The sequence below is a fragment of the Streptococcus respiraculi genome, from assembly GCF_003595525.1.
In the GTDB taxonomy this organism is placed as follows: domain Bacteria; phylum Bacillota; class Bacilli; order Lactobacillales; family Streptococcaceae; genus Streptococcus; species Streptococcus respiraculi.
The window spans coordinates 115,343-173,013 of record NZ_CP022680.1; the positions used below are offsets into that span (position 1 = coordinate 115,343).

Here is a 57,671-nt window from a genome sequence, read left to right on the forward strand (position 1 = left end):
TGGACAGGAGTCCTGTATAAAATTCCTCGCATTCAACTTGCGACCCTCAAAGAACGGGACGAATTGAAACAAAGCGGCATTTATTTTTTGTTTGGCAAGGACGATGAGACCCAACAAGATATTACTTATATTGGCCAAGCAACCACTCGGAAAAATGGTGAAGGTGTCCTATTGCGTGTGCAGGAGCATACTAGAGACTCTCATGCCGATTATTTCAACGATGTCATTATTTTGACAACGCAAAACAATTCATTCGGTTCAACTGAAATTAGCTATTTGGAAAATTCGTTTACCAACCTTGCCAAGGAAGCTGGGCGATTTATCGTTAAAAATGGTAATGAGCCTAATCCAGGTCATGTGACAGAAGAGAAGCAAGCGGAGTTAGACGAAATTATTGAATATGCGACGATGATTATTGGGACATTAGGCTATAAGCTATTTGTACCGATTATTCGGAAAGAATCTGTCTTTTCTGAAAAACAGCAGGAAGACGAGCAACTGCTTCATTTGAAACGAAGGACAAAGAAATCCAAGCAGCAAATTCAAGCGACCTGCAAGCGAACTACGGAAGGGTTTGTCGTCTTAAAAGGCAGTATGGTGGATCTAATTGACGCTCCTCATCTTTCTGAATCGGTGAAGGAACTAAGAGAAGAGTTGGTGAAAAGGAATGTGATTCAAGATGGCATTTTGCAACAAAATCAACTTTTCAATAGTGCTTCAACAGCAGCTATGTTTGTACTTGGTATGAGTGCGAACGGACGGACAGAATGGAAAAACCAAGTGGGGCTCAGCTTGAAAGAACTAGAGGAACAAGAAATCAGCAAGTAAAGGAGAGACTATGTGGCAGGAATTACGGGTAGAGCTTGAGCGAGAAGGTGAGGAGATTGTATCCAATCTCTTGATTGAGCTGGGAGCACAGGGCGTTGCGATTGAAGATACGGCAGATTATCTGGACAAGGAGGATTTGTTTGGTGAGATTGTGCCTGAAAAGGAGCAATCAGACCGAATTACGATTGTTGCTTACTATCCAGAAAATTTAGCAATTGAAGATATAAAGGAGCGCCTCCTTGAGCGTTTGAAAGAAGTTAGTGACTTTTTAGATCCAAATACGGTTCGCTTGGAGGAACAGTCCTTGGAAGAAGAAGACTGGGCGGACAACTGGAAGAAATACTACGAGCCGGCGCGGATTACCCACGACTTGACCATTGTGCCATCTTGGACGGACTATGAGGCGACAGTGGGTGAGAAGGTGATTCGGCTCGATCCTGGGATGGCCTTTGGAACGGGGACGCATCCGACCACCAAGATGAGCTTGTTTGCCCTTGAGCAAGTTTTGCGAGGTGGCGAGCGGGTGCTAGATGTGGGAACAGGAAGCGGTGTGCTTTCGATTGCGAGTTCTCTTCTAGGTGCGGGGGAGATTTATGCCTATGACCTTGATGAGGTTGCGGTGCGGGTCGCTCAGGAGAACATTGATCTCAATGCGCATACGGACAATATCACGGTACAAACAGGAGATTTGCTTCGTGGCGTAGAACTTGAGGCAAATGTCATTGTAGCCAATATTTTGGCAGATATTCTGGTGTATTTGACAGATGACGCTTATCGTTTGCTGAAAGACGAAGGGTATCTGATTATGAGTGGGATTATTGCGGACAAGTTGGATATGGTATTAGAAGCAGCCTATCGTGCAGGCTTCTTCTTGGAAACCCAGATGACTCAAGGGGAATGGAATGCTCTTGTTTTGAAAAAAACACAGGACATCTCAGGTGTCATAGGAGGCTAGATGCAGCAGTATTTTGTAAAAGGTGAGGCAGTCTCAAGCCTTGTTATTGAGGACAGGGATACGATTAAGCACATGTTTCAAGTCATGCGGCTGGCAAAAGATGACCAAGTGGTGCTCGTCTTTGATGATGGTATCAAGCGCTTGGCGCGTGTGGCTGATGAAGAGAAACACCGTTTTGAGGTGCTGGACGCATTGAAAGACCAGGTTGAATTACCAGTCGAGGTGACGATTGCCTGCGGTTTTCCAAAAGGGGACAAATTAGAATTTCTCGCCCAGAAAACGACAGAGCTAGGTGCAAGTCAGCTCTGGGGCTTTCCAGCGGATTGGTCGGTAGTCAAGTGGGACGGCAAAAAGATTGCAAAAAAAGTTGAAAAACTGCAGAAAATCGCTCTTGGTGCGGCAGAGCAGAGTAAGCGTAATCGAGTGCCTGAGGTGAATGTATTTGCTAGTAAGGCGGAATTTCTAGCGGCGCTTAATCAGTTTGATAGGATTCTGATTGCCTATGAAGAGTCGGCTAAGGCAGGTGAGCGGGCGGCTTTGGTAGAAGTTCTATCAAACCTTAGAGGCGGTGAAAAGATTCTTTTTATCTTTGGGCCTGAAGGTGGATTGTCGCTTGATGAAGTCGCACAATTTGAAACAAAAGGCGGCCACAAGGTCGGTCTTGGTCCACGTATTATGCGAGCAGAAACCGCTCCGCTCTATGCTCTATCAGCAGTGAGTTTTGCTTTAGAAATGCAACAATAAAAAACTTGCGCTTGCAAGTTTTTTATTGTATAAACTTATCTCCGTATTGATGAAGAATCGCGTAGTAAACCTGTTGAGGAGTTTGGCTGCTAGTTGTCAAGATGATGTTAATCAAGGGGAAGCCCATTTTGAGGTTTGCCTTGGAACTATATTTTTGAAAAGCATTCATCTTTGCCAAATACTTGTCGTTGTCTGCTAGGGTAACAGAGATATAAGTCTGATTGAGATGGGGTTGGAGGTGGATATACATGATATCCTCCCACGGAATAAAGCCAATCGCAATGGCAGAAGACTTGTCTGTTATGCCCGTATCATCAACGATGAGAATGGGAGGGAGTTGTTTAGCAAAGATGCGTTTTGTATAAAACGCAAAGGACCAGCCGAAAAAAGCAACTCCAATCACACCAACCAAAATGAACACCAAGGACAGAATGGGAAGGTGTAGCTCACTAGAATAGGCAAAAATGCAGAGGCCTGATAGCAAGGTCATAAATAAGGAAAGGATACTCAAGACACAATAGCGGCTTTTCTTGCTTGTCACAATGATTGGTTGGTTCATGGCTTTCTCCTTTAGAGTATTTTTATTTATTATAGCATAAAGATAGGGTTTGAGCCTTTTTCTTTTTTAGCTAAAATGGTAAAATAGGAACAATAAACGGCAGGAAAAGGAAGAGAATATGAAAGAAATCAATCTAACAGGAGAAGATGTCATTGCTCTGACGGCCCAGTATATGCCGGAAGAGGATGTAGCCTTTGTTCGCAAGGCGCTGGATTATGCCGTTGAAGCGCATAGTCAGCAGTTTCGTCAATCAGGCGAGCCTTACATTATCCACCCGATTCAGGTGGCGGGGATTTTGGCCGGTTTGCAACTTGATGCGGTGACGGTTGCGTGTGGCTTTTTGCATGATGTGGTCGAAGATACCGATATTACACTAGATGAAATGGAAGCAGAGTTCGGCTCTGATGTACGCATGATTGTAGACGGCGTGACCAAGCTCGGTAAGGTTGAGTACAAGTCGCATGAAGAACAGTTGGCTGAAAATCATCGCAAGATGTTGATTGCTATGTCTAAGGACATGCGTGTCATCTTGGTCAAACTGGCAGACCGTTTGCACAATATGCGGACCTTGAAGCATCTGCGTAAAGAAAAGCAAGAGCGCATTTCACGTGAAACAATGGAAATCTATGCACCGCTCGCCCACCGTTTGGGGATCTCTTCCATCAAGTGGGAATTGGAAGATATGGCCTTTCGCTATCTGAATGAGACGGAATTTTACAAGATTACGCATCTCATGACGGAAAAGCGTAGGGAACGGGAAGCCTTGGTTAATGAGGTAGTCGATAAGATTCGTGAATTTGCGAGTGAACATCATCTCCATGGGCATATCTATGGTCGTCCCAAGCACATTTATTCGATTTATCGGAAAATGCACGACAAGAAGAAGCGTTTTGATCAACTTTATGATTTGATTGCCATTCGCTGTATTATGGAAACACCAAGTGATGTGTACGCGATGTTGGGGTATATCCATGAGTTGTGGCGTCCGATGCCGGGGCGATTTAAGGATTATATTGCAAATCCTAAGGCAAATGGTTATCAGTCAATTCATACGACAGTTTATGGTCCTAAGGGGCCGATTGAATTTCAAATTCGAACAGCAGAGATGCACCAGGTGGCAGAATATGGGGTTGCAGCGCACTGGGCCTATAAGCGCGGGGGCAAGGCTATGGCTAGCCAGCAGGAGCTCAAATGGATCAATAATTTAATTGAATTGCAGGCAGATGCAGGAGATGCGCAGACCTTTGTTGATTCTGTAAAAGACGATATTTTTACAGAACGAATCTATGTCTTTACACCAGACGGATCGGTGAGGGAACTTCCAAAAGATTCGGTGCCAATTGACTTTGCCTATGAAATTCATACTAAGATTGGAGAGAAGGCCACAGGAGCCAAGGTCAATGGCCGTATGGTGCCTTTGACAACCAAGCTAAAAACAGGTGACCAAGTCGAGATTATCACAAGTGCCAATTCTTTTGGTCCTAGTCGTGACTGGGTCAATTTGGTTAAAACCCATAAGGCGCGAAATAAAATCCGTCAATTTTTCAAAAACCAAGACAAGGAACTATCCATTACCAAGGGGCGTGAAATGGTGCAAACGCTCTTACAAGAGCACGGTTATGTGGCCAATCAGTATCTTGACCGCAAGCACCTAGATGATGTCCTACAAAAAACAAGTTATAAGACAGATGATGCTCTTTTTGCAGCTGTTGGCTTCGGAGAAATTTCTGCCATGGCTGTCTTTAACCGTTTAACAGAAAAAGAGCGCAGAGAAGCAGAACGGGCCAAGGCAAAAGCGGTAGCAGATGAATTGGTGAATGGTGGAGAAGTTAAACAAGACAATAAGGATAGTCTAAAGATTCGCCACGAAGGTGGGGTTGTCATAGAAGGGGCTTCTGGGCTCTTGATTCGCCTTGCCAAGTGTTGTAATCCAGTACCAGGTGATGAGATTACAGGCTACATTACAAAAGGACGCGGTGTGGCAGTTCACCGTGCGGACTGTATGAACCTGAAAAGTCAGGAAAACTATGAAGTACGTCTGATTGATGTATCGTGGGAAGATGAGCCATCCAGTAAGGAATATATGGCCAATATTGATATTTATGGTCTCAACCGCTCAGGTCTTCTCAACGATGTCTTAAAAGTCTTGACCAATTCGAGCAAGAATATCTCTTCTGTCAATGCGCAACCGACAAAGGATATGAAATTTGCGACCATTCACGTCTCCTTTGGGATTCCAAATCTAGCAACCTTGACCAGCGTTGTGGATAAGATTAAGTCTGTGCCAGAAGTGTATTCGGTCAAACGGACAAATGGGTAGGTAAGAATATGAAACTAGTCATCCAGCGAGTGAGTGAGGCTTCTGTAGCGATTGACGGAAAAGTTCACGGTCACATTCAGCAAGGGCTCCTTTTACTAGTCGGTGTTGGACCTGATGATTGCAAAGAAGATGTAGACTATGCAGTCAGAAAGATTGCTAATATGCGGATTTTTTCTGATGAAGAAGGAAAAATGAACCGCTCTGTGCAAGATATTGAGGGGCAAATCTTATCCATTTCGCAGTTTACCTTATTTGCGAATACGAAAAAAGGGAATCGTCCAGCCTTTACAGGAGCTGCTGCGCCAGATCTTGCAAATGACCTCTATAAGGCCTTGAATCAGGCACTAAATCAATTTGTTCCTGTCCAGACAGGAATCTTTGCGGCGGATATGCAGGTTTCGCTTGTCAATGACGGTCCAGTTACGATTTTACTGGACACTAAGGATAGATAATACGGATTGATTATCCAAATAGCAGATTTTATACTCGTCAAAAATCAAAGTCTGGCGTCGTTAACTCACCTTGCTGAACTTCAGTTCTAGCTACGATTTTGTTGCCTAGTCAGATTTTGATTTTTATAGAGTATTACAATCAGTTATAAATGAATAAAGAAAAGACCTAGACGGGCGTTTTAAAGAACGGGTTCTAGGTCTTTTACTGTATTTCGATGTATAATTCTTTGGCAATAGCAAAGGGAATGGCAATTCGTTGGTTCTTGCATTCAATCAGAATGTTTTGGGTGAAGGTATCGATTTGTTGCACGGTGAAGGTATCATTTATAGCTAAATCAACCTGCTCTAGGTACTGAAGGAGTGGGAAAGAATCATGGATACGCACCAATTGATAATTTCCAGGCTGTGTGACTTCTTCTAGGGTTTGTTGGTATTGCTCGGTTAAGAGCTGATCTTTTTGGGGAATCGTGCCACCGTGTGGACAAGTCTGAGGGGCTCCTAGGAAGGTATCTAGTTGATCAATAAAGTAATCAGACACAGTATGTTCCAACACTTCAGCTTCTTCGTGGAGCTGATTGGTGGTATAGCCAAGGTGTTCAAGGAGAAAGACCTCTATCAGGCGGTGTTTGCGGTAAAGGCGCGCAATAGTTTGGTGTCCTAGTGGAGTAAGGAGATAGCCAGCCTGTTTATCTTTTTGAATCAGCTTTTCTTCAATCATTCGCTTGGCCATTTCAGTTACAGCAGGCGGTGAGACCTGCATCTTTTCAGCGATTTCTTTATTGGTAATTTTGGGAGTGCGTGTACTAATTTCGTAGATGCACTTTAAATAATCTTCTTTATTAGGAGTCATTTGTTATCCTCTCTATCATTATATCTAGTATAACAAAAATTAGGCTGAAAAGTAAGAAACCTGATTACATATCAGAATGAGTAAAAAATCAAACTCCTATTTCACTAGGAGACAAGGCTCCAGCAAAAGAGGGGTTTGATCAAATGCCTACTCTATGAATATGGATCTCTGATAGAATTGCTCGTGGCAGGTATTGGGAATAGTCTGTGAAGCAATTATCGTTAGATGTTCAAAGAGTATAAGGGATGTTCCAAGGAGTGAAACAGCTCTATCAAGGAGAGAAGCTATAAGAGGTATGTTCGGCTGATGATGCCAACTAGGATCGAATGAATGATGCTTATAGTGAATTGAATAAAGGTTAGGACATCGTTCAGTCGCTTTGATGAACGTCCGTTCTCAATCCACTATATAACCTTGCTAGGCTCATCACTCGAGGAACAGGCCAATAAACTATTTTGCTAAGCCTTCTGCGATTTTGTCCAAATTCCATTTCATCATGGCGTAGTAGCTGTCTCCTTCTTCTCCTTCTTCAGCGACAGAGTCTGTGAAGATTTTTTCATAAATCGGGATATTGGTATCTTTTGAGACAGTTTTCATTGGACGATCGTCAACACTGCTTTCAACAAAGAGGGAAGAAACCTTGGTTTGGCGTAGTTTTTCTACTAAACTCTTGATTTGGTCAGGAGTGCCTTCTTCTTCTGTGTTGATTTCCCAAATGTAAGCAGATGGGACTTGGTAGGCTTTAGAGAAGTATTTGAAACATCCTTCACTAGTGACAATCATTTTCTTTTCAGCAGGAATGTTGTTGAATTTTTCTTTGGCTTCCTTGTCGAGAGTGCTGAGTTTTTCAAGATAGGTAGCTAAGTTTTTTTCGTAGGTTTCCTTGTTGTCAGGGTCTTTGGCAATCAATTGTTTGGCAATATTTTGGGCATAAATCATACCGTTTTCTAGGTTAAGCCAAGCATGCGGGTCTTCCTTACCTTTTTCATTTTGTCCTTCAAGGTAGATGACTTCAACGCCATCGCTCACTGCAAAATAATCTTTGTTTTCTGTTTTCTTAGCATTCTGGACTAATTTTGTGAACCAAGCATTTCCACCGGTCTCAAGGTTAATACCGTTGTAGAAAATAAGGTCTGCTTGAGATGTCTTTTTCACATCTTCAGGTAAGGGTTCGTATTCGTGAGGATCTTGCCCAACGGGTACGATACTGTGCAAATCAATTTTATCCCCTGCAATATTTTTGGTCATATCGGCAATGATGGAATTGGTTGTGACAACCTTTAATTTGCCGTGTTCGGCTGTTTTGTTGCTACTGGTTGAGCAAGCTGCAAGCCCAAAAATTGCAAAGACTGCAAGGGCTAAGATAGAGAGTTTTTTCATTAAGTTCTCCTTATGAATGAGACGACTTTTTGATGTAGCGCATCAAGATTCCCTGTTTTGGGGCAAAAAGAAAGCTTATCAAAAAGAAAGTGGCTGAAGTCAGCACGATACTGGAACCCGCGGCAATATTAAAACTATATCCGATAAAGAGTCCAACAATAGAAGCAAGAGCTCCCAAGGTGGAGGATAGGAAAATCATGGTTTTAAGACTGTTTGCATAGAGATAGGCAGTAGCGGCTGGTGTAATCAGCATGGCAACAATGAGAATGGTTCCGACACTTTGCATGGCTGTGACCGAAACCAAGGTCAGCAAAATCATGAGTAGATAATGGTATGCATTAACTGGCATGCCCATGGATTTTGCAAGTAAGGGGTCAAAAGAGGTTATCAAGAGTGGCTTAAAGAAGAAGAGAATGACTAGAAGAACGAAAATGGCGACGCCAATTGTAATCCATTTATCCACATCTTGTACGGCCAAGATATTCCCAAATAAAATATGAAATAAATCAGTCGAGCTATTGGCTACACCGATGAGAATAACCCCTAGAGCCAAAAAGGCTGAGAAGGTAATTCCGATAGCGGTATCGCTCTTGATAATACTATTTCCCTTGATATATGTAATCATGACCGATGCGAGAAGGCCAAAGGCAATCGCACCGATGAAAAAGTTAATGCCTAAGATATAAGAAAGAGCAACGCCTGGTAAAACGGCATGAGAAATTGCATCTCCCATGAGTGACAAGCCCCGTAAGATAATAAAGCAACCAACAGCTCCAGCGACAATACCAATGACAATGGCGGTCACCACAGCATTTTGCAGAAAGTGAAAGCTATGCAAGCCCTCGATAAATTCTTGAATCATTTTGCTTCATCCTCCATTAGTATCACATGATTGCCATAGGCTACTTGGAGATTCTTCTTGGTGAAGGTAGTCTCTGTTTTTCCAAAGGCAATGAGTTTACGGTTTAGAAGAAGCACGTGGTCAAAATAGTGTTTGACCTTGTCCAAATCATGGTGGACGATTAGAATGGTTTTTCCTTCTGCCTTGAGCTGTCTAAGCGTGGTCATTATGATTTCTTCGCTGACAGAATCAATTCCTACGAATGGTTCATCCAGAAAGATGTAATCTGCTTCCTGTACTAAGCAACGTGCGATGAGAACGCGTTGGAATTGCCCACCGGAAAGCTCGCTAATTTGACGGTCAGCGTACTCTTTCAAGCCAACTAAATCAAGAGCTGTTTCAACCTTTTTCCAGTGGCTCGTTTTTAGGCGTTCAAAAAATGTAATTTTAGGATAAAGACCTAGTGATACACATTCTTTAACGGTAATTGGAAAGGTAAAGTCAATCGCAGCTTTTTGCTCAACGTAGGCAATCTTTCCACGCTGCTTACGAATATCCTTGCCGTCTAGGATTGTTTTTCCGTCATGGTCAATAATATGGAGCATGGCCTTCAATAAAGTTGATTTCCCCGCTCCATTTGGCCCTAAAATTCCTGTAATAGTCGGACCTTGGATCCGTAAATTGATTGCGTCCAGCGCTAATACCTGATGGTAGCGGACACTGAGTTGTTCTATTTCGATCATCATTCATACCTCGTATATTTTTTAATATACCTTAATTTAAAAATTAAGTCAAGTTAATTTTTTTAAAAAATAACATTTTTTTCAATTTCAAAAGGCAGAAAGTGAGGTATGTGAGCATTTTCTAATTTTTTAGTGCAAATCAGGGAAAATGTGAGGAAATATCTGCAATTTTTTTGGCTTTCTGCTATCATATAGATAGAAAAAAGAAAAGAAAAGAGGTAGCATATGGTACGGTTACAAGATGATTTTTATGAAGCAATCAATGGTAGTTGGGCAGAAACAGCTGTTATTCCAAATGACAAGCCTGTAACAGGCGGTTTTATCGACTTGCATGATGAGATTGAGGACTTGATGCTGTCAACAACAGCCAAGTGGTTAAAAGGTGAAGAAGCTCCTGAAGACAGCGTGCTTCAAAATTTTATCAAATACCACCGCTTAGCAGCAGACCATGAAAAAAGAGAAGCAGATGGTATTGCGCCAGCTCTTTCTTTGATTGAAGAATATAAAAATCTTCAGTCTTTTGCAGATTTTGTGGAAAAAATGGCTGCATTTGAATTGGCCGGAAAACCAAATGGTCTGCCGTTTGGCATTGCGCCTGACTTTATGGATGCTAAGACCAATGTCCTTTGGGCAGGTGAGCCAAGCACTATCTTACCAGATACGACCTACTATGCAGAAGACCACCCACAAAAAGCAGAGTTATTGGCTCTTTGGCGTCAGTCAGAGACAGATGTGCTTCGCAAATTTGACTTTTCAGATGAAGAAATTACGGATTTATTAGATAAAGTGGAAGAGTTGGATGCGCGTGTGGCAAACATCGTTCTGTCAAACGAAGAGCAATCGGAGTATGTCAAACTCTATCATCCGTATGCATTTGCGGATTTTGCAGCACTTGTTCCAACGCTTCCGTTAGACAGTTTCTTTATGCAGGTCATGGGTCAAGTCCCAGACAAGATTATTGTGGAAAATCCTCGTTTCTGGGAAGCTGCCAAGGATTTTTACTGCGAAGGGAATTGGGAGTATTTAAAAGCGAGCTTACTTGTCAATGCAGTTGGTTCGGTGACAGCTTACGTGACAGATGAAATCAGGGTCTTGTCAGGAGCTTATGGGCGGGCCTTATCAGGTACGCCAGAGGCACAAAATAAGGAAAAAGCAGCTTTTTACTTGGCTCAAGCTCCATTTGACCAAGCCTTGGGCTTATGGTATGCGGGTGAAAAATTCTCACCGGAAGCCAAAGCTGATGTGGAGCACAAAGTTGCTACCATGATTGAGGTTTATAAAGAGCGCTTGGCAGCAAATGATTGGTTAACAGAAGAAACCAAGCGACAAGCCATTGTCAAACTTGGGGTCATCAAACCCTATATCGGTTATCCTGAGAAATTGCCAGAGCGATATTATGACAAGGTTATTGATGAGAATCTTTCTCTCCTTGAAAATGCGCAGTTCTTGAAAGAGTTATCTATCAAGTATTCATGGAGCAAATGGAATCAGCCTGTGGATGACAGCGAATGGGGTATGCCAGCCCACATGGTCAACGCCTACTACAGTCCACAGCAAAACAAAATCGTCTTTCCAGCAGCCATTTTACAAGCGCCCTTCTATTCATTGGAGCAAACATCTTCTGAAAACTATGGGGGGATCGGCGCAGTAATTGCCCACGAAATTTCGCATGCTTTTGATACCAATGGGGCTTCCTTTGATGAAAATGGTAGCTTGAAAAACTGGTGGACTGAGGAAGATTATGCAGCCTTCAAAGAAAAAACGCAAAAAGTCGTCGATCTTTTTGAAGGACAAGATTCTTATGGGGCTAAGGTCAATGGGAAATTGACGGTATCTGAAAACGTGGCAGACCTGGGCGGACTTGCCGCAGCACTCGAGGCTGCAAAACGCGATGAGGATTTCTCAGCAGAAGAATTCTTCACCAACTGGGGGCGTATCTGGCGCATGAAGGCACGGACAGAGTATATGCAGTTGTTAGCAAGTGTTGATGTTCACGGACCTGCTAAACTGCGTGTCAATCTCCAAGTGCCAAACTTTGCAGAATTCTTTGAGACCTTTGAAGTAAGAGAAGAAGATGACATGTGGCGCAAACCAGAAGACCGCGTGGTGATTTGGTAAAAACATCTTCAAATAGTAAAACCGCATACAATCAGTGTCTTCTAGAACTTGATTGTATGCGGTTTTACTATTTGCCTAGCTTCGTTTTAGATAGAGATAATTTCCTAGAGCAAGTAAGCTCAATGCGAGACTGGCTAGGAAGTAGAAGAGTGGTGTTGGATGAATGGGTTCTGCTGAGATTGTGTTCCAAATTGGCTCCAAAATGAAAATCAGGCTGATAGCGATGAAGAAACGATAGCGGAGCTTGGTTTTCATTTTGCGGTTGACAACCAGCGGAAAAGTAAAGAAATTAGCGAAAGGTGAGAAATGCAAGGTTGGCTGTATATGTGGAAAGATGAGCATGGTTAGGGCAATGGCTCCACATAACAAGGCGTTTAGCAGGCAGAAATGTTCCCAATAGTAAAATAGTTCCTTTTTCATGGTGATACCTTCATTTTTTTCTTATAGAAATCATTTTTCATGGATAAAATTGTAAAAAACAGTCCGCTGGCTCGCTATTAGGGAAATGGGATCTGGTTAGAAAATGACAGAAAGATGTCCAATCAGCAAACAAACCTTTTTTCTTTAGTATATCGCTTTCAATATGAGAAATCAAGAAAATCCTGAATTTTCTATCTCGTCTTCTATCGCAAATGCCCTACAAAATGGTATAATGGGAATATCATACAAAATTGGAGAGAAATAGCTATGAGTTTTTACAATCATGGAGCGATTGAGCCTAAGTGGCAAAAATACTGGGCAGAACATCACACCTTTAAGACAGGTACAGATAAAGAAAAACCAAATTTCTATGCCCTTGATATGTTTCCATATCCAAGTGGAGCTGGTCTTCACGTTGGCCACCCAGAAGGTTATACAGCCACAGACATTTTAAGCCGCTATAAGCGTGCCCAAGGCTACAATGTCCTTCACCCAATGGGCTGGGATGCTTTTGGTTTACCTGCTGAGCAATATGCTATGGATACAGGAAATGACCCAGCAGAATTTACAGCGCAAAATATTGCTAATTTCAAACGCCAAATCAATGCGCTAGGGTTTTCCTACGATTGGGACCGAGAAGTCAATACAACGGATCCAGGTTACTACAAGTGGACCCAGTGGATTTTCACGAAATTGTACGAAAAAGGTTTGGCTTACGAGGCTGAAGTACCGGTTAACTGGGTTGAAGAGTTGGGAACAGCTATTGCCAATGAAGAAGTCTTGCCTGATGGAACTTCTGAGCGTGGAGGATATCCTGTTGTTCGAAAACCCATGCGTCAATGGATGCTAAAAATTACAGCCTATGCAGAGCGTCTTTTGACCGACTTGGAAGATTTGGACTGGCCAGAGTCTATCAAGGATATGCAACGCAACTGGATTGGAAAATCAACAGGAGCAAATGTCACCTTTACTATTAAAGGTACGGATCAGACTTTCACTGTCTTTACCACTCGACCAGATACTCTTTTCGGGGCAACCTTTGCGGTTCTTGCACCTGAGCATGAACTGGTAGACTTGATTACGACAGCTGAACAGGCTCAAGTCGTTGCAGACTACAAGCACCAAGCCAGTCTCAAATCAGACCTTGCTCGGACGGATCTTGCCAAGGAAAAAACAGGTGTCTGGACAGGTGCCTATGCAATCAATCCAGTCAATGGTCAAGAAATTCCAATCTGGATTGCGGACTATGTGCTAGCCAGCTATGGGACAGGTGCGGTGATGGCAGTACCTGCGCATGATAGTCGTGACTGGGAATTTGCCAAAACCTTTGACTTGCCAATTGTAGCAGTCATCGAAGGTGGTGATGTCACAGAAGCTGCCTATACAGAAGACGGTTTACACATCAATTCTGATTTTCTGAATGGATTGAATAAGGCAGACGCGATTGAAAAAATTATTTCTTGGTTAGAAGAAGCAGGTGTTGGTGAGGAAAAGGTGACCTATCGCTTGCGTGACTGGCTCTTTAGTCGTCAGCGTTACTGGGGAGAGCCGATTCCGATTATTCATTGGGAAGATGGAACGTCAACAGCTGTTCCAGAAAGTGACTTGCCACTTGTCTTGCCAAAAACAAGCGACATTAAGCCGTCTGGTACAGGAGAAAGTCCACTTGCTAATTTGACAGATTGGCTTGAAGTGATACGTGAAGATGGTGTCAAAGGCCGCCGTGAGACTAATACCATGCCACAATGGGCAGGTTCAAGCTGGTATTACCTCCGCTACATTGATCCGCACAATACAGAAAAACTGGCAGATGAAGACTTGCTGAAGGCTTGGTTGCCAGTAGATATCTATATTGGTGGTGCAGAGCATGCGGTACTTCACCTCCTCTACGCACGTTTCTGGCACAAATTCCTCTATGATCTTGGTGTCGTACCAACCAAGGAGCCGTTCCAAAAGCTTTTTAACCAAGGGATGATTTTAGGAACAAGCTACCGAGATGGTCGTGGAGCTCTTGTGGCAACTGATAAGGTGGAAAAACGAGATGGTTCCTTCTTTAACATTGAAACAGGAGAAGAATTAGAACAAGCCCCTGCCAAGATGTCTAAATCCCTCAAAAACGTTGTCAATCCAGATGACGTGGTGGCACAATATGGTGCCGATACCCTTCGTGTCTATGAAATGTTTATGGGACCGCTTGACGCTTCGATTGCTTGGAGTGAAGAAGGCTTAGAAGGCAGTCGGAAATTCCTCGACCGTGTCTACCGCTTGATAACTTCCAAAGATATTGTAGCAGAAAATAATGGCAACTTGGACAAGGTTTACCATGAAACGGTGAAAGCTGTAACAGAGCAGATTGAGACCCTCAAGTTCAATACGGCGATTGCCCAACTCATGATTTTTGTCAATAGTGCCAACAAAGAAGAGGCACTCTATGCTGACTATGCAAAAGGTTTTGTTCAATTAATCGCTCCATTTGCACCGCATTTGGCAGAAGAACTGTGGCAAATCGTAACTGGTTCAAGTGAGGGAATTTCCTATGTTCCATGGCCAGTTTATGACGAGGCCTTCCTAGTGGAAGATGAGATTGAAATCGTTGTCCAAATCAAAGGTAAGGTTCGTGCCAAATTAGTTGTTGCCAAAGACCTCTCTCGTGAGGAATTGGAAGCTGCAGCTCTTGCGGATGAAAAAATCCAAGCAGAAATTGCGGGCAAAGACATCGTAAAAGTCATTGCTGTACCAAATAAACTAGTCAATATCGTTGTGAAATAATGAAAAGACTATAACCGTAAAAACTAGCTTCTCGTGCTATCACAGAAGCTGGTTTTTGTTTGGCTTGAACAGGCAGTCAATTAGAAGAGAGGATGCGCTATCATAAAATTCCCTAATCACGGTGATAGAAAATATGTATTAGTCAAGACAGAAATCGCATGGTATGATAAGCAATACCAAAGGAAGGAGGGTGTAATGGAATATAGTACAAAAGCGATTCATGGTCAAGTTGATGATACAGGAAAAGGTGCAGTGACCTATCCAGTTTATCTTTCCTCTACCTTCCTGCAAGAAGATGTTGAACGATTTGGGGAATTTGTCTATAGCAGAAGTGCTAACCCAACACGTGCTGTCGTAGAGAAACAGGTAGCTGACTTGGAGGGAGCGAAGTATGCACTAGCGACTTCTACCGGCATGGCTGCAACAGCGATTGCCTTTGAGTTGCTAAATAGCGGAGATAGCATTCTTCTATCTGACAATGTCTATGGTGGAACTTGGCAGTTTGTCAATGAATTATTTGAAAGCCGCAATCTTTCCTATGAATTAGTTGCGGATTTTAACCAATATGATTTTTCACAAGTGTCTGCGAATGTCAAAGCCATTTTTCTTGAAACACCGACCAATCCCCTTCTTCATGTGACGGATTTGAAACAGGTGATTCAACGAGCCAAGGCACAAGGCTTACTCGTGATTGTGGATAATACATTTATGACCTCTTACCTGCAACGACCGCTTGACTTTGGAGCAGATATTGTCGTCTACTCAGCGACCAAGTATTATGCAGGTCATTCAGATATTTTGGCGGGCTTGGTGGTCACCAATCGAGAGGATCTCTATCCGCGATTGAAAGTTGCCCACAAGCTATTAGGTGCTATTCTCAGCCCTTTTGATGCCTTCTTATTATCAAGAGGAATAAAGACCTTGCCCCTACGCTTAGATAAACACCAAGAAAATGCCCAGTTAGTAGCAGAATACCTTGAGCAACAGGAGGGGGTTCAGGTATTTTACACAGGACTTCCAAATCATCCGGGTCATGCTATTCAAGAAGAACAGGCAAGTGGTCATGGTGGAGTTCTATCGTTCCTATTGGATGAGGAAGTGTATGAGTTGGATATTTTTGTTCAGTCGTTGACCTTCTTTGGTTTTGCGGTTAGCTTGGGTGGTGTCGAATCGTTGATTTGTCGTCCAGCAACCATGACCCATGAATCCTATAGTGTAGCCTTACAAGAAAGCATTGGGATTCGGACCAATCTCTTGCGCTTAGCGGTTGGAATTGAAGCGAGTAAGGATTTGATTGATGATATAAAACAAGCCTTTGAAAAGGCTAAAAGATAAAGGAGAAGAAAGATGAAAAAAGTCGTTGTATGGATTGCAAGTATTGTCGCTAGTGTCGTATTGGTAGCGTGTGGCACTACGCCTCAAAAACAGGCAGCTGCAAACAGTAGTTTGTTGGAACAAATTAAGGAAAGAGGTGTTCTGAAAGTTGGAACAGAAGGCACCTATTCTCCCTATACCTATCATGATAAAAGTGGTAAATTAGTCGGTTACGATGTTGAAGTTGCGGAAAAAGTTGCAGAAAAACTCGGTGTAAAAGCTGAATTTGTGGAAACAGAATGGGATTCGATTATTGCAGGACTAGATGCGGGGCGCTTTGACATTATTGCCAATCAAGTCGGAATCACAGATGAACGGAAGGAGAAATACGATTTTTCGACTCCTTATACCTACATCTATGGGGCATTGATTACCTCTAAGGACAATACCGACATTCAGGCATTTGGTGATGTAAAAGGGAAAAAATCTGCTAATAGTTTGACTAGTAACTGGGCAAAAGTGGCACAAAGCAACGGTGCTGAAATTGTTGGTGTAGACGGTTTCCAACAAGCAGTTGAATTGTTGGTATCAAAACGTGTTGATTTGACCATAAATGACAACGTTGCTTACTTGGATTATGTGAAACAACATCCAGATGCACCGATTAAGGTAGCTGCTCTCTCAGAGGAGGCTCAAAAAACAGCCATTCCAGTTGTAAAAGGAAATGATGATTTAGTGAAAGCCATTGACCAAGCCTTAAAAGAATTGGCAGAAGAAGGTGTTTTGACGGAACTCGCCAAAAAATACTTTGGTGAAGATGTTTCACAAGCAAGTAAATAGAGGATAGGTATGACAGATAGATTATGGCAAATTTTAATCGATTCATTTAGCCAGATACTTATACCAGGATTGTTAGTGACGATTCCACTAACAATCCTCTCTTTCGTCTTTGGCTTAGTGATTGCAGTCTTGACAGCTCTGGTGCAAATTGCGCACATTCCAGTTTTAAAGAGTGTGGCTCGTTTTTATATTTGGTTAATCCGTGGAACTCCCCTTTTGGTCCAGTTGTATGTTATTTTTTACGGTTTACCGAGCCTAGGTCTTGTCCTAGATGCCTTTCCCTCAGCTGTTTTCGTTTTCTCGGTCAATACAGGAGCCTATGCGGCTGAAACCATTCGAGCTTCGATTGAGTCTGTTCCTAAAGGACAATTGGAAGCAGGGTACTGTGTGGGGATGACATTTTCGCAGACCATGCGTAGGATTGTATTGCCACAGGCCTTTCGAGTGGCCTTTCCACCCTTGTCCAATTCCTTGATTAGTCTGGTAAAAGATACTTCCTTAGCGGCCAATATCACCGTCTTAGAGATGTTTATGGCGACCCAACAAATTGCAGCAAGGACCTATGAACCATTTGCGCTGTATTGTGAAGTAGGCTTGATTTACCTCTTGTTTTCAACGGTATTGACTAAACTACAAGCTTATGGTGAAAAGAAATTAAAAGTTTACTAAGGGAAGGGGCACTATGATAGAAGTACAGAAAATTAGTATGTCCTTTGGCTCTACCAAGGTCTTACAAGAGGTGGATTTGCAGGTAGAGCAAGGAACGGTAACGGTTATTTTAGGCCCATCAGGTTCTGGAAAGACAACCTTGTTGCGCTGTATGAATTTTTTGGAGCGAGCAGATAGTGGTCAACTTATTTTTGGAGAAGAAACCCACGATTTGTCGCATATTAAGCAGAAGGAAATAGCAGCCATTCGCAAACAAACTGGTTTTGTTTTTCAAAATTATAATCTCTTTGCCAATAAGACGGCTTTGGAAAATGTGACAGAAGGCTTGATTATTGCACATGGATATAAGAAGGACGAGGCGGAGAAGATTGGGAAGAAGGCACTGGATAAGGTGGGGCTTGCAGACAAGTATAGCTCTTACCCAAGTGAATTATCAGGAGGTCAGCAGCAACGGGTAGGAATTGCGCGTGCTGTAGCGACTAATCCAGCAGTGATCTACTTTGATGAGCCGACTTCTGCCCTTGATCCAGAGCTGATTGGGGGTATCTTAGACGTCATGGTTGAGCTAGCCAAAGAAGGTATGACCATGGTTGTCGTAACCCATGAGATGAGCTTTGCTCGAGAAGTGGCTGATAGAGTTGTTTTTATGGAAAATGGTCAGATTATCGAACAAGGAAGTCCTGAAGACATATTTGATTCTCCTAAGGAAGAACGGACCAAACAATTTTTATCTCGGATTAGTCAATAATTCGTCTCTAGTTGGAGCTTCCTTGTCTTTTTGGTATAATACGGACATGGACATCAAAAATAGCTATAGTCAAGAAGAAAAAGAGTATTTCATGCGGGAGGCTTTAAAAGAAGCAGAGCGTTCCTTAGTAAAAGATGAGATTCCGATTGGATGTGTCATTGTCAAAGACGGTGTCATCATTGGCCGAGGGCACAATGCGCGTGAGGAGCAAAATCAAGCCATTTTACATGCAGAGATCATGGCCATTCAAGAAGCTAATCAGCAAGAAAAAAATTGGCGCTTACTCGATACAACGCTCTTTGTGACTATTGAGCCTTGTGTCATGTGTAGTGGTGCGATTGGCCTAGCACGGATTCCGCAGGTCATCTATGGTGCGCCGAATCAGAAATTCGGTGCCGCAGGCAGCCTTTATGATATTTTGCAAGACGAGCGTCTGAATCATCGTGTTGCCGTCGAAACAGGTGTTTTAGAAGATGAATGCGCTAGGATAATGCAGACCTTTTTCCGTCAAGGGCGTGAGAAAAAGAAAGCTCTCAAGCAGATTCAGCAGTCTCAAGAGCATGAGGACGATTGAGAATGGTTGCACAATCTGAGATTTATGGTATAATGATAAGTGGAGCAACACTTGTGCGTGAAGCGGGTCAGGGGAGGAATCCAGCAGCCCTAAGCGAAGTCGAGTGTGTGCTCTTTTTATATTTTTCTTTTATATCCTAACTATGGACATCGGGTATAAACCTCACAATATGTGATTTTTTCACATTTTTAAGAAAATATATAGAATATTTTATGAAAATAGCTGAAAATATAGAATTTCCTTGAAAAAAATCCAATAAAGCGTTATCATTAGGTATGTAGAAAAAATGGAGGATTTATAATGGCACATATCCAATTTGATTATTCAAAAGTTTTGGGACAATTCGTTGCTCCAACGGAATTGGACTTTTTACAAAGCCAAGTAACAGCACTTGATGCGGACTTGCGTAAGGGTACTGGGGCAGGAGCTGAAATGCTCGGATGGCTTGATCTACCAGAAAACTATGACAAAGAAGAGTTTGCACGTATTAAAGAAGCTGCTGCAAAAATCCAGTCAGATAGCGATGTTTTGGTTGTGATTGGAATCGGTGGTTCTTACCTCGGTGCAAAAGCTGCGATTGATTTCTTGAATACTTCTTTTGTCAACTTGCAAACGAAAGATGAGCGCAAAGCGCCACAAATCTTGTACGCAGGAAATTCCATTTCATCTAGCTACTTGGCTGATTTGGTAGACTATGTGGCAGATAAAGATTTCTCAGTAAACGTGATTTCAAAATCAGGTACGACTACTGAGCCAGCGATTGCCTTTCGTGTCTTCAAAGAATTGCTCGTGAACAAATACGGTCAAGAAGAAGCAAACAAACGGATTTATGCAACTACTGACCGCGAACGTGGAGCGGTTAAGGTCGAAGCTGACGCAAATGGTTGGGAAACTTTCGTGGTTCCAGATAATGTCGGTGGACGCTTCTCTGTTCTTACAGCAGTAGGTTTGCTTCCAATTGCGGCTTCAGGTGCGGATATTACAGCTCTTATGGAAGGTGCAAATGCAGCTCGTAAGGACTACGCTTCGGATAAGATTGCAGAAAATGAAGCTTACCAATATGCAGTTGTTCGTAACATCCTTTACAGAAAAGGCTATGTGACTGAAATCTTGGCCAACTATGAGCCTTCTCTTCAATACTTTAGCGAATGGTGGAAACAATTGGCTGGTGAATCAGAAGGAAAAGACCAAAAAGGGATTTATCCAACGTCAGCTAACTTCTCAACTGACTTGCACTCACTTGGTCAATTTATTCAAGAAGGCTACCGTAATCTCTTTGAAACAGTCATTCGTGTCGACAAACCAAGAAAAAATATCTTGATTCCAGAAATGGCAGAAGATTTGGATGGTCTTGGCTACCTTCAAGGAAAAGATGTGGATTTCGTTAACAAGAAAGCAACGGACGGTGTGCTTCTTGCCCATACAGACGGTGGTGTACCAAATATGTTTGTCACTCTTCCACAACAAGACGAGTTTACACTTGGCTACACTATCTACTTCTTTGAACTTGCGATTGCCCTTTCAGGTTACCTCAATGGCGTAAATCCATTTGACCAACCAGGGGTAGAAGCTTACAAGAAAAATATGTTTGCCCTTCTTGGTAAACCAGGATTTGAAGAACTTGGAGCAGAATTGAACGCTCGTCTTTAATCATTAGATAGACAGACAAGAGGCTAGATAAAAACAATTTTTAGCCTTTCTCTTAAAAATTGAACAATGTAAAATGGCTTAGAATCAACGTTTCTTGATAACGTTAATCTAAGCCATTTATTATTTTTAAGACTTTTTGCTCACTCTCTTTCGTTTTATGAGAAGATTAATAATGTTGCTCTGCCAAATAGTGGGCGATACTCTCATCGATAATCAAGTGGTCAACGCAGCCTTTGCGTAATAAGGCGAAGAGGCTAGGAGCCTTGATTAAGTCGGATGCGATAATAGCGACTTCATTCATCATCTCCAATTCGTCTAGTGTAATGCCGACCATTCGTTTAGTGAGACTGGTTTCTAAAATAGTGCCTTCCTCGTCATAAAAACTAGCGAGGGCGTCACCGACAACTTTCTTTTCGATGATATCTGCTTCATCCTCTGGGGTGACGACTCCTAGTTGTTGATAGGTAGAGGATTCGCGAGGGTTGCCAATACTGACGATGGCAAGATCTACTGCAAGAGCCTTTTTATGTGCCTCTTTTATTAAGGATGAGCGCATCAGTTCTTTTTTTAAGAGAGGATGATCTGCGATAGCAGGGGCGTAGTAATAACTGGCGGTAGCGCTATATTTTTCTGCTAGTCGAAAACATAGATGATTGGAATGGAGATGCAGTAACTCTACGTTTGCTCCGCCCATTAGGGGGACGATATTAAGGTGGGGATAGGGCATGGTTTTGGCAGCTTGAACAAATTCATAGAGGGTAGAGCCCCAGCCAATACCGATAGAGGAGAGCGAATGGGCATATTGCTCAACAAATTCAGCAACAGCAGTACCTAGGGCGACCTTGGTTTGGTGTTCGGATGCCTTTGTCGGGGTAATGATAACGGTTTGGAGGTTGTATTTTTCGGTAAGTTGCTGGCTCAGTTGGATATTTGGGTTGGCCTTGGGCGAGATGGTGATTTGCACAATTCCTTGTTGCAAGGCTTCTTTTAATAGCTGGGCAACGGTGGGGCGGCTGAGCTGGAGTTGTTTGGCAATTTCCGACTGATTTTTTTGTTCCTTATAGTACAGTAAGGCAGTCTGGTAGATAAGCTGGTGACGATCCTTCATAATGTAAAATACTCCCTTGTTTCTCTTCTTATTCTACCTCGTCTTTTTACAATTGTAAAGTTTCCTTTAAATAAAGTTTTACAGATGAAAAAAGTGAGAGTATACTAAAGGAGAAGAAACGATTCGAATAATGATGGAGGATGACCAGATGAAAACAAGTTCGAAACACATATATCAAGTAGCTAAGCAGGGTGGATTTGCCATTCCTCATGCAAATTTTATTGATTTGAATTCTGCGCGGGCCTTTGTCCAAACAGCTGAAAAGCGGGGCTTGCCTCTCTTGCTTGCCTATGCTCAATCTCACCAGTCCATCTTGTCCTTAGAAGAGGCAGCTGCGATTGGAAATGTGATGGCAGATTCGGTCAGCGTGCCGATTGTCCTTCATTTGGATCACGGAGAAGATTTTGATTTTATCAAGCGTGCGATTGATCTTGGTTTTACGTCTGTTATGATTGATGCTTCGCAGAAGTCATTTGAAGAAAATGTGCGTCTGACCAAGGAAGTGGTCGAATATGCCCATGCACGTGGTGTCGTTGTCGAAGCGGAATTGGGACATGTTGGGGCAAATGACACGTCAGAAGCAGCTGAAGTGACAGACTCTGTTTATACAGAAGTGAAGGATGTACAGGAATTTGTTGCCCAGACTAATGTGGACTCTCTTGCTATTTCAATCGGAACGGCTCATGGAATCTATAAAGGTGTACCAAATATCAATTTTAACCGCCTGCATGAAATTGCTGAGTTGACCTCTGTTCCTCTTGTCCTTCATGGTGGTTCGTCATCAGGGGATGAGAATCTCGGTCGTTGTGCCCATGAGGGGATTACCAAAATCAATATCTATACAGACTTTATCGTATCGGCTTTTGAAGCTATTCAAGATGAGGTACCACAAGACTATATCAGTCTCAAACAAGTCGCAGACCAGGCAATGGGTACTATGTTAGACCATTACTATGATGTATTTGGTACGCAAGCAATAAAGGAGTAATCGTATGAGTAAAGTTCAAGTAAAAGCACCATTTTTTATGTTTAATCCCAAATCCTATCTTTATGGGGAAGAGTTAGAAGGATTTGCAAAAGTAGCAGAAGAACTAGCAGTTGAATATCCTGAGGTATCTGTCTTTATAACAAGTCCATTTGCAGATATTCGTGCGGTTGCTAGGCATACAAATCAGGCAATTGTATCGGCTCAACATATCGACGGGATTCAACCAGGTCGTGGTATGGGACATGTGTTAGCTGATTCGGTTTATGCAGCAGGAGCAAGAGCTACATTTTTGAATCATGCAGAACGTCCTCTAACATTTGATGCATTGGTTAAATCGGTTGAACGCGCAGACGAATTGGGAATGATAACAATTGTTTGTGCTAATTCAATTAAAGAAGCAAAAGCAGTAGCAACACTACAGCCGGACATCATTCTTTGTGAACCGACAGAGTTGATTGGAACAGGAAACACGAGTGATGCTTCTTATGTTACTGCAACAAATGAAGCAATCAAGGCTATCTCACCGAATACGCTAGTCATGCAGGCAGCAGGTATCAGTAAAGCAGAAGATGTTTATAAAGTCATTGAATTGGGCGCGGATGGTTCTGGCTGCACAAGTGGAATTACAGAAGCAGAACAGCCACATGATATGTTAAGAGAAATGGTTAAAGCAGCGGATACAGCATGGAGAGAAAAGCATGAAAATGTATAAAGAAACCTTTACAGTAGAAACCGAGGCAGGAAAGGCGACCTATGTCGATATTACGCCACAATTAAGAGAAATTGTCAAAAAAAGTGGGATTGAAAATGGTCTCTTAACCATGATTTCGCCCCATACAACCTGTGCCGTCTTTTTTGAAGAATTTGTTCACGACTATACGGATGAGGGAGACGAATTTCTACAAGTAGACTTGAATCATGTTTTGGAGAAAATTATTCCAGATCACACGGATGCAGATACGTATATCTATCCTGGAGAAGAGCATTACAAGTGTGTTGAGGCTTGGCCCAATGCAGCCGAATATCTACCTGATGGTGATCGGCGAGCTCTATGGAATGGGGATAGTCATCTCAAGGCAACTTTGATTGGATCTAGTCAAATGGTCGATGTGACAGCTGGCGATTTAGGAGTAGGTAGCACAGGTTATTTCTACTTTGTGGACTACGATAAGACTCGTGAACGAGTTCGTAAGTGCCAGGTGACTGTATTTGGAGTATAGATGGAAAAACCAACCGAGGATGGTTGGTTTTTTTGTGTCTACAGTTGTTCAAGCAAATACAGTCCAAGTGTGAACACAATCATGTGCTTTATTTGGTCTTTTTGTATGCGTTTCCAAGTTCTATAATGAAACTAGGAAAAACAAAAAAATAAAAAAGGAGAAACTAGAATGGAGATTTTGAATAACATTCTCAATTGGTTCTCGCAAAATATTTTGCAGAATCCAGCCTTCTTCGTCGGACTTTTGGTCCTTTTAGGATATGCACTCTTGAAAAAGCCAGGGCATGAAGTATTTTCGGGCTTTGTCAAAGCTACGGTAGGGTACATGATTTTGAACGTTGCAGCGGGTGGCTTGGTCACAACTTTCCGTCCGATCCTTGCAGCGCTTAACTTCAAGTTTAAGATTGGTGCCGCAGTTATCGACCCATACTTTGGATTGGCGGCAGCTAATACTAAGGTTCAAGAAATGTTTCCTGACTTTGTCAAAGCAGCAACAACAGCGCTTTTGATTGGTTTTGGGGTCAATATCTTGCTCGTTGCCTTCCGTAAAATCACCAAGGTACGGACCTTGTTTATTACTGGTCACATCATGGTGCAACAGGCAGCAACCATCTCACTGATGGTGCTTTTCCTCATTCCTCAATTGAGAAATGGTTATGGGATTACAGCAATCGGGGTCATTTGTGGTCTTTACTGGGCCGTCAGCTCTAATATGACCGTTGAAGCAACGCAACGCTTGACAGGCGGTGGTGGATTTGCCATTGGTCACCAACAACAATTTGCAATCTGGTTTGTCGATAAAATTGCTGGGAAACTTGGTAATAAAGAAGAAAACTTGGACAACTTAAAATTGCCAAAATTCTTGTCGATTTTCCATGATACAGTTGTTGCCTCTGCAACTTTGATGCTCGTCTTCTTTGGTGGCATTCTCTTGGTTTTAGGTCCTGAAGTTATGGCAAATAAAGAAGTCATTACGTCAGGTACACCGTTTAATCCAGCCAAACAAGACTTCTACATGTATATTGTCCAAACAGCCTTTACTTTCTCTGTTTACCTCTTTATCTTGATGCAAGGGGTGCGGATGTTCGTAACCGAATTGACGAATGCCTTCCAAGGTATCTCAAGCAAGCTCCTCCCAGGCTCATTCCCAGCGGTGGACGTTGCAGCTTCTTACGGTTTTGGTTCTCCAAATGCGGTACTTTCAGGATTTGCTTGTGGCTTGATTGGTCAATTGATTACCATTGTTCTGTTGATTGTCTTTAAAAATCCAGTTCTTATTATCACCGGTTTCGTACCAGTATTTTTTGACAATGCTGCGATTGCGGTTTACGCAGACAAGCGCGGTGGTTGGAAAGCAGCGGTCATCCTATCCTTTATTTCAGGTGTGCTTCAAGTAGCACTCGGTGCAGCCTGCGTTGCCCTTCTTGATTTGGCGGCTTATGGTGGTTATCACGGGAATATCGATTTTGAGTTCCCATGGTTAGGATTTGGCTATCTTTTCAAAGGACTTGGTATTATTGGTTATGTCTTGGTGTGCTTGTTCTTCCTTGCTATTCCACAAATCCAATTTGCAAGAGCAAAGGATAAAGAAGCGTACTATCGTGGGGAAGCTCAAGAATAAGACGAGGTTCCGTTTCAATTTGCTGACGTTGTTAACTCAGCTTGTTAAACGGAATAGATAAACAACTATCAAAAATAAAACAATCAGGAGGAAAAGAAAATGGTTAAAGTACTAACAGCGTGTGGAAATGGTATGGGATCATCTATGGTGATTAAGATGAAGGTGGAAAATGCTCTTCGTAATCTTGGTCAAAGTGATTTTACAGTGAATTCTTGTAGCGTTGGTGAGGCAAAGGGACTTGCGGCAGGGTATGACATTGTCATCGCCTCTGTTCATCTGATTGATGAATTGCAAGGTCGTACCAATGGAAAATTGGTCGGTCTTGATAACCTGATGGACGACAATGAAATTAAGGCAAAATTGCAAGAAGTTCTGTAGTAATACTTTAGAGGAGGTTGGGAGAAAGTACCCGACCTCTTTCATAGAAAGAGAGAGCAAATATGAATTTGAAAAAAGCTTTTACAGAAAACGAGTCGATTCGTCTTGGCTTGACGGCTGATACTTGGGAAGAAGCAGTTCGCTTAGCAGTCGATCCCTTGATTGAAAGCGGAGCGGTCAAAGAAGAATATTATCATGCCATTATCGAATCCACTAACGAATATGGACCTTACTATATCTTGATGCCTGGCATGGCAATGCCACATGCCCGACCAGAAGCAGGTGTGATGCGTGATGCCTTTGCCTTGATTACCTTAACCAAACCAGTTGTCTTTCCAGATGGGAAAGAAGTTAGCGTGCTCTTAACCCTTGCTGCGACCAGTTCAGATATTCATACATCGGTTGCCATTCCACAAATCATCGCACTTTTTGAGTTGGAAAATTCAATCGAGCGCTTGGTGAATTGCCAATCAGAGGAAGAAGTCCTTGCTATGGTGGAAGAGTCTAAGAACAGTCCATATTTGGAGGGACTTGATTTAGAATCATGATATAAGAGCGTAAAAAATCGATAGAAAATAAGGGAGACTGACGAAGAAATCGTATTTCTAGAAAGTCTCGTCTATTTTCCGAGATTTTAGCTCGCATTCAAATAGTCATGATATAAGAGCGTAAAAAAATCGATAGAAAATAAGGGAGACTGACGAAGAAATCGTATTTCTAGAAAGGCTCGTCTATTTTCCGAGATTTTAGCTCGCATTCAAATAATCATGATATAAGAGTGTAAAAAATCGGTAGAAAATAAGGGAGACGAGCGCAGGAATCGCATTTCAAGCCAGTCTCATCTATTTTCCGAGATTTTAGCTCGCATTCAAATAATCATGATATAAGAGCGTAAAAAAATCGATAGAAAATAAGGGAGACTGATGAAGAAATCGTATTTCTAGAAAGGCTCATCTATTTTCCGAGATTTTAGCTCGCATTCAAATAATCATGATATAAGAGCGTAAAAAAATCGATAGAAAATAAGGGAGACTGACGAAGAAATCGTATTTCTAGAAAGGCTCGTCTATTTTCCGAGATTTTAGCTCGCATTCAAATAGTCATGATATAAGAGCGTAAAAAAATCGATAGAAAATAAGGGAGACTGACGAAGAAATCGTATTTCTAGAAAGGCTCATCTATTTTCCGAGATTTTAGCTCGCATTCAAATACAAACATGATGGCTTTCGGTAGTTTTCAGAAAACGATCAAAAGCTAGCTCACATTGTTCGTGGTGTATCACAATCAAAAAAACATAGAAAAGAGATTCGTATGACAAAACATATTCCAAATTTACAGGTTGCGCTTGACCATTCCGATTTGCAGGGTGCTATTAAAGCGGCAGTGTCCGTTGGGCAGGAGGTAGATGTGATTGAGGCTGGAACAGTTTGCTTGCTTCAAGTGGGAAGTGAATTGGTGGAGGTGCTGCGTAGTCTGTTTCCTGATAAAATCATCGTAGCAGATACCAAGTGTGCAGATGCTGGTGGTACCGTTGCCAAAAACAATGCGGTGCGTGGGGCTGACTGGATGACTTGTATCTGTTCAGCAACCATTCCAACCATGAAAGCAGCCCTTAAAGCCATTCAAGAAGTCCGTGGTGACAAGGGAGAAATCCAAGTGGAACTCTATGGTGACTGGACATATGAACATGCTCAAATGTGGCTTGATGCAGGGATTTCTCAAGCCATTTACCACCAATCTCGTGATGCCCTTCTTGCAGGTGAAACCTGGGGGGAAAAAGACCTGAATAAGGTGAAAAAATTGATCGATATGGGCTTCCGCGTGTCTGTTACAGGGGGGCTTGATATTGGGACCTTAAAACTTTTTGAGGGAGTAGATGTCTTTACCTTTATCGCTGGTCGTGGCATTACAGAAGCAGAAGATCCAGCCGCAGCAGCGCGTGCCTTTAAGGATGAAATCCGCCGCATTTGGGGGTAGGCTATGGCTAGACCGATTGGAATTTATGAAAAGGCAACTCCTAAACACTTTACATGGATAGAGCGCTTGGAGTTTGCAAAAAACCTCGGCTTTGACTTTGTGGAAATGTCAATCGATGAAAGTGATGAGCGCCTCGCTCGGCTTGAGTGGACCAAGGAGGAACGCTTGGAGTTGGTAAAAGCGATTTACCAAACAGGCCTCCGTATTCCGACTATTTGTTTCTCAGGTCATCGTCGTTATCCGCTTGGATCAAACGATCCGGTCCTTGAGGCCAAGTCACTTGAAACCATGCAAAAATGTATTGGGTTGGCACAGGACTTGGGTGTGCGGGTCATTCAGCTGGCAGGATATGATGTCTATTATGAAGAAAAATCACCAGAGACACGTGAGCGTTTCTTGAAAAATCTGCGTAAGGCGTGTGATTGGGCGGAGCAGGCTCAGGTCATGCTCGCTATTGAAATCATGGACGATCCTTTTATCAATAGCATTGAAAAATATTTAGCAGTCGCCCAAGAAATCAACTCCCCCTACCTCTTTGTCTACCCAGACACAGGCAATCTCTCTGCCTGGCACAATGATTTGTACAGTGAGTTTCTCATTGGTCACAAAGCGATTGCGGCGCTTCATCTGAAAGATACCTATGCCGTGACAGAAACCTCTAAGGGGCAATTCCGTGATGTACCGTTTGGACAAGGGTGTGTTGATTGGGAAAACACATTTGCCATTTTAAAGAAAACCAATTACCAAGGACCATTTTTAATCGAAATGTGGTCTGAAAATTGTGAAACTGTAGAGGAAACACGGGCAGCTATTAAAGAAGCCCAAGATTTTCTTTACCCATTGATTGAGAAAGCGGGGTTATGTTAGTATGCCAAAATCATTATCAGAGATGCGCCAGCGTGTTTATGAGGCCAACGTAGCTCTTCCAGAACATGGCTTGGTCAAATTTACTTGGGGCAATGTCTCTGAAGTCTGTCGTGAATTGGGACGGATTGTCATCAAACCATCTGGAGTAGACTATGGCAAATTAAGCCCAGAAAATATGGTCGTGACTGACCTAGACGGAAACGTTGTTGAGGGTGACTTGAATCCCTCGTCTGACCTTGCGACCCATGTAGCACTTTATAAAGCTTGGCCAGAAATCGGTGCTGTTGTCCACACTCACTCGACAGAAGCGGTCGGTTGGGCACAGGCTGGCCGTGATATTCCTTTTTATGGGACAACGCATGCGGATTATTTTTATGGTCCTATTCCTTGCGCCCGCTCATTGACCGCTGATGAAGTGAATACAGCCTATGAGAAAGAGACAGGTAGCGTCATTATTGAAACCTTTGCAGAACGTGGTCTTAATCCTGTTGCGGTTCCTGGAATTGTCGTGCGCAATCATGGTCCTTTTACGTGGGGAAAAGATCCAGCGCAGGCTGTCTATCATTCGGTCGTATTAGAAGAAGTGGCGAAAATGGATCGCTTCACCGAGCAGATCAATCCGCGTGTAGAGTCCGCTCCTAGGTACATCATGGACAAACATTATCTGCGCAAACACGGTCCAAATGCTTACTATGGGCAAAAAGGTGATGTGCACTAGTCATTGGGTTTGGATTAGGTTGTGACAAACGTGTCTTGCCTAGACCCAAATGACCATAGATAGAAAAGAGAGGGAGCAGGACAACACGAATTCGTTTCCTCTCTTTCCTTTTTTGGGGGGGCATGGTCTTTACATTCGAAAAATGGTACACTATCTATACGCAAGAAGAAGGAGATGAGAAAATGGTCCTACTCGATAAGAGCAGTTATGAATTGCTAACCTATTTGATGCGATTGACAAAGCCAGAGACGGTTATGAGTATTTCACGGGCAATGGGTCAGTCTAGGCGAAAAATTTATTATCATCTTGAAAAAATCAATGGTTCTCTTCCTAGTGATACTGAGATGATTGTCAGTCTTCCAAGGGTCGGTATTTTATTAACGGATGCACAAAAAGCGGCTTGTCAGGTCTTATTGGGGAGCGTGGATTCGTATAGCTATGTGATGAGCATGGAGGAGCGGATTCAGCTCATGACCATTTATATTGCTATTACCTCTGAACGTGTAACCATTGAAAAACTTATGGCGCTGACGGACGTTTCACGCAATACCGTGTTAAATGACCTGAGTGAAATTCGGGCGCAACTGACCACCGAGCAATTCAAGGTCTATCTCTATGCAACCAAGTCAGAAGGCTACTTTTTCAAATGCCACCCGCTCAATAAAATCCAGTATATCCACTCTCTTCTCTATGATGTCTTTTCTAATCCCAATGAAGGCTTTCTCACCATTCTCAATGAAAAGGTGCCTTACTTTGAAGGCTGTGAACTCTTGTTTAGTTCCAATTTAGTAGAATTTTTAGCAGAACAAGTGAACCAGCTAGAGGTAGATTTGGGAAAGAAAATCAACCATTATGAGATTGAGTTCATGCTCAAAGTCCTACCTTATTTACTTCTTAGCTATCGCAATATGGCCTTGAAAATAGCCGAGCAAGCAGAAATTCAGCGAGAGTTCACCTTAATTCGCAAGCGGATTGAATATACCGCAGCGCAGAACTTGGCCTCTTCTCTTTCTGAGCGATTTGAAGTGGTGCTGGATGAGATCGAAATTTCTCTGATTGCCATGCTCTTGTTGTCCTACCGTAAGGATAAGGATATTCACACCAATAGCCAAGATTTTGCAGAGTTAAAGGAAACCTTGGAACGCTTTGTTGATGAATTTTTACGCTGTTCAGCCTTTGAGATTGACAATCGTGAAACCTTGATGCGTAATTTGGTCATGCATGCCAAGGCCCTTCTTTTTCGTAAGACCTATGGCATTTTATCTAAAAATCCCTTGACCAGACAGATTAAGCAGAAGTACAAAGACTTATTTGTCACGATTAGAGTGGTGGCTTCTTATACTCTAGAAGCAGAGTGGATGATTCAGATGAATGATGATGACATCTCCTATTTCACCATTCATATCGGCGGTGCTTTAAAGCATAGACCAATCAGCGGAAAATCTTTTCGCAACATTTACTTGGTCTGCGATGAGGGGGTCGGTGTGCAAAAGCTGCTCTATAAACAGTGTCAGGCTTATCTGCCAGTAGATAGTATTAAGGCCGTTTTTACGACCGAGCAATTCCATAGCGTGGAGGATATTTTAGAGGTGGACCTGCTGATTTCTACCAGTGATAATCTGCGAGCTTCTTTTCCAATCTTACAGGTCGAGCCTGTCTTGACCTATGAGGATGTGATGAAAATCAATTATTTTTTGACCTACCACACCATGAAAGATAGTGCCAAGCAGTTTCAACCTCAATTGCAACGCCTCCTTTCACGCTACATCTCAAAAGACGAAGAGCTGAGAGAGGCAACTGCTAAGGTACAGGAACTATTCCAAAGCGATTTCTTTTTAGCAACCGTTGAAAATGGTGGACTAAAAGATTTATATTGATATAGGACTGGGGAATGCCCCAGCTTTTTTAGATTTTATAGACCTTATGATGTTTTTATGCTTAATGAACATCAAAAATAGCTATTTTATCTTATAAATATCTATTCTGTAGGAAAATGGATTGATGAAGTGAGCCAAAGGCGATACATTTGAAATAGTGGAATGACTAACAACAGAAAAGTAGTTGCGAGGCACGGCATTTTTGAGGCCTTAGGCTCAAGATTGCTTTAACAGTCTAGTGGAGTTAAAGGTCGGAAATACAAGGTTGCTTTCGACTGTACTATTTAAGAAAGTATCCCAAAATGCTAATGCGGATTTTAATTGAGTATTCAGTCGTAGCGCTTTACGAAATCAAAACGAATATAGAAAGAAACGGACGTAACTCTTTTATGGAAAGAGGAGTTGATAAGAAAGCAATGGGTTCATCAAAACGTAAAGTTCGCTGTTTTTCGTTGAACATTGGTTTGCAGTAGCAAGATGATAGGACAGTCCAAACCTGAACACACGCATGTGTTTTATTTGGTCTTTTTTTGAACAGATGAAAGCGTTATACTAGGCCTATACATAAGCTATCAGGAGGAACTATTATGGCAAAAGTGAACGAAATTACAAGAGAATCATGGATTTTAAGTACCTTCCCAGAATGGGGTACATGGCTCAATGAAGAAATTGAAGAAGAAGTGGTTCCAGAAGGCAATTTCTCTATGTGGTGGCTAGGAAATTGTGGAATTTGGCTTAAAACACCAGGCGGAGCCAACATCGTCATGGACCTTTGGTCAGCGCGTGGAAAATCGACTAAAAAAGTAAAAGATATGGTACGTGGACACCAAATGGCTAATATGGCGGGAGTTCGCAAACTTCAACCAAATCTTCGTGTGCAACCGATGGTCATCGACCCATTTGCAATCAATGAGTTGGACTACTATCTTGTCTCTCACTTCCATAGTGACCACATTGATATCAATACAGCAGCAGCTATTGTTAACAATCCGAAATTAGACCATGTAAAATTTGTTGGACCTTATGAATGTGGGGAAATCTGGAAAAAATGGGGTGTGCCAGCAGATCGTATTATTATTGTAAAACCAGGTGACAGCTTTGAAATTAAGGATATGAAGGTCCATGCGGTCGAATCCTTCGACCGAACCTGCTTGGTGACTTTGCCAGTGGAAGGAGCGGATGCTCAAGACGGTGAATTGGCTGGACTTGCGGTGACAGATGAGGAAATGGCTCGTAAGGCTGTCAACTATGTCTTTGAAACCCCGGGCGGAACAGTCTATCATGGTGCGGATTCTCATTTCTCAAACTACTTTGCTAAACACGGTCGTGACTTCAAGATTGATGTTGCCTTGAATAACTACGGTGAAAACCCACTCGGTATCCAAGACAAAATGACCTCTATTGACCTACTTCGTATGGCGGAAAATCTCCGTGCTAAGGTTATCATTCCAGTTCACTATGATATCTGGTCAAACTTCATGGCTTCAACGGATGAAATTTTAGAACTCTGGAAGATGAGAAAAGAACGCCTGCAATACCAGTTCCACCCATTTATCTGGGAAGTGGGCGGTAAATATACTTATCCAATGGATCAGAATCGCATCGAATATCATCACCCACGTGGATTTGATGATTGCTTCTTAGAAGATTCGAATATTCAATTTAAGGCCTTGCTATAAGAGCAAGTCTTATATCGCTATCAAATGTAAGGAGGGATGAGTTCCCTCTTTTTTAGTTTACACAGGAAAATCCCCTAGATTGTCATTCTAGGGGATTTGTGCGTATAAGGAGTATAGGAGTGACTTGTCAGTGTTTATCGATTGATATTTTCCCATTTCCAGTTTTGTACTTCAGGAATATCATCACCATGTTCACGGATATAGTCTTTGTGATAAGCCACGGTTTGATCCATCTTCTCAGAAAAGGCCTGTGCTTCATGTCCAAGTGTCGCAAGAGCAGCGTCTTGAGCCAAGTGGAAGCGGTCTAGTTCAGACATAACCCGCATGTCAAATGGAGTCGTGATATCTCCGTTTTCACGGTAGCCATGAACGTGAAGATTGTGGTTGTGGCGTCTGAAGAAGATGTCACGAATCATTCCTTCGTAAGCATGGAAGGCAAAGATAACAGGTTTGTCTGTTGTAAAGATTGCGTCGAATTCTTCATCTGAAAGTCCGCGTGGGTCCAAGTCTGGGTGGCGAAGTTTCAAGATGTCTACGACATTGACAAAGCGAATCTTCAAGTCAGGGAAGGCTTTGTGGAGGATAGAAATCGCAGCCAAGGCTTCTAAGTTTGGCTCAGTTCCTGCTGCCGCAAATACCACATCAGGTTCTTCATCAAGAGAGACAGTTGAAGCCCAATCGATGACTTTGTATCCTTTTTCGACCAATTCTTCAGCTTCATCAACAGAGTAGAATTGAGGACGTGGGTGTTTTGAAGTTACGACCAAGTTGATGACGTCTTCATCTTTAAAGGCCTTATCCATGACAGCCAAGAGACTGTTGGTATCAGCAGGAAGATACTCACGGATATATTCCGGTGTTTTTTCAGATAGGTGAGTGAGGATTCCTGGGTCTTGGTGTGTATAGCCGTTATGGTCTTGTTGGAATACGGTTGAAGTGGCAATCAAGTTGAGAGCTGGATAGTTTTTACGCCAAGTAGTGTGGGTTTTTGATTTCCGTAACCATTTGAAGTGTTGGGTAATCATGGTATCAACTACACGTAGGAAGGATTCATAAGAAGCAAAGAATCCGTGGCGACCAGTCAAGACATATCCTTCCAAGAGACCTTCTGCTTGGTGCTCTGACAATTGAGAGTCGATGACACGACCAGCTGGGCTAAGCCATTCATCGTAGCTTTCTTTGCGACGGCCGAGCCATTGGCGATTGGTTTTTGTAAAGATTGCGTTTAAGCGGTTTGATTTTGTTTCATCTGGTCCGAAGACACGGAAGTTGTCAGGATTTGCTTCGACCAAGTCAGCAGCGTATTTACCAAATTCAATCATGTCTTGGGCAAGGATGGCACCTGGTGTTTCGATGTCAAAGGCATGTCTTTTCCAGTTAGCAGTATCCATTGGTTTGATGACACCGGCATTGGTGATTGGGTTCATGGACATGCGACGGTCGCCTTTCGGTGACATTTCTGCAATTTCTGGGAGTAATTTCCCGTTTTCGTCAAATAATTCTTCAGGACGGTAGCTGTGCAACCAGTCAAGAAGTGCATCGAGATGTTCCATGTGGTGTGCATCGACTGGGATTGGAACTTGGTGCGCGCGGAATCCTCCTTCAATTGGAGTTCCTTCCCAAGCTTTAGGACCAGTCCAACCTTTCGGAATGCGTGCAACAATTACTGGCCAAGCAGGCATTGTTGCTTCTTCTGCTGAGCCTTTGCGGGCCTCTGCTTGAAGGGCTTGAATCATTTCAACAGCGCTATCGATTGTTTGAGCCATTGCACGGTGTGCATCTTCGAAGTTTGAACTTGTCACATCAACAAAGATTGGGCTCCAACCGAGTCCTTTGAAGAAATGAGCCAACTCTTCGTCTGTTTTGCGTTCTAAGATAGTAGGATTGTGGATTTTTCCACCGTTTAGATAAAGGATAGGCAAGACTGCCCCGTCGTTTACAGGATTAATGAAGGTATTGGCAAACCATCCTGCCATTAATGGGCCTGTTTCAGCTTCTCCGTCTCCGATAACAGTTGCGGCAATGATGTTTGGATTATCAAGGACAGCTCCTGCCGCATGTGAGAGGGCATAACCGAGTTCTCCTCCTTCATGGATAGAACCTGGTGTTTCAGGTGCTGCGTGGGAAGCGATTCCTCCAGGGAAAGAGAAGATTTTACAGAGTTTTTGGAAACCTTCTTCTGTTTGCGGAATATCTGGGTTCAGCTCAGTGTAACTACCATCAAGGTAAGAGTTTGCGACCATTACTTGTCCACCATGGCCAGGACCTTCAATATAGAACATATCTAAATCGTATTTGTTAATCGCACGATTAAGATGAGCATAAATGAAGTTTTGACCTGGGACAGTTCCCCAGTGTCCAATTGGGTGAGCCTTCAAATCGTTTTCGACTACTTCGCGTTTGAGCAAAGGATTGTCTTTCAAGTACATTTGAGCAGCTGAGATGTAGTTGGCCGCCCGCCACCAAGCGTCGACTTTAGCAAGATATTCTGGTGAATCAAATAGTTTTGTCATGATTCAATCTCCTTTATCCATTATTGTATTTTATTTCACATGCTAACTATATCATCTTATGTAAGCCCTGTCAAAGATTGAAAACATTATTGAAAACCAAAAGAAAACAAATGGAAATATTGTTATATCAATCTAGAAAATATCTTTTCTTGAAAATAAAGGGTATAATATCATTTCTTCCAGATTAATGTGGAAGTAAGTTGACTTTAATACTAAAAACGCTTACATTATAATGATACATGTAACAGGGAGGTCCAGATTGAATCCTAGACAAATCAATATTCTGCGAGATCTTATGGCTGCAAGTGATTATATAACAGCACAAGAGTTATCCTCTAAGTATGCTGTTTCAACCAAAACAGCTTATGCAGATTTACAGATGATGAATGAAGAGCTGTCATCTTTTGGTGTTACGATTGAAAAAACGCCACGTCGTGGTATACGATTGCAGGTTGAACAAAATGAAAAGAGAAAAATCTTAGAATTTGTGGAACAGAGTAATCACGATGGGGCAGACGAAGATTCTCAATTTCATCGCGAATGCGACTTGTTAAAAGAACTGATATTAGGCAGTGGCACGATTGATGTGCTGGACTGGTCTGTTAGTCATTTTATCAGCGAGGCCTCGATTCGAAGGGATTTAGAGCGTTTAGAACAGCATTTAACTAGCTATCATGTTTCACTTTTGAAGAAGAGTGGTCGTGTTTCCTTAGTTGGACAAGAAGGGAATATTAGAAAGTTTTTCCGAGACTTTATCATCCAGCATTTTAATCTGAGCAGCTTGCAGTATGAAGAAGGCCTAGCGTACTTTTTCTCTTCTGAGCTCATCATGAATGTCGTTGAAAGTGTTCAAAAATCTTCTAATTTCTACCATTTTAGAACCTCTGAACAATATCGGGTCTATCTAGTGTTGGACTTGCTCATCAGTTCTAAGCGGTATCTTCAAGGAAACGCCATTGAGGAAGCAAGTGAGATTGTCGGTGTTGAAAACCTTCGGCAATATGAGGTGTATGTCATCGCTGGTGAATTGCTTAGTCAGTCAACGGGCATTGCTATGAATCTGATTACAGATGCGGAAATTCGCAACATCTGTTATACACTCTTATCGGTAGGATATGAGACAGAAATGGTGCAACAGTCGGATTTGAAAAAAACAGTTGAGCAATTTATTGCGCGCGTATCGGAGTTATCCGGTGTTGATTTTCGGTCTGATGCACATCTATTTCAAATGTTGGTCAACCACACGCAACCGATGATTTATCGCTTAAAGAGTGGGATTAACATTAAAAATCAGATTACAGAAAATATAAAGACGAGATATAGTGCTCTCTATTATATTGTCTGGTTGGCATCGAAATCGTTATCAGAGAAGTATGCAGTCGAATTCTTTGATGCAGAGATTGCTTTTCTCACCATTTACTTTGAGATTTCGGTTGAGAAAATGACAACCCCATTGACCATCTATGTGATCTGTCCGCATGGTCTAGCGACTTCAGAGTTGATTATGAGTTCGCTCCGTAGGACGATTTCCAATTTTGATCATTTAGTCAACATGGACATGAGGGAATTGACAGAAGAAAAGCTCGCGCAAGCGGATTTGGTGATTAGCTCCATTCACTTAGAGCAATTCGATGTTGATTATATTCAGGTTAGTCCGATTGTGACAGATGAGGAGTTAGAAATTATTCAACATGCCTACTCGAGCCTGACCAAGGGAAATCGGAATATGCTGTCTGCTATTCATGACAACACAAGTTTTTCAAAATCAGTGATTCGGGATTTGTTACAGACCAATATTTTACTTCATCAATCCTGCCAATCTGTTGAAGAGTGTATTCGGAAAATGGTTGGAAAAACGTCGCCACGAAACCAACGCAACAAACGTTTTCTAGAATCGGTCTTGGCCAGGGAGAAATTAGGAAGTACAAGTGTTTACACAGGTATTGCCTTACCTCATGCGGATCCTGCATTTGTCGCAGAATCACAACTGGTCATTATGACTCTTGACAAACCTATTCTTTGGGGTCAAAACATAGTCAAGGTAGTGGTTCTAATTGCCATTGCAGAAAAAGATGAGGAATTATATAAGAAAGCATTGATTAGTCTATACTCAAAAATTGATCGTACAGACTATATCGATATCCTGCATTCTATCGAAAACCAATCTGATTTTATCGATTGTCTGTAGGCACTATAAAAAAAGGAGATTGCTACAATGACGGAAGCTATTAAATTATCGGATTATCTGAATGAGTCCTTGATTTTTATGCAAAAACGTTATTCTTCTAATAAGGAACTGTTTACCGAAGTGTCAACGGTTGCTTTTGACAAGGGATTTGTGCGTGAAGACTTCCTAGAGCGCGTGCAACGACGCGAAGAAACATTCCCGACGGGGATTCAGTTGGAGAAGTTTGGGGTGGCGATTCCACATACGGATGCTGAATGTGTCCATAAGGAGTTTGTCGCTGTTATCACTAATGCGGAACCAGTTGAGTTCAAAAGCATGGAGGACTTGAATCAAACGGTTGAAGCAAATATTGTATTTGTGCTTGGTTTGAATCAACCCCACGCTCAGTTAGAAATGCTTCAATCGTTGATGGGCCTACTACAAAGTCCAGAAGTTTTAGGCCAACTATTAGCTGCTGAAACAACAGAGCAGTTATTGACTATCGTAAAAAATAATAATTTATAACATATAAAGGAGAACAGCTTATGGCTAAACTTAAAGTATTGGTTGCATGTGGTGCAGGAATTGCTACATCAACAGTGGTAATGAAACGTGTAGAGGATTTGTTTAAATCTAACAATATTGATGTTGATATTATTCAAATCAAGATTGCAGAAGCAAAATCAAGAGAAGCAGATGCAGATATGTTGATTACAACAACTCTTCTTCCAGGGGAATTTAGTATTCCAGCAATCAAAGCAATGGGATATCTAACTGGTATTAATGCAGATAAAGTAGACGAACAAGTCTTAGAAGCTGCACGTTCAATTTTAGGATAAAAAATATAAAAAAATAAAAAGGAGATGAGACAATGAGTGCTATTAACGACGTTGTTCAGTATATTCTTGGATTAGGGGCATCTGTTATGCTTCCAATCATGTTGACAATTGTAGGATTGATTTTTAGACTACCATTTGGGAAGTCACTTAAATCAGGTTTGACTGTAGGTATTGGTTTCATTGGTATTAACCTTGTCATCGGTGTTTTGTCTAGTAACTTGGGCCCTGCCGCACAAGCGATGGTTGAAAACTTTGGGGTATCATTGAATATCATTGATACAGGATGGCCTTCAGCAGCAGCTGCTGCATGGGCAGCTCCTGTTTCTGCTATCATGATTCCAATCTGTGTAGCCGTAAACTTGCTTATGTTGTTTACTAAGACTACTAAGACTCTCGATATTGACTTGTGGAACTACTGGCACTTTATTGCCGCAGCTGCGACTGGGTACATCGTAACAGGTGGGAACTGGTGGTTCTCAATCTTGTGTGGTGTCCTTTATGAAATTGCCTGCTTGTTGATCGCAGACTGGACAGCTCCAATGGTTGAAAAATTCTACGGACTAGAAGGTGTCAGCCTTCCAACTGGTTCTACTGACGCCTTTGGTTTGCTTGGTATTCCTGTCGGTATCCTTGTTGGTAAAATCCCTGGTTTAAACAAACTTGACGTTAGTGCAGATACCATCCAAGAAAAATTTGGTATCTTCGGTGAGCCAATGATGATGGGTATCATCATCGGTGCTGGTATTGCCGCTCTTGGTGGATATGATGTTGGTGGTATCATCACAATGGGGATCAACATGGGAGCAGTTATGTTCTTGATGCCTCGTATGGTTAAAATCTTGATGGAAGGTTTGATTCCAATCTCAGAAGCAGCTCGTGACTTCTTGCAAAAACGTAATGGTAACAGCGACCGCACTATTTACCTTGGTATGGATGCTGCCCTTACAACTGGTCACCCTGCTAACCTTGCAACAGGTTTGCTTCTTGTGCCAATTACTTTGTTGATTGCGATTATCTTGCCAGGAAATAAAGTCCTTCCATTCGGTGACTTGGCAACTATTCCATTCTACGTATCCCTTATCGTAGCTAGCCGTAAAGGTAACATTATCCAATCTGTTATTACAGGTGCAATCGTTATTACAGGCGCACTTTACATGGCAACAAACTTTGCGCCAGAACATACAGAAATGATGCGTGGTGTATATGAATTCCCAGCAGGAGCTACTCTTGTGTCAAGTCTTGATATGGGTGGTAACGTCCTTAACTGGCTCATCTTGAAATTTGCACAATTATTCTCAGGAGTTCTTTAATCTATAAGAACATAATGTGACTATGAATAATGCGATAAAGGGAAAGGCGGATAATAATGAAAGCAGCATTGCTGACAGAATTAAACCATTTTGAAATTCATGAAATGGATAAGCCGACTCCACATTCACATGAAGTATTAGTAAAAGTCAAAGCCGCAGGAATCTGCGGCTCTGATATTCATAAAATGCAAAGTGAGTGGAAATATGACTTACCTATGGTCATGGGTCATGAATTTTCAGGTCAAGTAGAGGCAGTAGGAGAAGATGTAAAGCAGGTAGCAGTAGGCGATCGTGTCGCAATCGTACCGTTCTTGCCTTGTAACAAATGTATTTATTGTCGAGAAGGTAAGTACCAGCTCTGCGAAGACTATCGAATGATTGGTTCGCATTACTATGGTGGTTTTGAAGAGTACGTTGTCGTACCGGAAACAAATGTCTTGAACATCGGGGATAAAATCTCTTATGAAGAGGCAGCCATGATTGAACCTCTAGCGGTAGCAGCTCATGGTGTTATGGGATTAGACCCACAAGTTGGTGATCAGGTTGCTGTATTTGGTTTGGGTACGATTGGTATTTTAAGTGTGCAATGGCTTCGTCTAGCGGGAGTCAAACGGATTATCGGTATTGATATCGACCCGAATAAGCTAGAAGAATCCAAAAAATACGGTGTAACGGATACAATCAATCCTTTAGAAGAAGGCCTAGAAGAAGCCGTTGCAAAATTGACCGATGGGCTTGGTGTTGATATTGCTTTGGAATGTGCCGGTTCTAAGATAACAGAGGAACAATGCCTCTTGATTACTAGAAAAGGTGGAAAGATTGGGTATCAAGGCATCGCTTATACAGATGTAGTATTGCGTCAGCGTGCTTTTGAAAATATCTTTAGACGAGAATATACAGTCAAAGGTTTTTGGAATTCTTATTCTGCCCCATTCCCTGGTAAAGAGTGGACTCATTCTGTTGAGTTTATTGAGGCGGGTAAAATTAATTTGAAAGATATGATTTCACATCGATTTAAACTTGATGAGATTCAGAAGGCTTTCAACCTAACAGTAAAGAGGGAAGAATCTTACAATAAAGTGATGATTTTCCCTGAAGACGATTGAGGAGGCGAATATGACCATTCCAGATAAAATGAAAGGGGTCTTTAAAACAGAACCCGGCTATGATAAAATGGATTTCCTAGACTTAGATGTGCCAAAAGCTGAAGGGGATAAAGTTCTTATTAAGGTGGCTTTTACAGGAATCTGTGGATCAGATATTCACACGTTTAAAGGTGAGTATAACAATCCTGCAACTCCCGTTGTTCTTGGGCATGAATTTTCGGGCCAAGTTGTAGCAGTTGGTGACCAAGTAACGAAGGTAAAAGTTGGAGATCGTGTTACGAGTGAGACAACTTTTGAAACAAGTACAGATATTTATACCCATGATAAGCTCTATAATTTAGCAATGAAACGCAAAGGTATAGGAACACAACAAAATGGTTCAATGGCCAAGTATGTGTTAACCCGAGAAGAAAGTGTTCATATCTTGCCAGATTCTCTTAGCTACGAGGGAGCAGCTATGACGGAGCCTCTAGCTTGCTGTGTGCATGCGATGTATCAAAAGAGTCAGCTTAGCTTACATGATAAAATTATTATTATGGGGCCTGGTCCGATTGGTTTGTTCTTATTGCAAATCGCAAAAGACATCGGTGCATTTGTCATTATGACTGGGATTACTCAAGATGCAGAGCGTCTGGCCTTTGCCAAAGAATTAGGAGCCGACGTAGTTGTCGATACACAAAAAGAAGATTTGGCTGCCATTGTTCATCAATATACAGATGGTTATGGTGTTGATAAAGCCTATGATGCTTCAGGGGCTGCTCCAGCAGTCAATCAGGTATTGCCACTCATCAAGAAACGCGGTCGTTTTGTTCAAGTAGGGCTTTTTGCGAAGAAGTACATTGAATTAGATACAGAGTCCATCATTCAACGCGAAATTGAATACGTGGGTTGCCGCTCACAAAATCCATTTGACTGGCCAATTGCGATTCACCTCCTAAATAAAGGTGCTATTAATATTGATAAGATGATTACTCAAAAATTCCCGCTAGAGGAATGGCGACAAGCATTTGAAGCTGTTATGGGTGGAAAAGAATTCAAAGTCATGATTGAATCAAACCCTGGGGAGTTTTAAGGAAAAAAGTAATGAGGCGGGGGCAAGTAATGCTCTCCGTCTTATTCTTTAAAAATATGTCAAAATGTTGAACTTATTGTAACAAAGAAAACGCTTTATGTTATAATAGGAATACAATAACTTTTTAAGAGGAGGAAGATATGTCACATTTATCAGTCAACGCGATTCGTTTCCTTGGAGTAGATGCCATTGAAAAATCGAAATCAGGTCATCCAGGAGCTGTTATGGGGCAAGCTCCAATGGCTTACAGCCTATTTACCAATCATATGCGTATTAACCCAGCTCATCCACGTTGGGTCAATCGTGATCGCTTTGTGTTATCTACGGGACACGGTTCTATGTTGCTTTATGCCCTTCTTCATCTGTCAGGTTTTGAAGAAGTAAGTATGGATGAAATTAAGAATTTCCGTCAATGGGGATCAACAACACCAGGTCACCCTGAGTTCGGTCACACTGCAGGTGTAGACGTGACAACTGGTCCTCTTGGGCAAGGGATTTCAACTGCCGTTGGTTTAGCTCAAGCAGAACGTTTCCTTGCGGCTAAGTACAACAAAGAAGGCTATCCAATTTTTGACCATTATACTTACGTCATCTGTGGTGACGGAGATTTGATGGAAGGTGTTTCTGCAGAAGCGGCTTCTTATGCTGGTTTGCAAAAATTAGACAAACTGATTGTTCTTTATGATTCAAATGATATCTGTTTGGATGGAGGAACAAGTGATGCCTTAACAGAGGATGTTCGTGCGCGTTATGAAGCCTATGGCTGGCATACAGCCCTTGTTTCTGATGGAACAGACGTGGTAGCTGTTGATCAAGCAATTCAGGCTGCTAAAGTTTCTGGTAAGCCTTCTCTTATCGAAGTCAAAACAATTATCGGGCATGGTTCTCCAAATAAACAAGGAACAAATGCTGTTCACGGTGCGCCACTTGGAGCAGAAGAAGCAGCAGCAACACGCAAGGCCTTGGATTGGAACTTTGCACCGTTTGAAGTACCACAAGAAGTTTATGCAGACTTTAAAGAACACGTGACAGATCGTGGACAAGCAGCTTATGCAACTTGGGAAAAACTCGTGGCAGATTACAAAGCAGCTTATCCAGAGTTGGCAGAAGAAGTGAGTGCGGTTCTAGAAGGTCGTGACGCGGTAGAGTTGAAACCAAGCGACTTCCCAATGCCAGAGACAGGCTTCTCACAAGCGACTCGTAACTCAAGTCAAGATGCCATCAATGCAGCCGCAGAAGTGCTTCCACATTTCTTCGGTGGTTCTGCAGACTTGTCTCACTCAAACATGACCTTTATTAAGGGTGAGGGACTACAAGATGCGACTCATCCATTGAATCGAAATATCCAATTCGGTGTGCGTGAATTTGCGATGGGAACAATCTTGAATGGTATGGCGCTACACAGTAACCTTCGTGTTTACGGTGGTACCTTCATGGTCTTCTCTGACTATGTGAAAGCAGCAATTCGCCTATCTGCCCTTCAAGGACTTCCAGTAACCTATGTCTTCACCCATGATTCAATTGCGGTTGGTGAAGATGGTCCAACTCATGAGCCAATTGAACATTTAGCGGGCCTTCGTGCGATGCCAAACGTGAATGTCTTCCGCCCAGCAGATGCGCGTGAGACACAAGCTGCCTGGTATTTGGCTTTAACAAGCCCATCTACACCATCCGTTTTGGCCTTGACTCGTCAAAACTTGACTGTAGAAGAAGGAACAGACTTTGATAAAGTTGCAAAAGGTGCTTATGTGGTCTATGAAGAAGCAGGGTTTGACACTATTCTTCTTGCATCAGGTTCAGAAGTCAACTTGGCCGTTACAGCAGCGAAACAGCTTGCAGCAGAAGGCATCAAGGTTCGTGTGGTCAGCGTACCGTCTACAGAACTCTTTGATGCGCAAGACGCAGCCTATAAGGAAGAAATCTTGCCAAATGCAATCCGTCGTCGCCTAGCCATTGAAATGGGTGCAACTCAAAGCTGGTACAAATATGTCGGCCTAGACGGTGCGGTACTAGGTATTGATACCTTTGGAGCATCAGCGCCAGCCGCTAAAGTCATCGAAGAATATGGCTTTACAGTGGAAAATGTGGTGAATACAGTTAAAGGATTGTAAGAAACATACGCTAAACAGATTAATGTTAGACAGCCGAGAGGCTGTCTTTTTGTGTCAAAATCGCTCAAAAACTTTCGTGAAATGATACAATAAAAGAAAGTAATTTCACACTTGTCAAAAAGAAACAACTGGCATGCTTGACTTATGGACAATTCTTGCAAGCGCTGTGAAAAATTGTGTCCTTAACTTTAAAGCGCTTCCGTTTTATAATGAATGTGTAAAAAAATAACGGAGGTTGGAAAACATGTCGGATTGGTTAGCGATTCATGACAAGGTATATGTCGTGACAGGTGGTAGCTCAGGAATTGGGCTTGCAATTGTGAAAAGCTTGTTGGAACAAGGGGCAAAGGTCGCAAACTTCGATATTCGTGACTCAGATGTGAGCCATGAGAATTTGCTTTTTGTAGAAACCAACGTGACTAGTCATCAAGCGGTCAAAGAAGCAGTTGCTAAGGTAGTCGCACATTTCGGTACCGTAGACGGTTTGGTCAACAATGCAGGAATCAATATTCCGAGCTTGTTGGTTGATGTAGCAGAAGAGGCTGGACAATATGAGTTAAATGAAGAAAAGTTTGACAAAATGGTCAATATCAACTTTAAAGGACTTTTCTTTGTATCACAAGAAGTGGCACGTATTCTTGCTACTAAAAAATCTGGTGTCATTATCAATATGGCTTCAGAAGCAGGTTTAGAAGGTAGCGAAGGACAAAGTATCTATGCTGCGACAAAGGGTGCGGTTTATTCTCTCACTCGTTCATGGGCAAAAGAACTGGCGAAACACGGGATTCGTGTGGTGGGCATTGCTCCAGGAATCATGGAAGCAACGGGACTTCGCACTCTTTCCTACGAAGAAGCTCTTGCCTATACACGTGGAAAAACGGTTGAGGAATTACGCGCAGGTTACAGTAATACTAGTACCATTCCACTTGGACGCAGTGGTCGCTTGAGTGAAGTGGCGGACTTGGTATGCTATTACTTGTCTGATCGCGCAAGCTATATCACGGGTGTGACCACAAACGTAGCAGGCGGAAAAACAAGAGGATAAAGAGGGATTATGAGTCTAGAATTAAACAAAAAGGCATTGTTATATTATTTATCATCTCATGCTAGTGTTAGCTATGAGGTGTTAAGTGACCGTCTTCAATGTTCTAGACGTACCCTTAAACTACTAATAGAATCGCTTTTATATAGTTATGATCACATCTTTTCGATACAAGAGATGAATGGCAAGCTATCGCTCAAGATACACGATGAAGTAGCCTTCAAGGTCTTGGTGACAGAGGATTTGTTACTTTCGACAGACCTGAACTCTTTCCATAAACGCCAAGCAGTTTTCTTTCAGATCCTCTTAGAAGCAGATGGCTACGTGTCGGCCGATATGATTGCGGAACAATTAGGAATTAGTCGGCGTAGCCTAACGCGAGATATCAACCGGATGAAAATGGTTTTAGAAGGCTATCGGTTGAAGCTCCTATCTAAGTCTGGAGTTGGGATTCGGTTAGTAGGCTCTGAGTTAGCCAAGCGTTTGCTCTATCTGTATGAGGTCATGGATTATTTAGAGACCAAGCTCGAGCTTCCTAAGGATCTCATGGAGACCTATACGGACTTTGTCAGACATCATCGTTTTCCGATTGATGTCGAACGCACCTTTCATTCCACCTTACTTTTGACTGTTTTACGCCGTAGACATTCGTTAGATGAGGAGGATTTCACCTGGTTTACCAGTCAGGAGTCGCTTGATTTACCAGCGATTTTCTACGATATTTTGTCCTATTTTATGGGGCGCTCTTTGACCAAGGCAGAGCGGGAATTTTTGACCTTTCCCATGCAGTTGGGCTTGCTTCCAGCAGAAATTGCGCGAGCAGAAATTCGTGAGATGGCAGAGCATATCCTGCGTCAGACGGTACAAGAGTTTGGAATCACCTTGGATATTCAAGAAAGTGCTCAGGTCTTGCAGCGACATCTGGTGTACATGCTCAATCGCAGTGTCATGAAATGGCGCTTCGAAGAAGTCAGCCTGCGGGAGCAGCTGATTCAAAGTTCTTTTTCAAAGATTGTATCGCAATTTTTCGTAAACCGTGTGGTCGAAATGACGGGGCTCACGGTTTCAGAAAAAGAGGTCGTGTTACTTGCTGCCTGGATGGAATTGCTGATGGCTAGAAAGAGCAAGCCTCTTATCGGTCGGGTTGCGGTGATTACCCAGTCGGGTCAGTCCTTTAACTACTTGGTAGAGACGCAAATTCGTCAGATTTTCGGTGAGGCTGTTCAACTTGATTTTCTCGACTTCGTCAATCACCTCCCCTATGAGGAGCTCAACCAGCACTATGATTTGATTTTCACGGACAATCTCATGTATAGTCAAAATTTATTCCAGCCCTTCTTATCTTTATCACTTGTGACCAAGGAGAATCAGGCTGAGCGAGAGGCTTTAGAGAGAACGGTATTGGGACGCAAGATTGAGATGTATAGCCATGTCATCAATGTGCAGTTTGAGACCAATCAGACCTACGAGGAAAATCTGGATATGTTGCTGGCTGAAATGGTGAAACAGCAGCTGATTTCAAGTGAAGCCCTTCAGAAATTAAAGGACAAGGAAGCGAAAAATCCAGCTATTTCAGAAGACGGCTACGCCTTTCCACACTTGACGGATGCGAGTCTCACTCAATTGATCGTTGTGGTATCAGAAGATTTTCCAGTTGCCTTAGAAACAAGGGCAGGGCAGAGTATCCGTGATTTCATTTTGCTCTTTGTGCCGATGGAATTGGATGATTTTAATCAGGATTTGCTTTTTAAAATCTTTGATAATACTTTTCGCATGAGTAGTGAGACGCATATCAAGGAGCGACTAGGATTGACGAATTCGTCTGAAAAGATTCAGATTGGTCAGTTAAGAAAGGAATAACAATGGATAGTGTGTATATCTTAGGGGCGGTTGTGATTACGGCTTATGTCTTTCAAATCATCTTTGGTTTGCGTCAAATCAAGCATTTCAATCAGACCTATTCCGAAATGAGAAAAAAAGGGCGTATAGCCATTGGCCGCAGGAGCGGTCGCATTAAGGCAGGCACCATTGTCCTTTTTGCAGTTGATAAAAAAGGACATGTTCTGGAGGCGCGCAGAATGCAGGGAATAACGGTTGCAGCACGTTTCAAAGAGATGCCAGACTACGTAGGGCAAGATATCCATTACCTGGATCATTACAATCCCCTTGTACGAAAAGAAAATAAATTATTGCAAGTTGCCATTGAAGACGCACGGGAAGTATTTGTCAGATCTGAGGCAGGCGACTATCGGGATGTCCCGAAATTCGCCCCAGTCATGGATCTGGGCACTCGCCTAAAAATGCTTCCAGAGTTTTTCAAATTTCAGTTTAAAAAATAATAATCAATAAACAAAGGAGTTTATTATGGACTATGTTGTAAAATTTGCTGAAGGCTTTATCAAGCTCTTCCAATTGGGTGGCGAAACCTTTATCAGCTGGATGACTGGGATTGTTCCCGTGGTTCTCATGCTCTTGGTAGCCATGAATACGGTGATTGCCCTTCTTGGGGAAGAAAAAGTACACCGTTTAGCTCAGGTTTCTGCGAAAAATCCCGTGACACGCTACATGATTTTGCCATTTATCTCAGCTTTCATGCTTGGAAATCCAATGGCGATTAGCATGGGACGTTTCTTGCCTGAATATTACAAACCAGGCTTTGTTGCAGCACAAATGCAATTCTGTCACACCTCAAATGGTGTCTTCCCTCACATCAATCCAGGTGAATTGTTTGTGTATTTGGGAATTGCAACAGGTATCCAAACGCTTGGTCTCAACCAGACAGAGTTAGCGATTCGTTATCTACTCGTTGGTTTGGTGATGAACTTTGTCGGCGGTTGGGTAACAGACTTTACAACAGCTTATGTTGCAAAACAACAAGGCATTACCCTTAAAAAGACATTTGACTAAGAAAAGAGGATGAGACAATGACATACAAGAGCATTAAAGTTGTAAAAGGTAGTGGCGGTTATGGTGGTCCGCTTGTGATTACTCCAACAGAAGAAAAGCATAAATTCATCTACATCACTGGTGGTGGAGAAAAGCCAGCCATTGTGGACAAAATCGCAGAATTGACAGGTATGGAGCCAGTCAATGGTTTTAAAACATCCATTCCGGATGAGGAAATTGCCCTTGCGATTGTTGACTGTGGTGGAACGCTTCGTTGCGGTATTTATCCAAAGAAAGGTATTCCAACGATTAACGTAGTGCCGACAGGAAAAAGTGGTCCGCTAGCCCAATACATTACAGAAGACATCTACGTATCAAATGTTGGTGTCGATCAAATTAGCCTAGCAGACGGCTCAGAAGTTGCTGCAGCACCTGTACAGGCTGCTGAAGTGAAAAAAACAAGCTACGACACCTCTAAAAAGATTACAGAACAGCGCGCTGAATCTAGCTTTATCGCTCGTATCGGTATGGGAGCTGGTAAGGTTGTTGCGACCTTTAACCAAGCGGCGCGTGAAGCCATTCAAACCATGCTCAACACCATTTTGCCATTCATGGCCTTTGTATCTCTCCTAATCGGGATTATCCAAGGTTCTGGTGTCGGAAACTGGCTCGCAAAACTCATGGTGCCACTTGCAGGCAATGTGTGGGGCTTGGTCATCATCGGATTTATCTGTTCACTTCCATTCCTATCTCCACTCTTAGGCCCTGGTGCGGTTATCAGCCAAATCATCGGTACCTTGATTGGTGTGGAAATCGGAAAAGGAAATATTCCTCCACAAATGGCCTTACCAGCGCTCTTTGCCATCAATACACAAAATGGTTGTGACTTTATTCCAGTTGCGCTTGGATTATCAGAAGCAGAAGCTGAAACCGTTGAGGTAGGTGTGCCAGCGGTTCTCTACTCTCGTTTCTTAAATGGTGTGCCACGTGTTATTGTAGCTTGGTTGGCAAGTTTTGGTCTTTATAGTTAAGCATATATCAAACGACAAATAATAAAATAGAATAGGAAGATAGACGAATGACAAAAATTTTTGAAACAAAGATTGTAAGTATCGGAGAACAGGCTCCAAACATGATTGAAGAAGCAAATATGCTCATTTTATTCGGAATGGAAGCGCCAGCTGATTTGGCTGATTACTGCTACAAGATTAGTAACAAGAATTTGTCAGGATCTATCCTCCCAGGTGCGCGCTTGGTCATTGATGGTGCGGAGTATCCTGTTACAGCAGTAGGAAATGTTGTCGAGCAAAACCTATCTGCCCTAGGCCATATCACTATTGCCTTTGATGGATCTGAGGAAGGTTCGCTTCCAGGGACCCTACATGTGGCAGCAGGACAAGTACCAGCCCTTAAAGAGGGTAGCGTGATTGAACTCGTTGCCTAATTCTATAGTGGATTGAATAAAGGTTAGGACATCGTTAAGTCGCTTTGATGAATGCCAGTTCTATCTGTAGCTCCTCACCTTGTCCTATTCCTTTCTCAATCCACTATAAATCATCGATTGTCCGCTTGGAAATTCCGGCGGATAATCTTGTTTTAGGATTGTCAATCAGATTTAGCACCTGTATTCCTAAGCTCCCGATTAGAGTTTCTGAGCTGTGAATACAGGTTCTTGGAAAGGAAACATCATGAAGCTCATTTTAGATACTGCGAATCAAGAAAAAATCAAGGAGTATTTGACCTATCTGCCTGTGTCGGGGGTGACGACCAATCCCAGTATTGTCAAGAAAGAAGGAGAGATTGACTTCTTTGAACACATGAGAGAAATCCGCCAGTTGATTGGTTTTGAGCGGAGCCTCCACGTACAGGTGATTGCTCAAGACTATGAGGGGATGTTGGCAGATGCTCATCGTCTTGTCGAAGAGATTGATAATCAGATTTTTATCAAAGTTCCTGTTACCAAGGAAGGTTTGCGGGCTATCAAAACGCTGAAAAAAGCCAAATTAGGCGTGACTGCAACAGCTATCTATACAGAAATGCAGGCCCTCCTAGCCCTAGAAAGCGGGGCTGATTTTCTAGCTCCTTATGTTAATCGCATTTCCAGCTTGAATGGCGATGCGTTTTCGCTCATTAGCCATGTCCAAAAGGAGATTGAACGTACTCAATCTTCCACCCAGATTCTTGCTGCCAGCTTCAAGCAGGTCGGACAGGTCCTTGATGCTGTTCATGCAGGAGCAAGTTGTGTAACAGTGGGAACTGATGTTCTTGATCAATTTCTTGTCCACCCTTCGATTGATCAGGCAGTGGCAGATTTTGCAAGAGACTGGGAAAGTAATTTTGGTCGAAACAGCATCTGATATAGTCATTTCATTTTCATCTATTACGCTGTTAACTCGTCTTGCTTAAACAGTCCAGTGGACTGTTTAAGGTGGGAAATAGGGGTTATTCATAATCCTTAGTAGTCCCAGTTATGCCCTGCGACTCATTGCCTAGTACTAAATCAAAACGAAACGACTATAAATACGAAAGTTGGGGCAGTTGGGCCCTGACTTTTTCTTTACGACTCTCGCTTTCTTGAAAGTTTAGCCTGAAAACCCTATAATAGTAAGAAAGAAGATAAAAAGAGGAAATAAGGCATGTTGGAATCATGGTTGTGGTTGGCAGGAAGTGCTATTTTAAATGGGATTCATCACATCGGGAAAAAAGAGGTGCCCAATGTCATCGAGTTGGATTTGGCTGAAGCCAAGAAACACCTGACAGATATGGGCTTTCGAGTCAGCGCAGTCTTGCTCAAACCTGAGCGCAAGTATGCCAAGAAACGCGCTGGTGAAGTGGTCCATTACTGTCCAGATTGGGTAGAGAAAAAGGGGCTTGTTAAGATCTACTATGTGGACGAAGAAGTTGTAGAAGCGAGCAAGAAAATTGGTTTTTTCCACCGCTGATACTGGTGAGATAGATTAGGCAAAAGAGGTAGTAAATGGCGAAAAAGAAATTACCAGTCAATGGAAAAATGATTGGTGAGGTGGCAAAGATTTTTGATATTATTCCAGATACAACACGGGTGATTGGCGAAGCTGTTCATGCGGTTGTTCCATTAGTAGACAAAGTCTTGGAACAAAATTATCAGAAGAAAAACCGTCTGGTACGTCTGCCCAATATGGTAGACATGAATATCAAGGAAGCGCAGGAACATTTGGAAGAACTAGGCTTTGTGGTCAGTAAAATCCTCGCTAAACCTCACCAACGCTATGCTAAACGAGAGGTTGATGAGGTGGTGGCGATGACTCCGAAGTCTGGAAGTCTGGAGCCAGGAGCTCTTGTTAAGCTCTACTATGTTAACCAAGACGTGATTGAGGAGAGCGACTTGGTTATTCCTCTGCCAAATCTCGTTGGACTTCCCTTGGAAGAAGCGCAAGAACATTTAAAAGCGCTGGGGTTAAAGCCAGTTGGGCTTGCCGTACAGGGAAAAGCGAGGTATGCACATCAGCAGGTCGATACCGTCCTTGACATGTATCCAAAGCCAAGTGTCCTGCTATCAGGTGTTCCCAAAGGTAGTTTTGTCAAATTGCACTATCTAACAGAGGCAGGACTTACAGACAGTCGTATCAAGGCTCAACAAGCACGGGCTAAAAAGCTTGAAGTACCAGCCTTTGTCCAACAAATTCCTAAACTCTTCCCGTTCAAGAAAAAATAAGGATAATTCTTGACATTTTTGTGAGATTAGGGCAGGATAGAAGTAGAAAAGCCAAAGGAGGCTATCATGAAAAAGAAATTGTTCCCCATTTTAGTTGCTTTGTTGATGGTAACAGCTTTGACAGCTTGTTCGACCAATAAAGCTAAAGAAAGCGACAGCTCTTCATCATCGATGACAGCAACATCTTCTAAAGTAGAAGAATCCACATCAACCAGTTCTTCGTCTGAGGTGAAAACATTGAAAGAATCCACCATCGTTTATCTTTCAGATCAAGAAATCGAAGCCGTTCAAACCTTGGGCGAAGTGAAGACAGCCTTTAAATCATTAACAGACGCCTATGTGGCTGATTTTGATGAATTGATTGCTCAATTACCAGAAGAGGGAAAGAACACACTTGCACCGTTTCGTGAGCAGTTGACTCAAATGTTGGACAAACAGCAAGAAACGATTGCAACTCAATTTGCGAGTCGTGGTGACGACAGCGCCTTAATTTCAGAAGCAGACCGTGAAAAGGTTATTTCAGGTTTAAAAGCAGCTCGTGACCAATTAAAACAAGCAGTGACAAAAGCTAGAGAACAGGTTCAGCCTATGCTAAAATAGGAAGACTGAAGAGGGGGTTGAGAAATCCGTTTCTCAGTCTTCTTTTTTGAAGCAAAGATAGCTTGAAAATAAAGATTATTTCCAAATATTCTGAAAATTTGATATAATAGGAAGCGTATTATATTTGAGAAATGGAGATATCATGACAGCGACAAAAATGAATGCCCAAGAAATTATTCAATTTATTGCCCAAGCAGAGAAAAAGACGACCGTTAAGGTGACATTTGAAGGAGAACTCGCAGCTGCGGTTCCTGAAACGGTTGTCAAACTTGGCAATGTCCTCTTCGGCGATTGGAAAGATGTAGCGCCGCTTCTTGCTAATCTGACAGAAAACAAAGATTATGTAGTGGAGCAAGATGCGCGGAATTCAGCAGTGCCATTGCTCGATAAACGGGCGATTAACGCCCGCATTGAACCAGGCGCAATTATCCGTGACCAAGTGTCGATTGGAGATAACGCTGTCATCATGATGGGTGCTGTCATCAATATTGGTGCAGAGATTGGTGAGGGAACGATGATTGACATGGGTGCTATTCTCGGTGGTCGTGCAACTGTTGGGAAAAATAGCCATATTGGAGCGGGTGCGGTCCTTGCGGGTGTAATTGAGCCTGCTAGCGCTGAGCCTGTTCGGGTCGGAGACAATGTTCTAGTCGGTGCCAATGCCGTGGTCATCGAAGGTGTACAGATTGGTAGTGGCTCTGTTGTAGCGGCAGGTGCTATTGTCACGCAAGACGTTCCTGAAAATGTGGTCGTAGCAGGTGTTCCTGCGCGTGTGATTAAGGAAATCGATGCCCAAACCCAACAAAAAACAGCATTGGAAGATGCCCTTCGGACCCTCTAGGAGATACTATGCTTGACTTAATTGCGACACGGCGCGCCTTGCACCAAATTCCTGAGCTCGGAATGGAAGAGTTTAAGACCCATGCCTTTCTTATGGAGACTCTGGATAGGCTCTTGAAAGACTGTTCGTTTGCCCAAGTGCGAACGTGGGAGACGGGTATTCTTGTCTATCTGACAGGGACGAAAGGCCAAAAAACAATTGGATGGCGGACGGATATTGATGGTCTACCGATTGTGGAGGAAACAGGGCTTGACTTTGCCTCAACCCATGCAGATCGCATGCACGCTTGTGGTCATGATTTTCACATGACCATAGCGCTCGGATTGCTGGAGCAGATGATTGCCCAGCAACCCCGCCATAATCTGCTCTTTTTGTTCCAACCAGCAGAAGAAAATCTTGCAGGTGGCATGCTCATGTATGAAGCGGGAGCTTTTGGCGACTGGTTGCCAGATGAATTTTACGGTTTACATGTGCGCCCTGATTTGAAAGTTGGACAAATTGCAACCAACCGTTCCACCTTGTTTGCAGGGACTTGTGAGGTCAAGATTCGCTTTATCGGGCGCGGTGGTCATGCAGCCTTTCCGCATACGGCAAATGATGCCTTGGTGGCAGCGAGCTATTTCGTGACCCAAGTACAATCGGTTGTTAGTCGGAATGTCGATCCGATTGAGGGTGCGGTGGTGACCTTTGGCTCCATGCATGCTGGAACGACCAATAATGTCATTGCAGAAACAGCCTTTTTGCATGGGACTATTCGTTCTTTGACTCAGGAGATGAGCCTCTTGGTTCAGAAGCGGGTGCGTGAAGTAGCCCAAGGTATCGCTACTTCTTTCGGACTTGAAGTGGAGATTGAATTGAACCAAGGTGGCTATCTACCTGTGGAAAACAATCCCCAATTAGCCGATGAATTAATGACCTATTTTGATAGAGTATCCGAGGTGGATGTCATCGATTGTCTGCCTGCCATGACGGGTGAGGATTTTGGTTATCTTCTGAGCAAGGTGCCAGGTGTCATGTTCTGGCTCGGTGTGGATACGCCTTATTCTCTGCACAATCCCCACCTTAATCCCAAAGAAGAAGCCATTCCCTTTGCTGTTCAACACCTAACAGCGTTTTTACGGCATAAGGTAGGGGTGTAATGAAATAAAACCAATCCGTAGAGTTGTATTGATGGATTGGTTTTTATGCTGGAGAAAGGATAAAGAGATGGAAAAATCAAGCATTCGAAAAAGTATGTTAGCGCGATTAAAAGGCTTGTCAGCAGAGGAGCGAGAAGCTTGGAGTGTATGGGCTGGTCAGGTCATTTATCAGCAGGAGGCTTATCAGAAAGCAAGTACAATTGCAACCTTTTTGTCCATGCCCCATGAAGTGGATACGACCTATTTGATTGCGCAGGCCAAGCAGGATGGAAAGCAGGTGGTAGTCCCTAAAACCTACGGGAAGGGACGTATGGTCTTTGTGCCGTATGATGCGAATGACTTGGTTTTAAGCACGTTTGGTGTCTGGGAGCCGCGGTCTGATGAGGTTGTTGATTCGTCAGAAATCGATATCATCCATGTTCCAGGGCTTGCTTGGAATGAGGCGGGCTACCGGATTGGTTACGGTGGTGGTTTTTATGATCGTTATCTGAAGAACTACCAAGGTATAACGGTCAGCACAATCTATGAGTTTCAGCGCTATGAGTTTAGCGAAGATGAGTTTGACCAAGCAGTAAGAGAGGTTTTGTGCTATGAAGGAAATGATGAATAAACGCTATCCTGTGACCAATGGCTTGTTACTTGTGACAACGCTGGTCTTTTTAGCCATGCAGTTTTTGCGTTTTGGAGAGGCAACGACTGCGCAAGCCATCTATGATTTTGGTGGGATGTATGGGCGGATTGTGAAGCTAGATCCGACCCAGTTGTGGCGCTTGGTATCACCGATTTTTGTCCATATTGGTTGGGAACATTTTCTCTTTAACAGCATGACTCTCTACGTTTTTGGGTATCAATTGGAGGAAATTTTTGGTTCGAAGCGCTTTTTCCTTCTTTATTTCTTATCGGGAATCATGGGAAATATTTTTGTTCTATTCTTAACGCCTGATACAGTGGCAGCGGGTGCTTCGACATCTTTATTTGGCTTGTTTGGAGCGATGGTCGTTCTGCGTTATTATAGCCGCAATCCCTATCTACAGCTCTTGGGGCAGCGCTATATTGCCCTTCTTCTCATCAATTTGGCATTGGGCTTTTTCAATCCTGAAATCAGTCTTGCAGGTCATGTCGGGGGTGTCTTTGGAGGAGCTTTGGCGAGTATCTTTTTGCCGCCTTTACGAGAACCTTATCTCTTTACCCTCAAGCAAAAGCGTTTGGCGCTGCTCCTCTATACTGTCTTTGCGCTGGGGTTCATTTTGCTAAGTCTTCATTTGTAGTGATTGCGTTATTCTGCATTCTGCCTCATATAAAATAAAACTAACTGGCTATAAAAAACACGAAGAGGCTGGGCAAAAACTCAATTTTTAACCTCTCTCTTAAAAACTGGACAATATAAAATGGCTTAGAATCAACGTTTCTTGACAACGTTAATCTAAGCCATTTACTATTTTTAAGACTTTTTGCCCAGCCTCTTCGTGTTTTCTTTATTTTTGATCGTCTAATTTTTTCCCAAGATTGATGAGGTAGCGTTTCAAATCCTCTTTCACCTGCGGATGTTGTAATGCATAGTCAATCGAGGTTTTCATGAAACCAAATTTATCTCCGACATCGTAGCGGTTACCCTTAAATTCACGGGCAAAGACACGTTGGGTTTTGTTCAGTGTATCGATGGCATCTGTTAATTGAATTTCATTGCCTGCTCCTGGTTTTTGGTTTTCTAAAATATCAAAGATTTCAGGAGTGAGGAGGTAGCGACCGATGATGGCAAGATCAGACGGGGCATCCTCAGGTGCTGGTTTTTCCACAAAGGTATCCACGCTGTAAAGACCGTTGATGCCTTCACCTTGTGGTGCAATGACCCCATACGAAGAAACTTCTTCATGAGGAACAGGCATGACCGCAATGGTAGCAGCATGGGTCTTTTCATAGTCGCTCATCAATTGTTTGGTGAGTGGAATGGCCTTTTTGTTGGTGATGTCCATTAAGTCATCGCCTAGCATGACAACGAAGGGTTCGTTTCCCACAAAGGCTTTAGCTTGCAATACAGCATCACCTAGACCTCGAGGGTGGCTTTGGCGGATGAAATGCAGGCGAATGCCTGTTGTTTCGTCAACTAATTTTAAGAGATCATTTTTCCCTTTTTCTTTGAGGTTGTATTCCAATTCAAAATTAGAGTCAAAGTGGTCTTCAATGGAACGTTTTGATTTTCCTGTGACGACTAAAATGTCTTCAATTCCTGAAGCCAGTGCTTCTTCTACAATGAATTGAATGGTTGGCTTGTCTACAATCGGTAACATCTCTTTTGCCAAAGCTTTGGTCGCAGGAAGGAAGCGGGTTCCTAGTCCTGCTGCTGGGATGACGGCTTTTCTGACTTTTTTTTCCATGTAGTCTCCTTTATGACCATTCATTTTCCTGACGGAATTCGCTAGACATAATATTTTTAATGGCTTCGTCAATGCTAGCCCCTTGGTAGATGACGCTGTAAATAGCCTGGGTAATCGGCATGTAGACACCTAGCTCTTGGGCGAGCTCGTAGGCAACCTTGGTCGTTGAAATTCCCTCGATGACCATGCCCATGTTGCGCTCGATGTCTTCTAATTTCTCACCGCGTCCAAGCTGATCACCTGCCCGCCAGTTACGTGAGTGAACAGATGTTCCTGTAACAATCAAGTCACCGACCCCAGATAGACCGCTGTAGGTCAATGGATTTGCGCCCATTTCGACACCGAGTCGGGTGATTTCGGTCAATCCTCTAGCGATAATGGCAGCCTTGGCATTGTCACCATAGCCAAGCCCGTGAAGTGCGCCAGCACCGACCGCGATGATATTTTTAAGTGCACCAGCTGTTTCAACGCCGATAACATCATTGTTGGTGTAGAGGCGGAAGTAGTGGTTGCTAAAGAGAGTTTGGACGTATTGGGCAGTTTCTAAGTCTTTAGAAGCTGCGGAGATAAGGGTTAAATCGCGAATAATGGTTTCTTCAGCATGGCTTGGTCCTGATACGACGACAATCTCGCTGCGAAGTGTTGCAGGAATTTCCTCTTCTAAGACAGTAGAGAGGCGCTTGTGACTTTCTGGCTCGAGTCCTTTAGAAGCATGCATGACCACGACCTTGTGATCCAGCGTCTCAGCGACTTGTTTTGCAACCAAACGC

55 protein-coding genes and 1 other RNA gene (2 of these 56 running past the window's edge) are annotated in these 57,671 nt (G+C 42.7%); 46 read left to right on the forward strand and 10 right to left on the reverse strand.

Annotated features, from left to right (window positions below):
- The 3 genes in view from CHF41_RS00535 to CHF41_RS00545 are tightly spaced (at most 10 nt apart) and all read left to right on the forward strand, a layout consistent with a single transcriptional unit that may run on beyond the window.
- Positions 1–828, forward strand: the 3' portion of a protein-coding gene (locus CHF41_RS00535; RefSeq protein WP_119875523.1) for a GIY-YIG nuclease family protein. Its footprint begins 81 nt before the window's first position; only the last 828 of its 909 coding nucleotides appear in the window; its start codon lies off the left edge, out of view; the stop codon is at positions 826–828.
- 10 nt (positions 829–838) lie between these two features.
- Positions 839–1,783: a 50S ribosomal protein L11 methyltransferase gene (prmA, locus tag CHF41_RS00540; RefSeq protein ID WP_119875524.1), complete on the forward strand. Its 945-nt coding sequence runs from the start codon at positions 839–841 to the stop codon at positions 1,781–1,783.
- Positions 1,784–2,527 (forward strand): 16S rRNA (uracil(1498)-N(3))-methyltransferase, encoded by a 744-nt coding sequence (locus tag CHF41_RS00545; protein ID WP_119875525.1) that lies wholly within the window; start codon positions 1,784–1,786, stop codon positions 2,525–2,527.
- Positions 2,528–2,549: 22 nt separating this feature from the next.
- On the opposite strand, the gene CHF41_RS00550 is transcribed toward CHF41_RS00545, so the two are convergent.
- Positions 2,550–3,086: an STM3941 family protein gene (locus CHF41_RS00550; protein WP_119875526.1), complete on the reverse strand. Its 537-nt coding sequence runs from the start codon at positions 3,084–3,086 to the stop codon at positions 2,550–2,552.
- 118 nt (positions 3,087–3,204) lie between these two features.
- On the opposite strand from CHF41_RS00550, the gene CHF41_RS00555 reads away from it, so the two are divergent.
- Both CHF41_RS00555 and dtd read left to right on the forward strand, forming a co-directional pair.
- Positions 3,205–5,406 carry a RelA/SpoT family protein gene (locus CHF41_RS00555; protein WP_119875527.1) on the forward strand — a complete coding sequence of 734 codons (2,202 nt, stop codon included), beginning with the start codon at positions 3,205–3,207 and terminating at the stop codon, positions 5,404–5,406.
- 8 nt (positions 5,407–5,414) lie between these two features.
- Positions 5,415–5,858, forward strand: a complete 444-nt coding sequence (gene dtd / locus CHF41_RS00560; protein WP_119875528.1) for a D-aminoacyl-tRNA deacylase — start codon at positions 5,415–5,417, stop codon at positions 5,856–5,858.
- A gap of 202 nt (positions 5,859–6,060) precedes the next feature.
- Here dtd and CHF41_RS00565 read toward each other — a convergent pair whose 3' ends face one another.
- The 4 genes from CHF41_RS00565 to CHF41_RS00580 all read right to left on the reverse strand — a co-directional run bounded on the left by CHF41_RS00565 (position 6,061) and on the right by CHF41_RS00580 (position 9,672).
- Entirely contained in the window at positions 6,061–6,708 is a 648-nt protein-coding gene (locus CHF41_RS00565) for a metal-dependent transcriptional regulator (RefSeq protein ID WP_119875529.1), read from the reverse strand.
- Between the two features lie 450 nt (positions 6,709–7,158).
- Positions 7,159–8,088, reverse strand: coding sequence for a metal ABC transporter substrate-binding protein (locus CHF41_RS00570; protein ID WP_119875530.1), 930 nt, complete (start codon positions 8,086–8,088; stop codon positions 7,159–7,161).
- A gap of 10 nt (positions 8,089–8,098) precedes the next feature.
- Positions 8,099–8,950, reverse strand: coding sequence for a metal ABC transporter permease (locus CHF41_RS00575; RefSeq protein WP_119875531.1), 852 nt, complete (start codon positions 8,948–8,950; stop codon positions 8,099–8,101).
- The gene (locus tag CHF41_RS00580; protein WP_119875532.1) at positions 8,947–9,672 is read right to left on the reverse strand and encodes a metal ABC transporter ATP-binding protein; all 726 of its coding nucleotides are present in this window, start codon (positions 9,670–9,672) and stop codon (positions 8,947–8,949) included. Before CHF41_RS00580 ends, CHF41_RS00575 begins: the two co-directional genes overlap by 4 nt.
- 225 nt (positions 9,673–9,897) lie before the next feature.
- On the opposite strand from CHF41_RS00580, the gene CHF41_RS00585 reads away from it, so the two are divergent.
- Entirely contained in the window at positions 9,898–11,790 is a 1,893-nt protein-coding gene (locus CHF41_RS00585; RefSeq protein WP_119875533.1) for a M13-type metalloendopeptidase, read from the forward strand.
- Positions 11,791–11,865: 75 nt separating this feature from the next.
- Here CHF41_RS00585 and CHF41_RS00590 read toward each other — a convergent pair whose 3' ends face one another.
- Positions 11,866–12,210 (reverse strand): hypothetical protein, encoded by a 345-nt coding sequence (locus CHF41_RS00590; RefSeq protein ID WP_119875534.1) that lies wholly within the window; start codon positions 12,208–12,210, stop codon positions 11,866–11,868.
- A gap of 267 nt (positions 12,211–12,477) precedes the next feature.
- Here CHF41_RS00590 and leuS point away from each other — a divergent pair, with 267 nt between their 5' ends.
- The 8 genes from leuS to CHF41_RS00630 all read left to right on the forward strand — a co-directional run bounded on the left by leuS (position 12,478) and on the right by CHF41_RS00630 (position 20,774).
- Positions 12,478–14,979 (forward strand): leucine--tRNA ligase, encoded by a 2,502-nt coding sequence (gene leuS, locus CHF41_RS00595; protein WP_119875535.1) that lies wholly within the window; start codon positions 12,478–12,480, stop codon positions 14,977–14,979.
- A 195-nt stretch (positions 14,980–15,174) separates the two neighbouring features.
- The gene (locus tag CHF41_RS00600) at positions 15,175–16,314 is read left to right on the forward strand and encodes a trans-sulfuration enzyme family protein (protein WP_119875536.1); all 1,140 of its coding nucleotides are present in this window, start codon (positions 15,175–15,177) and stop codon (positions 16,312–16,314) included.
- Positions 16,315–16,326: 12 nt separating this feature from the next.
- Positions 16,327–17,133 (forward strand): amino acid ABC transporter substrate-binding protein, encoded by an 807-nt coding sequence (locus tag CHF41_RS00605; protein WP_119875537.1) that lies wholly within the window; start codon positions 16,327–16,329, stop codon positions 17,131–17,133.
- A 9-nt stretch (positions 17,134–17,142) separates the two neighbouring features.
- Entirely contained in the window at positions 17,143–17,802 is a 660-nt protein-coding gene (locus tag CHF41_RS00610; RefSeq protein ID WP_119875538.1) for an amino acid ABC transporter permease, read from the forward strand.
- A 13-nt stretch (positions 17,803–17,815) separates the two neighbouring features.
- Positions 17,816–18,550, forward strand: a complete 735-nt coding sequence (locus CHF41_RS00615) for an amino acid ABC transporter ATP-binding protein (protein ID WP_119875539.1) — start codon at positions 17,816–17,818, stop codon at positions 18,548–18,550.
- 46 nt (positions 18,551–18,596) lie between these two features.
- A complete protein-coding gene (gene tadA, locus CHF41_RS00620; protein ID WP_119875540.1) occupies positions 18,597–19,124 on the forward strand; it encodes a tRNA adenosine(34) deaminase TadA in 528 nt (175 codons plus the stop codon).
- Positions 19,125–19,155: 31 nt separating this feature from the next.
- Positions 19,156–19,253: signal recognition particle sRNA small type (ffs, locus tag CHF41_RS00625), an RNA gene on the forward strand.
- A 171-nt stretch (positions 19,254–19,424) separates the two neighbouring features.
- The gene (locus CHF41_RS00630) at positions 19,425–20,774 is read left to right on the forward strand and encodes a glucose-6-phosphate isomerase (protein WP_119875541.1); all 1,350 of its coding nucleotides are present in this window, start codon (positions 19,425–19,427) and stop codon (positions 20,772–20,774) included.
- Between the two features lie 166 nt (positions 20,775–20,940).
- On the opposite strand, the gene CHF41_RS00635 is transcribed toward CHF41_RS00630, so the two are convergent.
- Positions 20,941–21,882 (reverse strand): sugar-binding transcriptional regulator, encoded by a 942-nt coding sequence (locus CHF41_RS00635; protein ID WP_119875542.1) that lies wholly within the window; start codon positions 21,880–21,882, stop codon positions 20,941–20,943.
- A gap of 148 nt (positions 21,883–22,030) precedes the next feature.
- On the opposite strand from CHF41_RS00635, the gene CHF41_RS00640 reads away from it, so the two are divergent.
- The 11 genes from CHF41_RS00640 to ulaG all read left to right on the forward strand — a co-directional run bounded on the left by CHF41_RS00640 (position 22,031) and on the right by ulaG (position 33,206).
- On the forward strand, positions 22,031–22,870 hold the full coding sequence (locus CHF41_RS00640; protein WP_119877108.1) for a class II fructose-bisphosphate aldolase: 840 nt from the start codon (positions 22,031–22,033) through the stop codon (positions 22,868–22,870).
- A 4-nt stretch (positions 22,871–22,874) separates the two neighbouring features.
- Positions 22,875–23,582 carry a triose-phosphate isomerase gene (locus tag CHF41_RS00645; protein ID WP_119875543.1) on the forward strand — a complete coding sequence of 236 codons (708 nt, stop codon included), beginning with the start codon at positions 22,875–22,877 and terminating at the stop codon, positions 23,580–23,582.
- The gene (locus CHF41_RS00650) at positions 23,569–24,090 is read left to right on the forward strand and encodes a YjbQ family protein (protein ID WP_119875544.1); all 522 of its coding nucleotides are present in this window, start codon (positions 23,569–23,571) and stop codon (positions 24,088–24,090) included. The genes CHF41_RS00645 and CHF41_RS00650 overlap by 14 nt, the downstream gene beginning before the upstream one ends.
- 168 nt (positions 24,091–24,258) lie before the next feature.
- Positions 24,259–25,710, forward strand: coding sequence for a PTS ascorbate transporter subunit IIC (locus tag CHF41_RS00655; RefSeq protein ID WP_119875545.1), 1,452 nt, complete (start codon positions 24,259–24,261; stop codon positions 25,708–25,710).
- A gap of 99 nt (positions 25,711–25,809) precedes the next feature.
- Complete coding sequence (locus CHF41_RS00660; RefSeq protein WP_119875546.1) at positions 25,810–26,088, forward strand: PTS sugar transporter subunit IIB; 279 nt, start codon at positions 25,810–25,812, stop codon at positions 26,086–26,088.
- A 62-nt stretch (positions 26,089–26,150) separates the two neighbouring features.
- Positions 26,151–26,636: a PTS sugar transporter subunit IIA gene (locus tag CHF41_RS00665; protein ID WP_119875547.1), complete on the forward strand. Its 486-nt coding sequence runs from the start codon at positions 26,151–26,153 to the stop codon at positions 26,634–26,636.
- A gap of 763 nt (positions 26,637–27,399) precedes the next feature.
- Positions 27,400–28,065: a 3-keto-L-gulonate-6-phosphate decarboxylase UlaD gene (locus tag CHF41_RS00670; protein WP_119875548.1), complete on the forward strand. Its 666-nt coding sequence runs from the start codon at positions 27,400–27,402 to the stop codon at positions 28,063–28,065.
- A 3-nt stretch (positions 28,066–28,068) separates the two neighbouring features.
- Positions 28,069–28,932: an L-ribulose-5-phosphate 3-epimerase gene (locus tag CHF41_RS00675; protein WP_119875549.1), complete on the forward strand. Its 864-nt coding sequence runs from the start codon at positions 28,069–28,071 to the stop codon at positions 28,930–28,932.
- A 1-nt stretch (position 28,933) separates the two neighbouring features.
- Positions 28,934–29,650, forward strand: a complete 717-nt coding sequence (locus CHF41_RS00680) for an L-ribulose-5-phosphate 4-epimerase (protein WP_119875550.1) — start codon at positions 28,934–28,936, stop codon at positions 29,648–29,650.
- Between the two features lie 182 nt (positions 29,651–29,832).
- Positions 29,833–31,527: a BglG family transcription antiterminator gene (locus CHF41_RS00685; protein WP_119875551.1), complete on the forward strand. Its 1,695-nt coding sequence runs from the start codon at positions 29,833–29,835 to the stop codon at positions 31,525–31,527.
- A 587-nt stretch (positions 31,528–32,114) separates the two neighbouring features.
- Positions 32,115–33,206, forward strand: coding sequence for an L-ascorbate 6-phosphate lactonase (ulaG, locus tag CHF41_RS00690; protein ID WP_119875552.1), 1,092 nt, complete (start codon positions 32,115–32,117; stop codon positions 33,204–33,206).
- Positions 33,207–33,340: 134 nt separating this feature from the next.
- On the opposite strand, the gene CHF41_RS00695 is transcribed toward ulaG, so the two are convergent.
- The gene (locus tag CHF41_RS00695) at positions 33,341–35,719 is read right to left on the reverse strand and encodes a phosphoketolase family protein (protein ID WP_119875553.1); all 2,379 of its coding nucleotides are present in this window, start codon (positions 35,717–35,719) and stop codon (positions 33,341–33,343) included.
- 259 nt (positions 35,720–35,978) lie between these two features.
- Here CHF41_RS00695 and CHF41_RS00700 point away from each other — a divergent pair, with 259 nt between their 5' ends.
- The 21 genes from CHF41_RS00700 (at position 35,979) to CHF41_RS00800 (ending at position 55,794) form a co-directional block, all read left to right on the forward strand.
- Complete coding sequence (locus CHF41_RS00700) at positions 35,979–37,907, forward strand: BglG family transcription antiterminator (protein ID WP_119875554.1); 1,929 nt, start codon at positions 35,979–35,981, stop codon at positions 37,905–37,907.
- A 27-nt stretch (positions 37,908–37,934) separates the two neighbouring features.
- The gene (locus CHF41_RS00705) at positions 37,935–38,411 is read left to right on the forward strand and encodes a PTS sugar transporter subunit IIA (RefSeq protein WP_119875555.1); all 477 of its coding nucleotides are present in this window, start codon (positions 37,935–37,937) and stop codon (positions 38,409–38,411) included.
- 20 nt (positions 38,412–38,431) lie between these two features.
- Positions 38,432–38,725 carry a PTS sugar transporter subunit IIB gene (locus tag CHF41_RS00710; protein ID WP_119875556.1) on the forward strand — a complete coding sequence of 98 codons (294 nt, stop codon included), beginning with the start codon at positions 38,432–38,434 and terminating at the stop codon, positions 38,723–38,725.
- Positions 38,726–38,757: 32 nt separating this feature from the next.
- Positions 38,758–40,035 carry a PTS galactitol transporter subunit IIC gene (locus tag CHF41_RS00715; protein ID WP_119875557.1) on the forward strand — a complete coding sequence of 426 codons (1,278 nt, stop codon included), beginning with the start codon at positions 38,758–38,760 and terminating at the stop codon, positions 40,033–40,035.
- A 56-nt stretch (positions 40,036–40,091) separates the two neighbouring features.
- The gene (locus CHF41_RS00720) at positions 40,092–41,141 is read left to right on the forward strand and encodes a galactitol-1-phosphate 5-dehydrogenase (protein ID WP_119875558.1); all 1,050 of its coding nucleotides are present in this window, start codon (positions 40,092–40,094) and stop codon (positions 41,139–41,141) included.
- A gap of 10 nt (positions 41,142–41,151) precedes the next feature.
- A complete protein-coding gene (locus tag CHF41_RS00725; protein WP_119875559.1) occupies positions 41,152–42,213 on the forward strand; it encodes a zinc-binding dehydrogenase in 1,062 nt (353 codons plus the stop codon).
- Between the two features lie 140 nt (positions 42,214–42,353).
- Positions 42,354–44,324 (forward strand): transketolase, encoded by a 1,971-nt coding sequence (gene tkt / locus CHF41_RS00730; protein WP_119875560.1) that lies wholly within the window; start codon positions 42,354–42,356, stop codon positions 44,322–44,324.
- Positions 44,325–44,568: 244 nt separating this feature from the next.
- Positions 44,569–45,369 carry an SDR family oxidoreductase gene (locus CHF41_RS00735; protein ID WP_119875561.1) on the forward strand — a complete coding sequence of 267 codons (801 nt, stop codon included), beginning with the start codon at positions 44,569–44,571 and terminating at the stop codon, positions 45,367–45,369.
- 174 nt (positions 45,370–45,543) lie between these two features.
- Positions 45,544–47,226: an HTH domain-containing protein gene (locus CHF41_RS00740; RefSeq protein WP_162911896.1), complete on the forward strand. Its 1,683-nt coding sequence runs from the start codon at positions 45,544–45,546 to the stop codon at positions 47,224–47,226.
- 2 nt (positions 47,227–47,228) lie between these two features.
- The gene (locus CHF41_RS00745) at positions 47,229–47,705 is read left to right on the forward strand and encodes a transcriptional regulator GutM (protein ID WP_119875563.1); all 477 of its coding nucleotides are present in this window, start codon (positions 47,229–47,231) and stop codon (positions 47,703–47,705) included.
- Positions 47,706–47,730: 25 nt separating this feature from the next.
- Positions 47,731–48,273, forward strand: coding sequence for a PTS glucitol/sorbitol transporter subunit IIC (gene srlA, locus CHF41_RS00750; RefSeq protein WP_119875564.1), 543 nt, complete (start codon positions 47,731–47,733; stop codon positions 48,271–48,273).
- Positions 48,274–48,290: 17 nt separating this feature from the next.
- Positions 48,291–49,283, forward strand: coding sequence for a PTS glucitol/sorbitol transporter subunit IIB (gene srlE / locus CHF41_RS00755; protein ID WP_119875565.1), 993 nt, complete (start codon positions 48,291–48,293; stop codon positions 49,281–49,283).
- Positions 49,284–49,330: 47 nt separating this feature from the next.
- Complete coding sequence (locus CHF41_RS00760) at positions 49,331–49,696, forward strand: PTS glucitol/sorbitol transporter subunit IIA (protein WP_119875566.1); 366 nt, start codon at positions 49,331–49,333, stop codon at positions 49,694–49,696.
- Between the two features lie 244 nt (positions 49,697–49,940).
- A complete protein-coding gene (locus CHF41_RS00765) occupies positions 49,941–50,609 on the forward strand; it encodes a fructose-6-phosphate aldolase (RefSeq protein ID WP_119875567.1) in 669 nt (222 codons plus the stop codon).
- Between the two features lie 279 nt (positions 50,610–50,888).
- Positions 50,889–51,194 carry a PASTA domain-containing protein gene (locus CHF41_RS00770; RefSeq protein WP_119875568.1) on the forward strand — a complete coding sequence of 102 codons (306 nt, stop codon included), beginning with the start codon at positions 50,889–50,891 and terminating at the stop codon, positions 51,192–51,194.
- A gap of 35 nt (positions 51,195–51,229) precedes the next feature.
- Complete coding sequence (locus tag CHF41_RS00775) at positions 51,230–51,946, forward strand: PASTA domain-containing protein (protein WP_119875569.1); 717 nt, start codon at positions 51,230–51,232, stop codon at positions 51,944–51,946.
- Positions 51,947–52,012: 66 nt separating this feature from the next.
- Complete coding sequence (locus CHF41_RS00780; protein WP_119875570.1) at positions 52,013–52,546, forward strand: hypothetical protein; 534 nt, start codon at positions 52,013–52,015, stop codon at positions 52,544–52,546.
- Positions 52,547–52,688: 142 nt separating this feature from the next.
- On the forward strand, positions 52,689–53,387 hold the full coding sequence (dapD, locus tag CHF41_RS00785; RefSeq protein ID WP_119875571.1) for a 2,3,4,5-tetrahydropyridine-2,6-dicarboxylate N-acetyltransferase: 699 nt from the start codon (positions 52,689–52,691) through the stop codon (positions 53,385–53,387).
- 8 nt (positions 53,388–53,395) lie between these two features.
- On the forward strand, positions 53,396–54,526 hold the full coding sequence (locus CHF41_RS00790; protein WP_119875572.1) for an N-acetyldiaminopimelate deacetylase: 1,131 nt from the start codon (positions 53,396–53,398) through the stop codon (positions 54,524–54,526).
- 67 nt (positions 54,527–54,593) lie between these two features.
- Entirely contained in the window at positions 54,594–55,136 is a 543-nt protein-coding gene (locus CHF41_RS00795) for a 5-formyltetrahydrofolate cyclo-ligase (protein ID WP_119875573.1), read from the forward strand.
- Positions 55,117–55,794: a rhomboid family protein gene (locus CHF41_RS00800; protein ID WP_119875574.1), complete on the forward strand. Its 678-nt coding sequence runs from the start codon at positions 55,117–55,119 to the stop codon at positions 55,792–55,794. Before CHF41_RS00795 ends, CHF41_RS00800 begins: the two co-directional genes overlap by 20 nt.
- A 207-nt stretch (positions 55,795–56,001) precedes the next feature.
- Here the strand turns inward: CHF41_RS00800 and galU are convergent, their stop codons facing one another.
- Together galU and CHF41_RS00810 are read right to left on the reverse strand one after the other, a co-directional pair.
- Positions 56,002–56,901 carry a UTP--glucose-1-phosphate uridylyltransferase GalU gene (gene galU, locus CHF41_RS00805; protein WP_119875575.1) on the reverse strand — a complete coding sequence of 300 codons (900 nt, stop codon included), beginning with the start codon at positions 56,899–56,901 and terminating at the stop codon, positions 56,002–56,004.
- 10 nt (positions 56,902–56,911) lie between these two features.
- Positions 56,912–57,671, reverse strand: partial view of an NAD(P)H-dependent glycerol-3-phosphate dehydrogenase gene (locus CHF41_RS00810; protein WP_119875576.1) — the 3' portion only. The gene runs 257 nt beyond the window's last position; only the last 760 of its 1,017 coding nucleotides appear in the window; its start codon lies beyond the right edge, outside the window; the stop codon is at positions 56,912–56,914.

Bases quoted from the DNA above. Each gene is read 5' to 3' on its own strand.
- CHF41_RS00630 (WP_119875541.1), top strand. From the start codon at position 19,425: ATGGCACATATCCAATTTGATTATTCAAAAGTTTTGGGACAATTCGTT.
- tadA (WP_119875540.1), top strand. From the start codon at position 18,597: ATGGACATCAAAAATAGCTATAGTCAAGAAGAAAAAGAGTATTTCATG.
- CHF41_RS00665 (WP_119875547.1), top strand. From the start codon at position 26,151: ATGAATTTGAAAAAAGCTTTTACAGAAAACGAGTCGATTCGTCTTGGC.
- CHF41_RS00780 (WP_119875570.1), top strand. From the start codon at position 52,013: ATGAAAAAGAAATTGTTCCCCATTTTAGTTGCTTTGTTGATGGTAACA.
- tkt (WP_119875560.1), top strand. From the start codon at position 42,354: ATGTCACATTTATCAGTCAACGCGATTCGTTTCCTTGGAGTAGATGCC.
- CHF41_RS00555 (WP_119875527.1), top strand. From the start codon at position 3,205: ATGAAAGAAATCAATCTAACAGGAGAAGATGTCATTGCTCTGACGGCC.
- CHF41_RS00615 (WP_119875539.1), top strand. From the start codon at position 17,816: ATGATAGAAGTACAGAAAATTAGTATGTCCTTTGGCTCTACCAAGGTC.
- CHF41_RS00695 (WP_119875553.1), bottom strand. From the start codon at position 35,719: ATGACAAAACTATTTGATTCACCAGAATATCTTGCTAAAGTCGACGCT.
- CHF41_RS00770 (WP_119875568.1), top strand. From the start codon at position 50,889: ATGTTGGAATCATGGTTGTGGTTGGCAGGAAGTGCTATTTTAAATGGG.
- CHF41_RS00570 (WP_119875530.1), bottom strand. From the start codon at position 8,088: ATGAAAAAACTCTCTATCTTAGCCCTTGCAGTCTTTGCAATTTTTGGG.
- CHF41_RS00670 (WP_119875548.1), top strand. From the start codon at position 27,400: ATGACAAAACATATTCCAAATTTACAGGTTGCGCTTGACCATTCCGAT.
- dtd (WP_119875528.1), top strand. From the start codon at position 5,415: ATGAAACTAGTCATCCAGCGAGTGAGTGAGGCTTCTGTAGCGATTGAC.
- CHF41_RS00650 (WP_119875544.1), top strand. From the start codon at position 23,569: ATGAAAATGTATAAAGAAACCTTTACAGTAGAAACCGAGGCAGGAAAG.
- CHF41_RS00580 (WP_119875532.1), bottom strand. From the start codon at position 9,672: ATGATCGAAATAGAACAACTCAGTGTCCGCTACCATCAGGTATTAGCG.
- CHF41_RS00640 (WP_119877108.1), top strand. From the start codon at position 22,031: ATGAAAACAAGTTCGAAACACATATATCAAGTAGCTAAGCAGGGTGGA.
- CHF41_RS00565 (WP_119875529.1), bottom strand. From the start codon at position 6,708: ATGACTCCTAATAAAGAAGATTATTTAAAGTGCATCTACGAAATTAGT.
- CHF41_RS00675 (WP_119875549.1), top strand. From the start codon at position 28,069: ATGGCTAGACCGATTGGAATTTATGAAAAGGCAACTCCTAAACACTTT.
- CHF41_RS00795 (WP_119875573.1), top strand. From the start codon at position 54,594: ATGGAAAAATCAAGCATTCGAAAAAGTATGTTAGCGCGATTAAAAGGC.
- galU (WP_119875575.1), bottom strand. From the start codon at position 56,901: ATGGAAAAAAAAGTCAGAAAAGCCGTCATCCCAGCAGCAGGACTAGGA.
- CHF41_RS00550 (WP_119875526.1), bottom strand. From the start codon at position 3,086: ATGAACCAACCAATCATTGTGACAAGCAAGAAAAGCCGCTATTGTGTC.
- CHF41_RS00605 (WP_119875537.1), top strand. From the start codon at position 16,327: ATGAAAAAAGTCGTTGTATGGATTGCAAGTATTGTCGCTAGTGTCGTA.
- prmA (WP_119875524.1), top strand. From the start codon at position 839: ATGTGGCAGGAATTACGGGTAGAGCTTGAGCGAGAAGGTGAGGAGATT.
- CHF41_RS00680 (WP_119875550.1), top strand. From the start codon at position 28,934: ATGCCAAAATCATTATCAGAGATGCGCCAGCGTGTTTATGAGGCCAAC.
- CHF41_RS00660 (WP_119875546.1), top strand. From the start codon at position 25,810: ATGGTTAAAGTACTAACAGCGTGTGGAAATGGTATGGGATCATCTATG.
- srlE (WP_119875565.1), top strand. From the start codon at position 48,291: ATGACATACAAGAGCATTAAAGTTGTAAAAGGTAGTGGCGGTTATGGT.
- CHF41_RS00585 (WP_119875533.1), top strand. From the start codon at position 9,898: ATGGTACGGTTACAAGATGATTTTTATGAAGCAATCAATGGTAGTTGG.
- CHF41_RS00740 (WP_162911896.1), top strand. From the start codon at position 45,544: ATGAATGGCAAGCTATCGCTCAAGATACACGATGAAGTAGCCTTCAAG.
- dapD (WP_119875571.1), top strand. From the start codon at position 52,689: ATGACAGCGACAAAAATGAATGCCCAAGAAATTATTCAATTTATTGCC.
- CHF41_RS00760 (WP_119875566.1), top strand. From the start codon at position 49,331: ATGACAAAAATTTTTGAAACAAAGATTGTAAGTATCGGAGAACAGGCT.
- CHF41_RS00635 (WP_119875542.1), bottom strand. From the start codon at position 21,882: ATGAAGGATCGTCACCAGCTTATCTACCAGACTGCCTTACTGTACTAT.
- ulaG (WP_119875552.1), top strand. From the start codon at position 32,115: ATGGCAAAAGTGAACGAAATTACAAGAGAATCATGGATTTTAAGTACC.
- CHF41_RS00590 (WP_119875534.1), bottom strand. From the start codon at position 12,210: ATGAAAAAGGAACTATTTTACTATTGGGAACATTTCTGCCTGCTAAAC.
- CHF41_RS00775 (WP_119875569.1), top strand. From the start codon at position 51,230: ATGGCGAAAAAGAAATTACCAGTCAATGGAAAAATGATTGGTGAGGTG.
- CHF41_RS00710 (WP_119875556.1), top strand. From the start codon at position 38,432: ATGGCTAAACTTAAAGTATTGGTTGCATGTGGTGCAGGAATTGCTACA.
- srlA (WP_119875564.1), top strand. From the start codon at position 47,731: ATGGACTATGTTGTAAAATTTGCTGAAGGCTTTATCAAGCTCTTCCAA.
- CHF41_RS00575 (WP_119875531.1), bottom strand. From the start codon at position 8,950: ATGATTCAAGAATTTATCGAGGGCTTGCATAGCTTTCACTTTCTGCAA.
- CHF41_RS00600 (WP_119875536.1), top strand. From the start codon at position 15,175: ATGGAATATAGTACAAAAGCGATTCATGGTCAAGTTGATGATACAGGA.
- CHF41_RS00705 (WP_119875555.1), top strand. From the start codon at position 37,935: ATGACGGAAGCTATTAAATTATCGGATTATCTGAATGAGTCCTTGATT.
- CHF41_RS00655 (WP_119875545.1), top strand. From the start codon at position 24,259: ATGGAGATTTTGAATAACATTCTCAATTGGTTCTCGCAAAATATTTTG.
- CHF41_RS00720 (WP_119875558.1), top strand. From the start codon at position 40,092: ATGAAAGCAGCATTGCTGACAGAATTAAACCATTTTGAAATTCATGAA.
- CHF41_RS00645 (WP_119875543.1), top strand. From the start codon at position 22,875: ATGAGTAAAGTTCAAGTAAAAGCACCATTTTTTATGTTTAATCCCAAA.
- CHF41_RS00745 (WP_119875563.1), top strand. From the start codon at position 47,229: ATGGATAGTGTGTATATCTTAGGGGCGGTTGTGATTACGGCTTATGTC.
- CHF41_RS00800 (WP_119875574.1), top strand. From the start codon at position 55,117: ATGAAGGAAATGATGAATAAACGCTATCCTGTGACCAATGGCTTGTTA.
- CHF41_RS00610 (WP_119875538.1), top strand. From the start codon at position 17,143: ATGACAGATAGATTATGGCAAATTTTAATCGATTCATTTAGCCAGATA.
- CHF41_RS00725 (WP_119875559.1), top strand. From the start codon at position 41,152: ATGACCATTCCAGATAAAATGAAAGGGGTCTTTAAAACAGAACCCGGC.
- CHF41_RS00735 (WP_119875561.1), top strand. From the start codon at position 44,569: ATGTCGGATTGGTTAGCGATTCATGACAAGGTATATGTCGTGACAGGT.
- CHF41_RS00715 (WP_119875557.1), top strand. From the start codon at position 38,758: ATGAGTGCTATTAACGACGTTGTTCAGTATATTCTTGGATTAGGGGCA.
- CHF41_RS00685 (WP_119875551.1), top strand. From the start codon at position 29,833: ATGGTCCTACTCGATAAGAGCAGTTATGAATTGCTAACCTATTTGATG.
- CHF41_RS00790 (WP_119875572.1), top strand. From the start codon at position 53,396: ATGCTTGACTTAATTGCGACACGGCGCGCCTTGCACCAAATTCCTGAG.
- leuS (WP_119875535.1), top strand. From the start codon at position 12,478: ATGAGTTTTTACAATCATGGAGCGATTGAGCCTAAGTGGCAAAAATAC.
- CHF41_RS00765 (WP_119875567.1), top strand. From the start codon at position 49,941: ATGAAGCTCATTTTAGATACTGCGAATCAAGAAAAAATCAAGGAGTAT.
- CHF41_RS00545 (WP_119875525.1), top strand. From the start codon at position 1,784: ATGCAGCAGTATTTTGTAAAAGGTGAGGCAGTCTCAAGCCTTGTTATT.